Annotated in this window: 51 protein-coding genes (1 of these 51 running past the window's edge); 30 read left to right on the top strand and 21 right to left on the bottom strand. The window is 59.1% G+C overall.

From position 1 onward, the window contains the following. Positions 1-79: 79 nt before the first annotated feature. The 4 genes from G5253_RS06355 to G5253_RS06340 all read right to left on the bottom strand — a co-directional run bounded on the left by G5253_RS06355 (position 80) and on the right by G5253_RS06340 (position 2463). Positions 80-259 carry a hypothetical protein gene (locus G5253_RS06355; RefSeq protein ID WP_042055911.1) on the bottom strand — a complete coding sequence of 60 codons (180 nt, stop codon included), beginning with the start codon at positions 257-259 and terminating at the stop codon, positions 80-82. Between the two features lie 163 nt (positions 260-422). Next, positions 423-611, bottom strand: a complete 189-nt coding sequence (locus G5253_RS06350; protein WP_019445848.1) for a DUF4250 domain-containing protein — start codon at positions 609-611, stop codon at positions 423-425. 2 nt (positions 612-613) lie between these two features. Beyond that, complete coding sequence (locus G5253_RS06345; protein ID WP_042055915.1) at positions 614-1078, bottom strand: MarR family winged helix-turn-helix transcriptional regulator; 465 nt, start codon at positions 1076-1078, stop codon at positions 614-616. A gap of 170 nt (positions 1079-1248) precedes the next feature. Further along, positions 1249-2463, bottom strand: a complete 1215-nt coding sequence (locus tag G5253_RS06340; RefSeq protein WP_266134705.1) for a UPF0149 family protein — start codon at positions 2461-2463, stop codon at positions 1249-1251. 231 nt (positions 2464-2694) lie between these two features. Here G5253_RS06340 and G5253_RS06335 point away from each other — a divergent pair, with 231 nt between their 5' ends. Both G5253_RS06335 and G5253_RS06330 read left to right on the top strand, forming a co-directional pair. After that, the gene (locus tag G5253_RS06335; RefSeq protein ID WP_236727592.1) at positions 2695-3555 is read left to right on the top strand and encodes a CvfB family protein; all 861 of its coding nucleotides are present in this window, start codon (positions 2695-2697) and stop codon (positions 3553-3555) included. A gap of 1 nt (position 3556) precedes the next feature. Then, complete coding sequence (locus G5253_RS06330; RefSeq protein ID WP_042055920.1) at positions 3557-3868, top strand: DUF1289 domain-containing protein; 312 nt, start codon at positions 3557-3559, stop codon at positions 3866-3868. Between the two features lie 55 nt (positions 3869-3923). Here G5253_RS06330 and G5253_RS06325 read toward each other — a convergent pair whose 3' ends face one another. After that, positions 3924-4247 (bottom strand): HI1450 family dsDNA-mimic protein, encoded by a 324-nt coding sequence (locus G5253_RS06325; RefSeq protein WP_005336851.1) that lies wholly within the window; start codon positions 4245-4247, stop codon positions 3924-3926. 147 nt (positions 4248-4394) lie between these two features. Between G5253_RS06325 and G5253_RS06320 the strand changes: the two genes are divergently transcribed. Beyond that, positions 4395-4523: a hypothetical protein gene (locus G5253_RS06320; protein ID WP_019445852.1), complete on the top strand. Its 129-nt coding sequence runs from the start codon at positions 4395-4397 to the stop codon at positions 4521-4523. Positions 4524-4526: 3 nt separating this feature from the next. On the opposite strand, the gene mtgA is transcribed toward G5253_RS06320, so the two are convergent. The 5 genes from mtgA to minC form a co-directional block, all read right to left on the bottom strand. Beyond that, positions 4527-5318: a monofunctional biosynthetic peptidoglycan transglycosylase gene (gene mtgA, locus G5253_RS06315; RefSeq protein ID WP_266134704.1), complete on the bottom strand. Its 792-nt coding sequence runs from the start codon at positions 5316-5318 to the stop codon at positions 4527-4529. Further along, entirely contained in the window at positions 5303-5629 is a 327-nt protein-coding gene (locus G5253_RS06310; RefSeq protein ID WP_005352317.1) for an HI1450 family dsDNA-mimic protein, read from the bottom strand. The genes mtgA and G5253_RS06310 overlap by 16 nt, the downstream gene beginning before the upstream one ends. Before the next feature lie 198 nt (positions 5630-5827). Next, on the bottom strand, positions 5828-6094 hold the full coding sequence (gene minE / locus G5253_RS06305; RefSeq protein ID WP_005336848.1) for a cell division topological specificity factor MinE: 267 nt from the start codon (positions 6092-6094) through the stop codon (positions 5828-5830). Positions 6095-6096: 2 nt separating this feature from the next. Continuing rightward, positions 6097-6909 (bottom strand): septum site-determining protein MinD, encoded by an 813-nt coding sequence (gene minD / locus G5253_RS06300; RefSeq protein WP_005336847.1) that lies wholly within the window; start codon positions 6907-6909, stop codon positions 6097-6099. A gap of 18 nt (positions 6910-6927) precedes the next feature. Further along, the gene (gene minC / locus G5253_RS06295; RefSeq protein ID WP_139408307.1) at positions 6928-7647 is read right to left on the bottom strand and encodes a septum site-determining protein MinC; all 720 of its coding nucleotides are present in this window, start codon (positions 7645-7647) and stop codon (positions 6928-6930) included. 107 nt (positions 7648-7754) lie between these two features. Here minC and G5253_RS06290 point away from each other — a divergent pair, with 107 nt between their 5' ends. Beyond that, positions 7755-8033 (top strand): YcgL domain-containing protein, encoded by a 279-nt coding sequence (locus tag G5253_RS06290; RefSeq protein WP_005360946.1) that lies wholly within the window; start codon positions 7755-7757, stop codon positions 8031-8033. Positions 8034-8771: 738 nt separating this feature from the next. Here the strand turns inward: G5253_RS06290 and G5253_RS06285 are convergent. The 3 genes from G5253_RS06285 to G5253_RS06275 all read right to left on the bottom strand — a co-directional run bounded on the left by G5253_RS06285 (position 8772) and on the right by G5253_RS06275 (position 12239). Continuing rightward, complete coding sequence (locus G5253_RS06285; RefSeq protein WP_005336844.1) at positions 8772-10142, bottom strand: L-serine ammonia-lyase; 1371 nt, start codon at positions 10140-10142, stop codon at positions 8772-8774. Between the two features lie 275 nt (positions 10143-10417). Continuing rightward, positions 10418-11803, bottom strand: a complete 1386-nt coding sequence (locus G5253_RS06280; protein WP_266134703.1) for an L-serine ammonia-lyase — start codon at positions 11801-11803, stop codon at positions 10418-10420. A 151-nt stretch (positions 11804-11954) separates the two neighbouring features. Next, positions 11955-12239, bottom strand: a complete 285-nt coding sequence (locus G5253_RS06275; protein WP_021230003.1) for a pyrimidine/purine nucleoside phosphorylase — start codon at positions 12237-12239, stop codon at positions 11955-11957. 270 nt (positions 12240-12509) lie between these two features. On the opposite strand from G5253_RS06275, the gene G5253_RS06270 reads away from it, so the two are divergent. Further along, on the top strand, positions 12510-13751 hold the full coding sequence (locus tag G5253_RS06270) for a dicarboxylate/amino acid:cation symporter (protein ID WP_005352303.1): 1242 nt from the start codon (positions 12510-12512) through the stop codon (positions 13749-13751). Between the two features lie 1616 nt (positions 13752-15367). On the opposite strand, the gene pfkA is transcribed toward G5253_RS06270, so the two are convergent. The 3 genes from pfkA to elyC form a co-directional block, all read right to left on the bottom strand. Continuing rightward, positions 15368-16339 carry a 6-phosphofructokinase gene (gene pfkA / locus G5253_RS06265; protein WP_005336840.1) on the bottom strand — a complete coding sequence of 324 codons (972 nt, stop codon included), beginning with the start codon at positions 16337-16339 and terminating at the stop codon, positions 15368-15370. Positions 16340-16488: 149 nt separating this feature from the next. Continuing rightward, positions 16489-17244 (bottom strand): triose-phosphate isomerase, encoded by a 756-nt coding sequence (tpiA, locus tag G5253_RS06260; RefSeq protein WP_040069280.1) that lies wholly within the window; start codon positions 17242-17244, stop codon positions 16489-16491. 135 nt (positions 17245-17379) lie between these two features. Then, the gene (elyC, locus tag G5253_RS06255; RefSeq protein ID WP_266134702.1) at positions 17380-18150 is read right to left on the bottom strand and encodes an envelope biogenesis factor ElyC; all 771 of its coding nucleotides are present in this window, start codon (positions 18148-18150) and stop codon (positions 17380-17382) included. A 101-nt stretch (positions 18151-18251) separates the two neighbouring features. Here elyC and cmoM point away from each other — a divergent pair, with 101 nt between their 5' ends. The 9 genes from cmoM (at position 18252) to G5253_RS06210 (ending at position 29066) form a co-directional block, all read left to right on the top strand. Further along, positions 18252-19028 carry a tRNA uridine 5-oxyacetic acid(34) methyltransferase CmoM gene (gene cmoM, locus G5253_RS06250; protein ID WP_031227571.1) on the top strand — a complete coding sequence of 259 codons (777 nt, stop codon included), beginning with the start codon at positions 18252-18254 and terminating at the stop codon, positions 19026-19028. A gap of 100 nt (positions 19029-19128) precedes the next feature. Next, positions 19129-20463 (top strand): chromosome partition protein MukF, encoded by a 1335-nt coding sequence (gene mukF, locus G5253_RS06245; RefSeq protein WP_005345760.1) that lies wholly within the window; start codon positions 19129-19131, stop codon positions 20461-20463. Next, a complete protein-coding gene (gene mukE, locus G5253_RS06240; protein ID WP_005345759.1) occupies positions 20444-21163 on the top strand; it encodes a chromosome partition protein MukE in 720 nt (239 codons plus the stop codon). Before mukF ends, mukE begins: the two co-directional genes overlap by 20 nt. Positions 21164-21166: 3 nt before the next feature. Further along, a complete protein-coding gene (gene mukB, locus G5253_RS06235) occupies positions 21167-25594 on the top strand; it encodes a chromosome partition protein MukB (protein WP_266134701.1) in 4428 nt (1475 codons plus the stop codon). Between the two features lie 435 nt (positions 25595-26029). Beyond that, positions 26030-26443, top strand: a complete 414-nt coding sequence (locus G5253_RS06230; RefSeq protein ID WP_266134700.1) for a septal ring lytic transglycosylase RlpA family protein — start codon at positions 26030-26032, stop codon at positions 26441-26443. A 139-nt stretch (positions 26444-26582) separates the two neighbouring features. Continuing rightward, positions 26583-26894, top strand: coding sequence for a putative quinol monooxygenase (locus G5253_RS06225; protein ID WP_129503961.1), 312 nt, complete (start codon positions 26583-26585; stop codon positions 26892-26894). A 306-nt stretch (positions 26895-27200) separates the two neighbouring features. Next, positions 27201-27683, top strand: a complete 483-nt coding sequence (locus G5253_RS06220; RefSeq protein WP_266134699.1) for a GNAT family N-acetyltransferase — start codon at positions 27201-27203, stop codon at positions 27681-27683. After that, positions 27683-28186 carry a peptide deformylase gene (gene def / locus G5253_RS06215; RefSeq protein WP_266134698.1) on the top strand — a complete coding sequence of 168 codons (504 nt, stop codon included), beginning with the start codon at positions 27683-27685 and terminating at the stop codon, positions 28184-28186. Before G5253_RS06220 ends, def begins: the two co-directional genes overlap by 1 nt. A 49-nt stretch (positions 28187-28235) precedes the next feature. Continuing rightward, positions 28236-29066, top strand: a complete 831-nt coding sequence (locus tag G5253_RS06210; protein ID WP_266134697.1) for a hypothetical protein — start codon at positions 28236-28238, stop codon at positions 29064-29066. Positions 29067-29145: 79 nt separating this feature from the next. Here G5253_RS06210 and G5253_RS06205 read toward each other — a convergent pair whose 3' ends face one another. Together G5253_RS06205 and G5253_RS06200 are read right to left on the bottom strand one after the other, a co-directional pair. Then, positions 29146-29349, bottom strand: a complete 204-nt coding sequence (locus tag G5253_RS06205; RefSeq protein ID WP_033113256.1) for a hypothetical protein — start codon at positions 29347-29349, stop codon at positions 29146-29148. 480 nt (positions 29350-29829) lie between these two features. After that, positions 29830-31071 carry an esterase/lipase family protein gene (locus tag G5253_RS06200; RefSeq protein ID WP_266134696.1) on the bottom strand — a complete coding sequence of 414 codons (1242 nt, stop codon included), beginning with the start codon at positions 31069-31071 and terminating at the stop codon, positions 29830-29832. Positions 31072-31283: 212 nt separating this feature from the next. Between G5253_RS06200 and G5253_RS06195 the strand changes: the two genes are divergently transcribed. After that, positions 31284-32288, top strand: coding sequence for a Wadjet anti-phage system protein JetD domain-containing protein (locus G5253_RS06195; protein WP_266134712.1), 1005 nt, complete (start codon positions 31284-31286; stop codon positions 32286-32288). 41 nt (positions 32289-32329) lie between these two features. Here the strand turns inward: G5253_RS06195 and G5253_RS06190 are convergent, their stop codons facing one another. Then, positions 32330-32923 (bottom strand): hypothetical protein, encoded by a 594-nt coding sequence (locus tag G5253_RS06190; protein ID WP_266134695.1) that lies wholly within the window; start codon positions 32921-32923, stop codon positions 32330-32332. 605 nt (positions 32924-33528) lie between these two features. Between G5253_RS06190 and ygeW the strand changes: the two genes are divergently transcribed. The 7 genes from ygeW to G5253_RS06155 all read left to right on the top strand — a co-directional run bounded on the left by ygeW (position 33529) and on the right by G5253_RS06155 (position 42318). Next, entirely contained in the window at positions 33529-34716 is a 1188-nt protein-coding gene (ygeW, locus tag G5253_RS06185; protein WP_005336811.1) for a knotted carbamoyltransferase YgeW, read from the top strand. Positions 34717-34853: 137 nt separating this feature from the next. Further along, positions 34854-36053 carry a diaminopropionate ammonia-lyase gene (gene dpaL, locus G5253_RS06180; protein WP_216953638.1) on the top strand — a complete coding sequence of 400 codons (1200 nt, stop codon included), beginning with the start codon at positions 34854-34856 and terminating at the stop codon, positions 36051-36053. Positions 36054-36192: 139 nt separating this feature from the next. Next, positions 36193-37410: a YgeY family selenium metabolism-linked hydrolase gene (locus G5253_RS06175; RefSeq protein ID WP_160881302.1), complete on the top strand. Its 1218-nt coding sequence runs from the start codon at positions 36193-36195 to the stop codon at positions 37408-37410. 114 nt (positions 37411-37524) lie between these two features. Further along, positions 37525-38949 (top strand): dihydropyrimidinase, encoded by a 1425-nt coding sequence (hydA, locus tag G5253_RS06170; RefSeq protein ID WP_266134694.1) that lies wholly within the window; start codon positions 37525-37527, stop codon positions 38947-38949. Positions 38950-39044: 95 nt separating this feature from the next. After that, positions 39045-39977, top strand: coding sequence for a carbamate kinase (arcC, locus tag G5253_RS06165; RefSeq protein WP_266134693.1), 933 nt, complete (start codon positions 39045-39047; stop codon positions 39975-39977). A gap of 171 nt (positions 39978-40148) precedes the next feature. Next, complete coding sequence (locus G5253_RS06160; RefSeq protein WP_266134692.1) at positions 40149-41072, top strand: DMT family transporter; 924 nt, start codon at positions 40149-40151, stop codon at positions 41070-41072. A 160-nt stretch (positions 41073-41232) separates the two neighbouring features. Continuing rightward, the gene (locus tag G5253_RS06155) at positions 41233-42318 is read left to right on the top strand and encodes a calcium/sodium antiporter (protein WP_151285962.1); all 1086 of its coding nucleotides are present in this window, start codon (positions 41233-41235) and stop codon (positions 42316-42318) included. A 103-nt stretch (positions 42319-42421) separates the two neighbouring features. Here the strand turns inward: G5253_RS06155 and yqeB are convergent, their stop codons facing one another. Next, positions 42422-44014, bottom strand: coding sequence for a selenium-dependent molybdenum cofactor biosynthesis protein YqeB (yqeB, locus tag G5253_RS06150; protein WP_266134691.1), 1593 nt, complete (start codon positions 44012-44014; stop codon positions 42422-42424). Between the two features lie 27 nt (positions 44015-44041). Then, a complete protein-coding gene (gene yqeC, locus G5253_RS06145; RefSeq protein WP_266134690.1) occupies positions 44042-44890 on the bottom strand; it encodes a selenium cofactor biosynthesis protein YqeC in 849 nt (282 codons plus the stop codon). A 1-nt stretch (position 44891) separates the two neighbouring features. Between yqeC and mocA the strand changes: the two genes are divergently transcribed. The 8 genes from mocA to G5253_RS06105 all read left to right on the top strand — a co-directional run. Then, positions 44892-45557, top strand: a complete 666-nt coding sequence (gene mocA, locus G5253_RS06140; protein WP_266134689.1) for a molybdenum cofactor cytidylyltransferase — start codon at positions 44892-44894, stop codon at positions 45555-45557. A gap of 313 nt (positions 45558-45870) precedes the next feature. Then, entirely contained in the window at positions 45871-48981 is a 3111-nt protein-coding gene (gene ygfK, locus G5253_RS06135) for a putative selenate reductase subunit YgfK (RefSeq protein ID WP_266134688.1), read from the top strand. 30 nt (positions 48982-49011) lie between these two features. Continuing rightward, positions 49012-50340, top strand: a complete 1329-nt coding sequence (ssnA, locus tag G5253_RS06130) for a putative aminohydrolase SsnA (RefSeq protein ID WP_266134687.1) — start codon at positions 49012-49014, stop codon at positions 50338-50340. Positions 50341-50420: 80 nt separating this feature from the next. Continuing rightward, a complete protein-coding gene (ygfM, locus tag G5253_RS06125; RefSeq protein ID WP_266134686.1) occupies positions 50421-51197 on the top strand; it encodes a molybdopterin-dependent oxidoreductase FAD-binding subunit in 777 nt (258 codons plus the stop codon). After that, positions 51194-54091, top strand: a complete 2898-nt coding sequence (locus tag G5253_RS06120; RefSeq protein WP_266134685.1) for a molybdopterin-dependent oxidoreductase Mo/Fe-S-binding subunit — start codon at positions 51194-51196, stop codon at positions 54089-54091. The genes ygfM and G5253_RS06120 overlap by 4 nt, the downstream gene beginning before the upstream one ends. Before the next feature lie 95 nt (positions 54092-54186). Then, positions 54187-55710, top strand: coding sequence for a nucleobase:cation symporter-2 family protein (locus G5253_RS06115; RefSeq protein WP_266134684.1), 1524 nt, complete (start codon positions 54187-54189; stop codon positions 55708-55710). 51 nt (positions 55711-55761) lie between these two features. Further along, complete coding sequence (gene guaD / locus G5253_RS06110) at positions 55762-57078, top strand: guanine deaminase (protein ID WP_127005655.1); 1317 nt, start codon at positions 55762-55764, stop codon at positions 57076-57078. A gap of 397 nt (positions 57079-57475) precedes the next feature. Further along, positions 57476-57671: the 5' portion of an NCS2 family permease gene (locus tag G5253_RS06105; protein WP_266134711.1), read on the top strand. 1106 nt of this gene lie beyond the right edge of the window; only the first 196 of its 1302 coding nucleotides appear in the window; the start codon lies at positions 57476-57478; the stop codon falls past the right edge of the window.

Raw genomic sequence — 57671 nt, 5'->3', positions numbered from 1 at the left:
CTAGATATGATTGCGACAGACGTTGCTGCTACAGAGAGTATCGCGGCAAGAGGTCGGTATAGACGCTCTGGCGGAGTCACTACTCCATCATAAAGCGGCGACAACCACGCACCAGCATCAATGCCACCGCGACCAGCAGGCCAAGCAAGAGGGTGGTCAGCCACTGTTCGGTACTTTGCGGCAAGTGGGGCGTGAAGAGGCTGATCATCAACAGGGTACAGAGCGTGATCAACAGGCTCTGTCGGGTCATCAATATCATGGGGTCATCCTTGGTTTGCTCACCTGAAACGATTTTAATGCCCTCTTGTGACAGGGTGATGTATCCGTGCATCACCTTGTTGGGGCTCTTCAGACCATATCAGGTTTTTACTGCAGAGCCAGCGCCATCACTGGCGCTGTGATCCCGATCCCGCTAGCTCTCTTTATCTGAACTGTTTCTGCGCTGGCTGGTAGTGAAAATCGCCGCTGGCGAGCCGCGCTTCCAGTGCCGCCTGATCGATCTCCTGCGCTTTGCAGAGATCATCCAGATCGTCATAGCGATCACGCAGCTGCATATTGACGACGCTCAATAGCATGTTGATGTCCATGGTGGCGAACTTTTTCAAATCCATGATTATTTCTCCCGATCCAGTGATTGCAGCTGCTCGATGGCGGCGCTGACGCTGTGCAGATGCTGGCGGATCGCCTCGCGGGATTCGCTCGGCAGATAGTCGGTCAGGGTATGTTGCCAGCTGCCCGCTTCACTCTTGAGCTGCAGGAAGAGGGCGAGCCCGGCATTGGTGAGGGAGACCAGACTGATGCGTTTGTCCTGCTCGCTGCTCTCGGTAAAGATGATCCCTTTTTCGACTAGACGGCGGATCTCGCGGGAGATGCGCACCTTGTCCATGCCGCTCGCCTCGACCAGCTCTTTCTGGCTGATTGGGTAGTGGGGGCCGAGCACCATCATCAGGCGCCACTGGGGTACCGTCAGCTGGTAGCGCTGTTCATAAAACTGTTCGAAGGTATCCCGTAGCATCTCGGCGGCATGTACCAACTGATAGGGCGGGTAGTGAGCGAGTAACGCTATGATTTTTGACATATTACACCCTGCTGTGACGGCTGCATCAGATGCAGTTTCTTTTGATACTTTGACATTGATGATACGAAACTCAAGCTGATTTGTCTGACCCGGTTGCGATGAAATGTGCGGTGGCGCACGCCCTCAAGGAAAAACCGGGTCTGACCGACGGGATTTTAAGCCAACGCTGTTCAGCCTTTACGCAACCAGATGAGGGCATTCTGCTTGAGCCAGGCCTCGCGAGTGTGGATAGCGTAGAGCGCGGCCTCGTCGCGGCTGCCCGCTTGCCAGCTTTGTGGCTCCTGTTTGGGCAGCTTGCGCTGACCCAGCAAGCAGGCCGGAATGTGCGGGTTGGCCTCGATGGCGACCAGCAGATGGGGCTTGGCTGCCTCGGCACCCTCGGTAGCAAAGACCATCAGCGCCTTGTTATAGAGCAACCAGCTGGAGGCTTCATCGAAGCGCACCAGCAGGGCGGCCAACGCCTGCCAATCCCCTTGCAGTGCATAGAGGGTGGAGAGGTTGTAGCGGCAACCCGGTTCATCGGCCATGCAGATTGTCAGCAGCGCCAGATACTCCGCTTTGGCCTCGCCCAGCTTGCCAAGGCGCAGCAGGCAGTCGGCGCGGCCGGCTCTGGCGGCCAGCAGAGGACGCAGCTCGGGGGCACTCCAGCCGTGGCCGTCGATTTGCTGCCAGAAGGCTTCATCAAACAGCGGAGTGGCATCGGCGATGATCTTCTCGAACCAGCCGAGGCGGGCCTGATGATCGCGGCAGCTGTCGGCCAGCTCGAACCAGGTCTGCCACTGTTGGGCCTGCTCGCCATTGAGGGCCACATCAGCGTTGGGGGCGGCCTGATACTGGTCGAGGTTGAGCAACTGGTTGAGGGCGGTTTTCATGTTCTGGCGCTGTCGTTTGCAGAACTCGACAAAGGGGAGTTCGCTGGCGGCGGCGCTATAGAGCATCTGGGCCATCTGCTTGTCGCGAAACAGGCTCAGCTCGGCGGCCAGACTGAAGCGGTACTGGGTGGTCGGGTCGTTCAAATCCTTCGGCTTGGGCCAGGTGGCAAAACCCATGCTGAAGCCATAACACCATTGACCGAGTGGGTGGCTCTGTTCGAACACCTGCTCGGGGTTATCGCTGGGCAGGCGGCATTGACTCGGCAGGGCCAGCTGGGCGTCGTCGGCCTGGGATTCCAGCTCGGCGATCAGGTGGTTGAGGGCTTCTGCGCTTTTTTCATCCAACTCGGCATCCTGTTCCAGCAGACCAGCCAGCGGGCGTTGCCAGTCAGGGCTTTCCGGCCCTACCAGACGAGCAGAGAGAAAACCGTGCAGGGCCGGGTAGGTCATGTCCTGATCGCTGTGGCTCTGGATCCATTGATTAAGATGGCGGGTACGAGTGGATGGGTTCATCGACAGTTCCTCTGGATTTGAACAGCCGCGAAGTCTACCTAAAAGTGGGGTTATTTGCAGCAAATGGCCGCCTGTTTGGCGATTTAATCACCATTGGCGGATAAGATAGGGGCGAAAGGGCGGCTCGTGGTGGCTTGGGGACTAGGCCGGATCACCGCTCTTGAGGTAACATGCGTGCCCATAGGGGCCATGTTCAGTTGGCCCATCCGGGTAATGAAAAAAGAGAGCACCATGATACAGATTGGCAAGATGAACACCCTCACCGTTGTTGAACTCGAAGACCGTGGCGCTTGGCTTTCGGCCGATGAGTACGGTGAACTGCTGCTGCCCAAACGTCAACTCCCGGAAGGGGTGAAAGAGGGGGATAGCGTGCAGGTCTTCCTCTATCTGGATGCCGATTGCGAGCCGGTGATCACCACCGACAAGCCATTTGCCATGGTGGACGAATTTGCCGGTCTGAAAGTGGTCAATGCCAACAAGATTGGTGCCTTCCTCGACTGGGGCATGAAAAAGGATCTGTTTGTGCCGAGCCGCGAGCAGAACAAGCCGATGCAGGTGGGCCACGTTTATCTGGTGCGTCTGCAACTGGATAACGAAGGGCGCATGGTCGGCACCAGCCGCATCGAGCGTTTCCTGACCCCGGCCGGCAGCAACTTCAAGGTCGGTGACGAAGTGACCGCGCTGCCGGGGGAGCACTCGCCCCTTGGCATCAAGGTGATCGTCAACGGTCAGTATCCCGGCATGCTGTTCAAGAACGAAGTGTTTGGCCGAGTGATGACCGGTCGGCCGCAAACCGCCTGGGTCAAGCAGGTGCGCGAAGATGGCAAGCTCGATCTGACCCTGCAAAAGCCGGGTCTGGCGCGGGTTGATGACGCTGGTGAGCGCATTCTGAGCCGGATGAAAAAGCAGGGCGGCAGTCTGGCGGTGGGTGACAAGAGCGAACCCGAGCTCATCTACAAGCTGTTCAGCATGAGCAAGGGTACCTTCAAGAAGGCGATCGGCGGCCTCTACAAGCAGGGCAAGATCGTCATCGAAGATAACGCCATCACTCTGGTGGCCACAGAGACCGACTCGGCAGTGGATAGCGAATAAGATGCCGAGCCCCTGTGTTGGCCTCTGCAAGGCGAAAGATGGGCTTTGCCTTGGTTGTGGCCGCACCCTGACCGAGATCGGCCACTGGTCGGCGATGGATAGCAAGGCCCAGCTGGCGGTGATGGCCGAGCTGAATGGCTCGAAAAGCACCCACCGCTGTCCGGGTTGTGGCGAACCGGCCTATTGCGCTGTCTCTGCCGGTCAGACCATCGCCCAGTGCTGGTGCAGCCAGTTGCCGGCAATGCCGATGCAGGAGGCCAGCGCTTGCTGGTGCCGCCGCTGTCTGGCCAAGGCCATCGCGGCGCAGTATTAGCAGAGAACTGAATTAAGTGAAAATAGAAACAAGAAAGGCGCCGATGGCGCCTTTTTTATGCCTGCTGCTGGCGATGCCAGCGCACATGCACTTGATCTTCGGTCAGCAGGCGGGGCAGCAGGAAGGTGGCAAAGATCACCTCAAACTCATCCTGATGATCCAGCAAACCGACCCACACTTCGACCCAGCGCTCCATATCGACCGGCTCACCCAGCTCGGTCGACCAGTCGGCATTGGGCAGGGTTGCCTCCACGGCGCCACGCTGCTCAAACTCCAGGGTGATGTCGACTATTTGTTCGGGGGCCAGCATATCGGCGGCCTGCTCAAGAAACTGATCATAGGCCCATTCGACCAGCTGATCCGGGGTACGCTGTTCCATGAAATCACTCCAGATACATCGAGGTTCGCTACTGTAACAATTATTGACTGTGGCGGCCAGACCAGTACGCCGGGCGTGGCTGGCCTGTCCAAGTTGCCGTTGGGGGAGTATGGTTAAGGCGCGGATCAGCTGGCAGGGAGTGAGGGGATGAAGCAGCGGGGACGGCGGCAACAGATCAAGCGACGGCGCGAGGCCTGGTGGTGGCACTATCTGCCGCTCCATCGCGAAACGGTGGGCGGCCATCTGGGCCCACCGGAGAAACCCGATGAGCCCTGAGGATCAGTCGGCCTGATGCACCCGATTGAGGGTGATCTGGCCCAGTTGCCCCATCTGGCGGCGGATCCAGACCGAGCGCTTCTGCACATAGGGTGAAGGGGGCTTGACCCGATAGCGCCACGGGTTGGGCAGGGCGGCGGCCAGCAGGGATGACTCGTAGCGGGTCAAGCGGCTGGCCGGTTTGCCAAAGTAGGTGCGGGCGGCGGCTTCGGCGCCATAGATGCCGGGGCCGAACTCCACGATATTGAGATAGACCTCGAGAATGCGGGCCTTGTCCCAGCCCAGCTCCATCAGCAGGGTAAACCAGGCCTCCAGCCCCTTGCGCAGGAAGCTGCGATCACTCCACATAAAGAGGTTCTTGGCGGTCTGCTGGCTGAGGGTGCTGGCGCCGCGCACCCGTTCGCTGTGCTGGTTGTGCTTGAGTGCGGCGTTGATGGCATCCATGTCAAAGCCGTTGTGCTCGGCAAAGCGCTGATCCTCGGCGGCGATCACCGCCAGTTGCAGCTCCTTGGAGATGGACTCCAGATCCACCCAATCATGGCGCACCTGGGTGATCTTGGCGGGCGGAAAGAGGGCCCGCTCGATACGCCAGCTCCACATCGGCGGATCGATAAAACGTAGCAAGGCGACCGAGCCGACCGAGCAGATCAGCCCGGCCAGCGCAATCTTGCCTGCCCACCTCAACACCCGGCGCCCAAGCGATACAGATGGACGTTCAGGGGCCACAGAGTCAGGGTCAGACTCCCACTGATAGTGGCTGGGATCATCGGGATCCGGAATTATTGGGGCAGCCATTCGATGTGGCAAAACTTCTCGTCAACACGGCGGGAGAGCAGCATACGGGCAAACAAGTGCTCATACTCTTGTTCTTCATTGCCAAGGCCAACCCAGATCTCGGCATAGTCGGTGTCGCTCACGGCAAAACCCACGTCCGCTTCCCAGTCATCGGCCGGGTCGGTTTCGGCCAGCAGGCCGCGGTCGTTGAACTCCTGATTGAAGCGGGCGATCTCCTGCTCCGGCAGGTTGTCAGAGGCCAGCTCCATAAAGAGTTCGAGGGCGGTATCGAGCAGTTCCTCGACGCTGTGCATTTCGTCATTCATAGACATAAGCGGTCTGTTCCAGAAAAGAGAAAAAGGTGCCAGCGCAGATCACAGCCTGCGGGGCGGCGCTATTCTAGCGGTCGGCAGCCCCCTTGGCGAGATGAGGCGAGCCGCTGTGGCCTGTTTTTGTGCCAATAAAAAAACCGGATCCAGTGACAGGATCCGGTCTTCATTGGGGGAAGGGGTCACGCATAGGGCGTCAGCTCATCCCTTCTTGTCATCGGCGAAGGTGATGTTGAGCTCCAGTACCGACAGCTCATCACTCTTCTGATCCAGTTGGACGGTTATCTTCTCCGGATCAATGTTGACGTATTTGCGGATCACATCGAGGATGTCCTGTTTGAGCTGGGGCAGGTAATCCGGCCCCCCTCTGGATGAACGCTCGTGAGCAACAATGATCTGCAACCGCTCTTTGGCCAGTTGTGCGGTGTTCTGTTTCTTGTTGGAACGAAAATAATCCAATAATGACATGTTTAACTCCCGAACAGTCGGCTAAAGAAGCCCTTCTTCTCTTCTTCCAGAAAACGAAATTCCTTGGCATCGCCCAGCAGGCGGGACACCGCATCTTCGTAGGCCTGACCGGCATCGGACTCCTTGTCCAGAATAACCGGTTCGCCGGAGTTGGAGGCGCGCAGCACCGCCTGGGACTCCGGGATCACCCCGAGCAGCGGGATGGCCAGGATCTCCTGCACATCCTGCACGCTCAGCATGTCGCCGCGGTTGACGCGGGTCGGGCAGTAGCGGGTCAGCAGCAGGTGCTCCTTGATGGGGTCTTCGCCACGCTCGGCACGGCGGGACTTGGAGGCCAGAATGCCAAGGATGCGGTCGGAGTCACGCACGGAAGAGACTTCCGGGTTGGTGGTGACGATCGCTTCATCGGCAAAATAGAGTGCCATCAGTGCGCCCGCCTCGATCCCCGCCGGGGAGTCGCAGACGATGTAATCGAACTTCATCTCTGCCAGCTGATCCAGGATCTTCTCGACCCCCTCACGGGTGAGGGCATCTTTGTCCCGGGTCTGGGAGGCGGGCAGGATAAACAGATTTTCAGAGCGTTTGTCCTTGATCAGCGCCTGATTGAGGTTTGCTTCCCCGTTGATGACGTTGACGAAGTCATACACCACGCGCCGCTCGCAGCCCATGATGAGATCCAGGTTTCTCAGACCGATGTCAAAGTCAATGACCACTGTCTTGTGACCACGCTGGGCTAAGCCGGTGCTCAGGGCCGCACTGGTTGTGGTCTTGCCAACGCCACCTTTACCCGATGTAACGACTATGATTCGCGCCATTCTCGCTTCCTTGTAACTCTATTTGATACGGTCTATTCGGAGTTGTTCGTTGTCCAGCCGGACGTGTACCGGTTGCTGGATCAGGCCTGCCGGCAATGCATCGCTCAGCTGGAATGTGCCCGCGATGGAGAGCAGCTCGGCCTGTAATTGCTGGCAATAGATCCGGGCCTGGGTGTTTCCCCGGGCACCGGCAATGGCTCTGCCACGCAGGGTGCCATAAATATGAATGCTGTCGTCGGCGAGCACTTCGGCTCCCGGACTGACGGACCCCAGCACCACCAGCGAGGTGCCGGCGGCGTAAATCTGCTGGCCGGAACGAACCGGTCCCACATGTACCTTGCTCGGGATCAAGGGGGCGGGTTCGGGCTCGGGAACCACCTCAGGGGCGGCTGGCACTGGGGCAGGCTCGGGTTCCGGTTCGCTCTTGCGACTCTTGCCCGAGGCCATCACGGCCAGTCCCACCGCCTTGGCGGCTGTCTTCATCTCTTCACTGCGCGCCCCCGTGATGCCGACCAGCACAAACTCTTCGGACTCCACCAGCTCCTTGAGCTGTTCGAAATCGGGAATATGTTCCAGTCGGGAAACATTGATCACCAGCGGCGCACAATTAAAAAAGTAGGGTGCCTGGGCCACTTTTTCGGCCAACAACTGACGTATCCGCTCAGGCTCGCCATCGCTGATATGCAACACAGAAATAGTGAAGGTGGTCCCTTTCAATTCGTTATCGCGCTCAACCATGAATCTTCCCCGAGGCAGAGATGCTAATCCGTTATTGTTATTCAATTCCTGATGTTATAGTTTGCCCCCATCAGAGGCAATAAACTCGTCGGATTATATCAATTTCCATGTTGTGTGCAGTCTATAAAAGTCGCAAAAAAGCCGAGACCTACCTTTTTGTTGAAAAAAGAGAGGATTTCTCCCGTGTTCCCGAGCCACTGCTGAGCGCATTCGGGCGTCCCGAGCTGGTGCTGATGACCAAGCTGGATCCGGCCAAGCCCTTGGGTCTGGCTGATGTCGGCAAGGTGATGGCCGCGCTGACCAACCAGGGGTTCTACCTGCAGGTGCCGCCGCCCCCTGAGAATTTGCTGGAGCAGCACAAGGCCAGCCTGAAAAAACCATCCTGAATATCCAGCCCCGTGGTGCGTTCTGCCCAGCGGGGCTAATTCTTTGTGACTCTGCATGACGCATTCCGGCCCCGGTGAGGTAGCTTGCGTTAATCCCGAGACAGGATCTGGCCAAATTAAACCCTCCCTTTGGTGATATTCACTTTTCGCTGTTTAAATAGAAAGTCAATCTACTCCCAACACCATATCCTCAACCTTTGCTGGCGCTCACAAAAATAGCGAGCGGCGTGCTGTCATATCCTCCATTTCAACGGCTATTGGCTCATTCATCGATTATTTCAGCCTCTTCCTTGGGCGCTTTTTTGGCCTCCACTGCGTGATGAGTTGTCCATCAAAGGGCGCGTAAAGAGGGCGGTGATAACGGTGCTAAAACCAGTTTGAGCGATGCGCTGTGGCCAAAATGATGAGCTAACCCCCTGTTTGTGTGCTTGATTGTTTGCCCTGATCACGAAAGTATCAGATAGGAGGCAATCAATGTGGCGGCGTGATAATCCGCAGGGTGAGTGGTAACCGCGTCTTGCCAAACAAGGGTATGACCAAAGGGGGGATATTGAGCTGAGGGGGCATCTCGATATCGATTAGTTGTGGAATCGTGACCGGGGCAAGATAGCAGGTACATATCAGCGACTTCCTACAGTGAAATGGTCGTTATGCCGGTTTAAGTGCCCGGCATCCCATCTGGGCAATAAAAAAGGCGGGATATCCCGCCTTTGTTCAGATGAGGGTCGCAACCCTTATTTATTCGCAAGCAACCTGCATCACCTTGATGGCCAGACCACCACGGGAGGTTTCACGGTACTTGGAGTCCATGTCCTTGCCGGTGATGTACATGGTCTCGATCACCTTGTCCAGGGAGACGCGCGGCTTGGAGGTACGACGCAGGGCCATACGGGAGGCGTTGACCGCTTTCATGGCTGCGATGGCGTTACGCTCGATGCAAGGCACCTGTACCTGACCGGCAACCGGGTCACAGGTCAGACCCAGGTTGTGCTCCATGCCGATCTCGGCAGCTTCGCAGACGTGCTCCGGGCTACCGCCCATCAGCTCGGTCAGACCGGCAGCGGCCATGGAGCAGGAGACACCCACTTCACCCTGACAGCCCACTTCGGCGCCGGAGATGGAGGCGTTCATCTTGTAGAGGATGCCGACGGCACCGGCAGCCAGGTAGAAACGGGTGTACTCGTCGCGGCCAACCGGCTGGATGAACTTGTCGTAGTAAGCCAGTACGGCCGGGATGATACCGGCAGCGCCGTTGGTCGGGGCAGTGACCACTCGGCCACCGGCAGCATTCTCTTCACTCACGGCCAGAGCGAACATGTTGACCCAGTCAACGATGTTCATCGGGTCGCTCGAGAGGTTCTCGTTGGTGTTGAGCTGACGGTAGAGCGGTGCGGCACGACGGGGTACGCGCAGCGGGCCGGAGAGAACGCCTTCGGTACGGCAGCCGCGCTCGATACCTTCGCGCATGGTGTTCCAGATCTTGCCGAACTTCTTGTAGATCTCTTCCGGGGTGTTGAAGCACTTCTCGTTTTCCATCATCAGGGCAGAGATGGAGAGACCGGTCTGGCTGCAATGGGCAACCAGCTCAGCGGCGCTCTTGAACGGATAGCGTACGGACATGTCGCCGCTGTCAGCCTTGCCGAAGTTCTCTTCGTCAACGATGAAACCACCACCGATGGAGTAGTAGGTCTTGCTGTAAACCACTTCATCTTCAATCAGGGCGGTCAGCTTCATGCCGTTTTCGTGCAGCGGCAGGGCTTCGTCGTGGAATACCATGGCGTCGCGCGGGAAGCTTACGGTGTGGCAGTGCAGGCCGATCGGCAGGCGCTCGGTCTGTTCAACACGGGAGATAAACTCGGGGATGGCATCGATATCGACATTTTCCGGCAGGTTGCCAGCCAGGCCCATGATGATGGCAGTGTCGGTATGGTGGCCTTTGCCAGTCCAGGAGAGGGAGCCGTAGACGTCGACATTGATCCGGGTTACATCGCGGATCTTGCCGCCCGCGCGCAGCTCGTCAACAAACTGTTTGGCCGCTTTCATCGGGCCAACAGTGTGGGAAGAAGAGGGGCCTACACCGATTTTGAAGATATCAAAAACGCTGATCATGTCACTATTACCTCAGGGTAGAAGGGGGCGGCATGCCCACTCACAGAAATTTGGGAGATCCATGGAACGCGCTTGTCAGCGCAGGTCACAGAACCAGATAACCGTAGTGTAACGGCTCCATACCTAAAAAAAGTTGAAATAGATCTATTTTTGTTGAATCTGAGGCGCGAGTATAAAATTTATTTTTGTGCTTATCCATTTTGTTAAGCGTTTGCCCATAAAAATACCCGGCGATGCCGGGCATTTCGGAACCAAATGGAGTCACTTGCCGTTTTTTAACATTCGGTAATGTTAACGGCGAGGCCGCCACGGGCCGTCTCCTTGTATTTGGTCTTCATGTCGTTGCCGGTCTCCCACATGGTCTTGATCACCTTGTCCAGTGACACCTTGTGCTCGCCGGTGCCGCGCAGGGCGAGGCGGGCGGCATTGATCGCCTTGACCGCCCCCATGGCGTTGCGCTCGATGCAGGGCACCTGTACCAGCCCGCCAATGGGATCGCAGGTGAGGCCGAGATTGTGCTCCATGCCTATTTCGGCGGCGTTCTCCACCATGGCCGGACTGCCCCCCAGCAGTTCGGTCAGCGCGCCGGCCGCCATGGAGCAGGCCACGCCCACTTCACCCTGACAGCCCACTTCTGCTCCCGAGAGGGAGGCATTCTTCTTATATAAGATGCCGATGGCAGCCGCGGTGAGGAAGTAGCGGATCAGCGTCTCGTCATCCACCTTGTGCACGAAGCGATCGTAGTAGTGCAGCACGGCGGGGATGATGCCCGCAGCGCCATTGGTGGGGGCGGTGACCACCCGGCCACCGGCGGCGTTCTCTTCATTGACCGCCAGCGCAAACAGATCGACCCACTCCATCACCATCAGCGGATCCTTGTTGAAGTTGGTCTCGCAACTGAGCTGGCGGAACAGCCCTGGGGCGCGGCGCCGAACCTTGAGGCCGCCCGGCAGCACCCCTTCGCTCTTGCAGCCACGATCGACGCAGCCTTGCATCGCCTGCCAGATCTTGCGCAGCCCCGCTTTTATCTGCTCATCGCTGCGAAATACCCGCTCATTGGCGAGGATCAGCCCCGAGATGGAGAGGCCGCTCTCCTGACAGTGGGCCAGCAGCTGGGCGCCGCTGTCGAACGGGTAGGGGACTGGGTGTTCGGCATCGGACTTGGCGGCCTCTTCTTTGGCGGTGGCAAAATGGCTCTCTTCAATGATGAAGCCGCCCCCGATGGAGTAGTAGGTCTGGCTGAAGCGCAGGTTTTCCTCTTTATCAAAGGCCCGCAGAGTCATGCCATTGGTGTGGGCTGGCAGGGTTTTGCGGCGGTTGAAGATGATGGCACCGGTGCGGGGAAAATGGCTTGGTTGCTCGCCTGCCAACTGCAGGCTCTGCTCATTTTCCACTCGAGCCAGAATGGCGGGAATCGCATCGATATCGACCGATTCCGGTTCAAAGCCCGACAACCCCAGAATGATCGCCTTGCCAGTGCCGTGTCCTTTGCCGGTCTGGCCCAGCGAGCCGTAACACTCCACTTCGACCCGTGTGATCTGCGGCAGATGGCCTTGCAGCTTGAGCTGCTGAACGAAGGCATAGGAGGCACGCATGGGGCCGACGGTATGGGAAGAGGAGGGGCCAATTCCGATGGAAAACAGGTCAAACACGCTGATCATGACATCAATCCGGTGATGGTTTATGTCTGTTTATTCTAGGATTTTTGCCATGGATAGGAAGCGGGGATTTGCGGTGCTGTGATATGGACACAGATAATGGGGCTGGGGGGCCAATAAGGTTGAAGGGGCTGATCCCCTTCAACCGGCCTGATCAGTCGAGAAATTCGCACAGATAAGCTGTGGGGGTTTTCACTTCCAGTTTGAAGGAGGAGTGACCGGCCACCAGGAAGGATTCACCCTGGCTGTAGGTGTGCCACTCATCTTCATCAGCCAGCTGGATGGTGAGGGCGCCCTTGATCACTGTCATCCGTTCGGGGGCGGCGGTGTTGAACAGGTAGTCACCGGCGTTCATCACCCCGACGGTTGATTTATCGCCTTTTTGTTCGAAACCGATGGATTTTACATTTCCGTCGAAATACTCGTTAACTTTCAGCATCTTTACATCCCTGTGTGTACGTTTGTGCAGCCAAACTAGCACAATCTTTTGCCAGTTGTCATGGGGGATGAGGTAAAAATCGCCGAGACCGCTTTGAATCTTCACTTTTTCGCAAACTTATTAATAGCCAAGGTTAATGATTTGCTGATTTAAAACAGCAATTAAATGTGAGATAACACGCGCAAACAGGGGAATGGGCAGCCGCTCATTCCCCTGTTTGGTTAATTGCACTGGGAAAAGTGTGAATTTTGCTACATAAAGGAACATATTGTGTTAACTAAAGGACTCATTAAAAACATCGGCTTCCAGGTTGTGGTCGCCATGGTACTGGGCGCAGTGGTCGGCGCGTTCATGGGTGAACAAGCCACCGTGTTTGCACCGCTCGGTACCCTGTTTATCCAGCTGATCAAGATGCTGGTGATCCCGCTGGTGGCGGTTGCCATCCTCTCCGGCGCCGCCAATCTGGGCGCAAGCCCGGCTGCGGGCAAGATCGGTGCGGCTACGCTGGCTTTCTTCCTCGTGACCTCAGCGTTGGCCGTGTTGCTGGCACTGGTGATGGGGCAGATCTTCAAGCCGGGTGTCGGGGTCGATTTCGCTTCCGTTGCCTCCATGTTTGGCGGTGACTATGCCGATAAAGGGGCGTTGCCGGATGCAGTCGCCACCTTGCTTGGCATGATCCCCACCAACGTCTTCAACTCCCTCAACGAAGCGAACATCCTGCAGATCCTGGTGTTCTGCATGTTCCTCGGCATTGCGCTGGCCAAACAACCACGCGAGCGGGCCAAGCCACTGGTCGATGGGCTCAATACTCTGGTGGATGCCTTCGTCTGGATGATCAACAAGGTGATGATCATCGCGCCGCTCGGGGTGTTCGGTCTGATGGCGGAAGCCATCGGTACCTATGGCTTCGATGTGCTGACCCTGGTACTCAAGCTGTTCGTGGTCTATGTGGCTGCCATCCTCATCTTCGGCTTCGTGGTCTATCCGCTGCTGGTGATGATGTTCTCCAACACGCCGGTGATGAAGTACCTCTCTGCCATGAAGAAGCCGCAGATCGTGGCCTTCTCCACCGCCTCTTCCATGGCGACCCTGCCGGTCAATATGGAGACCTGCGAGCATGATCTGAAAGTGACCAACGCGACCGCCTCCTTCGTGTTGCCGCTGGGTGCCACCATCAACATGAGCGGCAACGCCATCTATTACGGTCTGGTCGCCATCTTCTTCGCGCAGGTTTACAACATCGATCTGAGCGTCGGTGCCTGGGCGGCCATCATTGTGACCTCCACTCTGGGGGCGATCGGTCAGGCCGGTGTGCCGGGCCCAAGCTTCCTGGTGGTTGCCGTGCTGCTGGCGGCCGGGATCCCCATCGAAGGGCTGCCGCTGTTGTTCGCGCTGGATCGACTGTTCGATATGATCCGCACCTCCCTCAATATCACCGGCGATGCGGCCTGTGCTGTCATTGTTGACCGCTTCAGCCCGGAATATGACCCGCAGCGCTGGAACAAGGCATAACTGCTTTGAGCTGGGCTGAGATATAACAGCCCTAAGCTGACACTGGGTAACGCGAGCCCCTGCCATGATGGCGGGGGCTTTTTTATATCTGCCGGACAAGTATCAGAGCAAAGGTGTGCACAAGAGATTGCTGACGGATTTAGCTGTGTTGAATGGAGAGTTCAGGAGGGCAAAGCAACAGTCGTAGGCATTGGCCTTGTGATTGATGGCTGCCTTTTGTTGCTGCCAGGACAATGGGGCCGTCAAACGGCGGGTAACAAAAAGGGGAGCCTTGCTCCCCTCGGATATGATTTGCTGCTTTTTCTACTCCATCAGGCCATGTGGTTAAACCATCCTGGCCACACCTTTGTGGCGAAAGAAACAGCGTCAACGTGATGAAATCATATCTATGTTGACCATCTCGCCATTGTCACTGAAAAACGCCAGTTTGTGGCGATTAAATAGACATGGCAAAGAGGGTCGGTCCGGATTGATGCCTCTCTATCCGGCTCAGAACTGTGACAGTGAGGGCAGAGAGACAGCAACCAGGGTGAAAAACACCGTGAAAACGGCAGTAACGACAAACTCTTTCATTTTTCTCTCCCTAAGTTGTTGGTTGATGTAGTCAAGATACCATAACAAGGGGGTAAAACAAGGTGTGAATTGATAAAATAGCTGTTTTATATGCTTGGCTGGTTTAGATGGCTATTTTTGTCATATTTAGCTGATTTTATCACCTTGTCTGACGTATCAGGCATTCAAGATTCTGTTGTTATGATTATTTCATTTAAATTCAATTGGTTGGCTGGCTTCTGGTTGGCTTGGTGATGGGTTTTGTATGGAGCCCCAATGGCATTTTATAAGTTTTCACCCTCGTAATAGTGTCCTTTAGGCCATAAAAAGTGTGCAAGGCAGTGATTTGACGATTCCTGACGTAGATAGCCCATCCAAAAGAAGTCTATGGAGACAATCTGGTTCCCAGCCCTTGTCGCACCATCACTTTATCAGTCTGGAGGCTCCGCATTTTTACAGCAATACATTGGGTTGATAGGGAGTAGAGCGGTGCATCGGGGGGATTCAGAGTGGTAACTGGCTGTTTTATCACCGCCAATTTTCCCGTCAGCCTCGGAATAGACATGGCCGCAGCAAGAGTGAGGTGGGCAATAGGCCAGAGGCGTATTCTCTGGCTGGGCTGGGCTGGGCTGGGCTGGGCGCGAGCAGCGATCTGCGTGGGCGATGCACCTGCGTGAGTCATGTGATTGCAATACGAGAGCAGCGCCGGAGCATGGTTGGGTAAGATATCTGAATCCCTTCTACAAGATTGATATATAAAAAACGGCGTATGACGAGGAGGCTGAACAAGCTCGTTTCAGGGTCGACAGAGTGCAGATCAACGCAATCCGGTTCGCAGTAATAAAACACCTCCACGACGATACCGGAACTCTGTTCGTAGGCTGAAGCCGGTTGCTGTGAGGAGAGGAAGGCTGGTGATCAGTCAGATGGCGCAAGGGTTGGTAATCAGGCAACCCGTATGGTGAGGGGCACACAGCGTGCCGATGCCCCCGTTTTTGCAAGATATTAAAAAACCCTCCGATGGAGGGTTTTTGTCATCAACAGCCGGTAAAAAGCCGCGAGGCTTAGAACAGGGTGGTGGAGAGGTTGTAAAGCTCCTGATCGAACGGACGCTTCATGTTCTCGATGCAGTCGATGATATCGTGGTGTACCAGCTCGTTGCGCTGGATACCGACGCAGCGACCACCGTGACCAGCCAGCAGCTGCTCAACGGCGTAAGCACCCATACGGCTGGACATGATGCGGTCACGGGCAGTCGGGGCACCGCCACGCTGGATGTGGCCCAGGATGGTGGCGCGGGTTTCACGACCGGTCAGAGCTTCGATGTCTTTAGCCAGTGCGTTCACGTCGGTTACGTGCTCGCAGATGGTGATGATGGCGTGCTTCTTGCCCTTGGCTTCGCCTTCCTTAATCTGCTTGAGCAGCTTCTCTTTGTCGAAAGCCACTTCCGGTACGATCACATATTCGGCACCACCGGCAACGGCGGCGGACATGGCCAGATCGCCACAGTGGCGGCCCATGATCTCGACCACGGAGATACGGTGGTGCGAGCTGCAGGTATCGCGCAGACGGTCGATGGCGTCAACAACCACGTTCAGGGCGGTATCAAAACCGATGGTGAAGTCGGTACCGGCGATATCGTTGTCGATGGTGCCCGGCAGGCCGATGCAGGGGAAACCCTCTTCGGTCAGCTTCTTGGCACCCATGTAGGAGCCGTCACCACCGATGACGACCAGCGCATCGATACCGTGTTTTTTCAGGTTTTCGATCGCTTCGGCGCGCACTGCGGGGTCTTTGAAAGCAGGGAAACGGGCGGAGCCGAGGAAAGTACCACCACGGTTCACCACGTCGGAGACGCTGTGACGCTCCAGCTTGACGATGCGATCCTGGTGCAGACCGAGGTAGCCATCATAAATACCGTAAACTTCCAGGCCATGATGCAAACCGGCGCGAACCACAGCGCGGATGGCTGCGTTCATACCCGGCGCGTCGCCACCACTGGTCAGAACACCAATACGTTTGATTTGTTTGGTCATGAGTGCCTCTGGATCTGAGTTGTCAAATACGAATGTTTAAATAGACAAGCCACTTTTACTATATCGGCTTTCATATGGGATGCGGGGGCCACCATAGGAAAAGCGATACAAGAGAGGGGACGAGCCCCTCTCTTTGCCGTAATCAGCGATTACTTGGCAGCGCCAGCGATGATCTGGGAGAAGTCGTCCACTTTCAGGGACGCACCACCGACCAGGCCACCGTCGATGTCCGGCTGACCGAACAGGTCGGCTGCAGTGGCGCCAGTGACGGAACCGCCGTACAGGATCTGTACTTTGGCAGCAACAGCGGCATCAAAACCGGCCAGGTACTGACGGATGTGAGCGTGAACGGACTGAGCGATCTCCGGAGTGGCAGTCTTGCCGGTACCGATGGCCCATACCGGCTCGTAAGCGATAACGGCGTTGTTGAAGGAGGCGATGCCGCAACGGTCGATAACGGCTTTCAGCTGGGTCTCAACCACGTTCTTGGTCACGCCGGCTTCGAACTGCTCCAGAGTTTCACCGATGCACAGAACCGGCACCAGGCCGCCTTTCTGGATCGCTTCGTACTTGGCAGCAACCACGTCGTCACTCTCTGCGTGCAGGGTACGACGCTCGCTGTGGCCGACCAGAGAGTAGGTGCAACCAAAGGCTTTCAGCATGGAGGGGGCGTTTTCGCCGGTGAAGGCACCAGACTCGTGAACGTCAGCGTTCTGGGCACCGTAGGCAATCTTGCTGCCAGCGGTCAGTTGCTCAACCAGACCCAAAAAGATAACCGGCGGGCAGACGGCGACTTGCACAGAAGGATGAGCGGCAGCAGCCGGGGTCAGTCCTTTGATCAGAGCTTCTACAGAAGCCTTGGTGCCGTTCAGTTTCCAGTTACCCATTACCAGGTGCTGTCTCATCTTCTTAATCTCCTAGGCATTTGATTGCGCGACATTATATGAATTGAACCGAGCCCAAGATAGCTGACCCGGCGGCAAATGACGTAATTTTTTTTCGCTTTCCTGATCCAAATCAGGAATGAAACGCTTGATCGCTCATTCGTTAACCTGCCCCCGCAAGCGAGCCCACCATACCCCAATCCATTCGTGGATGGCAGCTTCGGAATACATCAGATAACGTCCTTTGGGTAAATAACTGTAGAGCGGCTGGGGTACCTGGCTCTGCTTGGCGGTGTAATCGGTGGGGGCCGGCACGGCCTTGAGTCCCTGACCCTGATAGAGGGCCATGGCACGTGGCAAATGAGTGGCCGAACTGACCAGCGCCACCTCTTTTCCTTTCAGATGGCGGCTGATACTGACCGCTTCATCATGAGTGTCTTTGTTGTTTTCAAACAACGTCATTCGCGCGCGGGGAATGCCAAGGCTCTCGGCCATCCGGGCATTGACCTCGGCATTGGAGAGGGTATCCCCCGACACATAACCGGAGAACACCAGCTCGGCGTCGGGATAGGCCTGGGCAAGGCGAACCCCCTCTAGAGTCCGTGCCAGGGCGATATTGTTTTGCCAGGAGCGCTCGGGCACCGCCGGGTCACTGACATGGCCGTTGCCGAGCACTACTATGGCATCGATGTTGGGATGCTGGCTCACCTCGAACGGCGGGTAGGTCTGCTCCAGCCCGCGGGCCAGTTCATAGCTCACCGGCCGCATCCCCATCAGCGCCACAATGAGCAGCGAGAGAGTGGCCAGCAGCTTGCCGGTTTTCTGAAAACGGGTGAACCAGAGCAGCAGCAGGGCGACCAGCAGCAGGGAGAGGGAGAAGGGGAGCGGCATCAACAGCTGACCCAGCCACTTTTTAATCACAAACACGACAGACACTTCCTTGAGTTTTCAGCAAATTCGGGATGTGACAGAATACCTCTCTTTTTTGGGATGGCCACAACCCTGTGGCGCTAATGTTGAGTTTCTCCTTGAAGCACGATCAGAGTTTTGACGGGCGCGCCGACAAGTTCGCCCGCAACATTTACGACTCCACCAAGGGGCGCATCCGCACCACCATTGTCTGGAGCGACATCGAAGCCTGCCTGGCCCGCCTTGGCAACCGACCGCTGCGCATCCTCGATGCGGGGGGCGGTTTTGGCTATTTCGCCCAGAAGCTGGCGGCCATGGGCCATCAGGTGGAGCTGTGCGATCTGTCAGCAGAAATGCTGGAACTGGCCCGCAGCCAGATCGCCGAGAAGGGGCTGGAAGACAAAATCCGTCTCATCCATTGCCCCATTCAGGATCTGAAGCAACACGTGACCGGGACCTTTGATCTGGTGCTCTGCCATGCGGTGCTGGAGTGGCTCGCCGAGCCGCGCCAGACCTTGCTGGGTCTGTTCCCTTTCGTCAATGCCGGGGGCATACTGTCGCTGCTTTTCTACAACCGTCATGGTTTGCTGTTCCAGAGCCTGGTGGTGGGCAATTTTGACTATGTGCGCCTTGGCCTTCGCAAGAAGCGGCAGACTGCGCTTACACCCACCAATCCCCAATTGCCGGAGCAGGTCTATGACTGGATTGGTCGCGGGGGGCTGCGCATCATCGGCAAGACCGGGGTGCGGGTGATCCACGACTATATGCGTCACAAGCAGGATCAGGTGGAGAAGTTCGACGATCTGCTGGCCATGGAGCAGCAATATTGCCGTCAGGAGCCTTTTGTCGCCCTCGGTCGCTATATCCATGTGATGGCCCAGAAGCCGGCCAGCTGATTGCTCGCGGTTCACGTCGATGTGAACCATGTTTTCGATGCTACCGGATGTAGCCGCGCGTACGATTTTGCGCCCAATACAACAACGAGATGACAACATCATGATGAGTACATCCCGTACCCTGCCAGAGCGTTCTTTGCCGGAGCTAGTAGGGTGGGTCAGGCAGGAGGGGCTGGCGTTGAGCCTGCCAACCGACCGGCTGGCCTTTCTGATTGCAATCAAGACCCTGTCCGAAGATGAGTCGGACCTGTCGGAAGCGGCGCTGCACGATGCCTTTGGCTATGTCAGCAGCGCCTTCGGCCAGATGGACGAGACCCTCACCGGTCGCGCCAACAACGCCATCAACGATCTCATTCGCCAGCAGCTGCTGTCGCGCTTCAACACCGACATGGTGGCGGGGGAGAGCCTCTACCGCCTGTCGCGCCTGGGCGTGAGCATCGTCGACTTCTTTATGGATCAGCGTCAGGTTGACTCCATCAAGCTCTCCATCCTGCTCGAACACCTTGCTGCCGAGCTCGACACCGCCCGCAAGGCGGCGCTCGAGACCAACACCCGTGAACAGTGGGATGCCGAGGTGCTGCCGCGCCTCACCTTCTCGCTGGAAGAGACGCTGGGGCGCATCGATCTCACCCAGCGCGCCATGGATGAGCAGCAGAATCAGGTCAAGAGCGAAATCGCGGCCCTGCTGACCCAGAACTGGGTCGATGCCATTCACAGCTGCGAAAAGCTGCTGCACGAGACCGGCCAGACCCTGCGCGAGCTGCAGGATACCCTGGACGCTGCCGGCCACCGCCTGCAAGCGGGGCTGCTCAACATTCAGGAAGCGGCGCAGGGGCGCGACGATCTGTTCCACGTCGAGGAGCTGACTCACGCCTTGCAAGGTCGTCTTGACGTCATCACCAGCTGGGGTCAGCAGTGCATCGAGCTCTGGTCCCGCTACGACAGACATGTCCACAAATTTATCCGCAACGCCATCGACATGGACAAGAACCGTGCCTTCAGCCAGCGGCTGCGCGAGTCCATCCGCAATTTCGAGCAGCACAACTGGCAACTGCGGGTGGCCGAAGAGCCCCGTCTGCTGGAGCTGCGCGACGAAACCATCGCCATCCACGACGAGGAGGTGACCGGTGAGGTGCCCCTCGAGATGGAGTATGTCGAGATGGTGGACATCAACCAGGAGCTGGCCGAGCGTATCGAGCGCTATCTGGCCCGCTACCCCGAGCAGGGGCAACAGCTGGACTTGGCCGATGTGCTGCGGGAATACCTGCTGGACTACCCGGCTCATGCCCACTTCGATGTGGCGCGTCTTCTGATCGACCAGGCCGTGCGCCTGGGCCATGCCAGCGGCGAGCGCGAACTGCATCGCCAACCCGCATGGAAACCCATTAACCAAGCTGGATCCAAGGTTCAGGCCTATGTCATTGATCAATACTGAGTTTCCCTTGCCGCTGCGGCTCGCAGAGGCGATTGCCAACCCCTTGTTTCCGCGCATCGACACCGCCTTGCGCTCCGGTCGCCACATCAGTGCCGACGAGTTCGAGCAGCATTCGGCGCTGGTCGAATATCACAGCGAGCTGGAGATCTTCTACGGCCGCTATCAGGTGGAGCTGATCAAGGCGCCGGAAGGCTTCTTCTACCTGCGTCCGCGCCCGAGCTCCGACATCGGCACCACTGTGCTCTCCGAGCTCGATATGCTGGTGGGCAAGGTGCTCTGCTACCTCTACCTGAGCCCGGATCGTCTGGCTTCGGAAGGGGTATTCGCCATGGCCGAGCTGCAGGAAGAGGTGTTGAGCCTCGCCGACGAGAAGCAGCTGCTGCGGATGGTCAACAGCCGCTCCGGCGGTACCGATCTCGACAAGAAGAAGTTGCTCGAAAAGATCCGCACCTCCATGCGCCGTCTGCGCCGCCTTGGCATGATCACCGCTCTTGGCAACGGGGATAAATTCCGGGTCAACGAATCGGTGTTCCGTTTCGCCGCTGACGTGCGCTCCGATGAAGATCCGCGCGCCGTTCAGCTGCGGATGATCCAGGAGGGTGAAGCCATCTTCCACGACGACGAAATGCCGAGCAGCGACTCGCTCTTTGATGACATCGAGGCGGATCTCGATGAAGAACAACTGGATCTGGAGGTATAACCGGTGCGAGGCAAGTTCAAATCCCTGACCATGGTCAACTGGAACGGCTTCTTTGCCCGGACCTTCGATCTCGACCAGCTGGTCACTACCCTTTCCGGTGGCAACGGCGCGGGCAAGTCCACCACCATGGCGGCCTTTATCGCGGCGCTCATCCCCGACCAGTCACTACTCCATTTCCGCAATACCACGGAAGCGGGATCGAGCAGCGCCTCCCGTGACAAGGGGCTCTACGGCAAGCTGCAGCGCGGCCACTGCTATTCCCTGCTGGAAGTGATGAACAGCCGCGAACAGCGGATCTGGGTCGGCGTGCACCTCGAGCAGGTGGCCAACCGCGACAACAAGGTCAACATCACCCCGTTTGCGCTGGTGGATGTGCCGGAAAATCTGGCTCCGACCGATCTGCTGCTGGAGAAGCTTGATGGCGGCAAGGGGCGGGTACGCGCCTTCGCCGATCTGAAAGGGGCGGCCGCCGAGCTGGGGGCGCTGAAAGTCGCCAAATTCAATACGGTGACCGACTATCACAACTTCATGTTCGAGTTCGGCATCACCCCGAAGAAGCTGCGTGATCAAAAAGATCGCGGCAAGTTCTATCGCCTGATCGAAGCCTCCCTCTACGGCGGCATCTCCTCGTCTATCAGCCGTTCCCTGCGCGAATACCTGCTGCCGGAGAACTCCGGGGTGCGCAAGGCGTTTGCAGACATGGAGGCGGCCATCTATGAAAACCGCCGCACGCTGGAGGCCATCAAGGAGACCCAGGGTCAGCGGGATCTGTTCAAGAACCTGATCACCGAAACCACCCACTATGTGGCTGCCGACTATGTACGCAACGCCGCCGAGAAGAGTCGCCTCTCCGAGCTGGCCCTCAAGGCGCGTCAGGAGCTGGCCGACAAGCGCCGCATTCTGGCCGAAGAGAAACAGCGCGCTATCTATCTGGCCGACGAGGTGGAGCAGCTCACCAACCGCGAAAAACTGCTGACCGACGAGCTGGAGTCTGCCTCCGAGCATCTGGCCAAGGTGATGGCGGCTGTCAGCTTGCAGAAGAAGATCGAGATGTATCGCGCCGATCTGGCGGATCTCTCTGACAAACTCGAACAGCAGCAGGCGGTAGTGGAAGAGATCCACAGCCAGCTGCTGGAGGTGGAAGAGCGCAAGGAGTTGGCGCAGGCAGAAGTTGACAGCCTCAAGACCCAGCTGGCCGACTATCAGCAGGCGCTCGATATCCAGCAGACCCGCGCCATCCAGTACCGTCAGGCGGTGCAGGCGCTGGAGGCTGCCCGCGAGCAGTGCGAGCAGCCGGGGCTGACCGCCGAACAGGCGAGCGACACCCTGCATCAGTTCCGCGCCGCCGAGCAGAGCCTCACCAGCCGGGTGCTGGGGGCCGAACAGCAATTGGCGCTGGCCAAGGCGGCAGTGGCCGAGCACGAAGCGGCGCTGGCGCTGCTGCTCAGCATCGCTCCCGAAACAGTGCGCGAGGCCGCCTGGCCCACTGCGCAGGCGTTGCTCAAGCGTCACATCGAAGACAAGGCCCGTATTGCCCAGGGGCAGGGGCTGCGCGCCGCGTTGGCTCGCCTCGAGAAAGAGAGCGAAAGCCAGAAGAGTCTCTTCAAGCTGCGTGACGAGCTGCAGCAGGCCTCTGGCCAGCTGATTGCCAGCAGCGATGAGCTGGAGATCTTCCTCGAAGCCCAGCGCACCCGTCAGGAGGAGCTCTCCGAGCAGCAGGCAGAGGTGAACCAGCGCCGCGCCAGCCTCGAGCATCAGGGCACCCAGCTGGGTCGCGATATCAGCGATCTCACCAAGCTGGCGCCGCGCTGGCTGAAATCCTTTGAAAAACTCGAGCAGCTGCGCGAGCAGAGCGGTCTGCCGCTGACTACCGCCGAAGAGCTTTCGGCCGGTATGCAGACAGTGCTCGACAAGGAGCGCGAGTTCGAGCAGGAGAGCAACCGCATCGCTGCGCAGAAACAGGTGCTGGAGCTGCAAATTCGCAACCTGCAGCTGGGTGCTGGCGAGGCGGATCCCCGTCTTGCCCGCATCGCCGAGCAGGTGGGGGGCGTACTGCTCTCCGATGTCTATGACGACATCTCCATCGATGATGCCCCTTACTACTCCGCGCTCTACGGCCCGGCTCGCAGCGCCCTGGTGGTGCTCGACCTTGAGGGTGCCATCGAGCGGTTGAAAAAGCTGGAAGATTGCCCGGAAGATATCTACCTGATTCAGGGCAACCCCGACTCTTTTGATGAGGATCTGGTGGAAGCGGACGAGCTGGGGGACGCCGTGCTGGTGCGCACCAGCAAGCGTCAGGTGCGCTTCTCCCGCTATCCCGAGCTGCCGCTGTTTGGTCGCGCCGCCCGGGAAAAACGGATCGAGCAGCTCGACCTTGAGCGCGAAGGGCTCATCGAGGGTTACGCCAAGGCTGCCTTCGAGCAGCAGAAGTACCACCGTCTCTACGGTCACTTCCGCGACTTTATTGGCCAGCATCTGGATATCGCCTTCCGCCCCGACCCCGAAGCCGAAGTGCAGGCCAAACAGGCCGAACTGCGCGCGCTGCAAGGGACCATCGGTGAGTGCGACAAGCAGCTGGCCGAGGCCAAAGCGGCCGGCGCCCAGCTGACTCGCCATATCCAGCTGGTGCAGGGGATGCTGCCCTTTGCCCACCTGTTTGCCGAGGCTGATTTGGCGGCCCGCCTCGAGGCGGCTCACGCCGATGTGGAAGCGCTAAAACAGGCCGAAGCCTTTATCGCCAAACACGGCAAGTCGCTGGAAAAACTGGAAACCATGGTGCAGGTGCTGCGTCAGGATCCGCAGGATCTTGCGGCGCTGCAGGCAGCTTACGATGAGGTGAGCGACCTGTTGGCCGAGCAGAAGCGCCGTTGCTACGCCCTCGATCAGCTGGTGGCCCGCCTGCCGCACTTTGCCTATCAGGATGCGCAAGACCTGCTGGGCAAGGCGTCCGAAATGAGCGAGCGACTTAAAGAGAAGCTGAAAGCGGCTGAGCTGGCGGCCCGCACCGCTGGCGAGCAGCACAAGCAGATTGCCCTGCGCCACACCGAGGCGTTGCAGCTGCGCACTGCCCTTAACTCCAGCGTCGAGGCCAAGCGCCAGACCCTGACCGAGTTCGAGCAGGAGCTGGCGGCCATGGGCCTGACCCTCTCCGACGATATGGAAGAGAAGGCGCGCGCCCACAAGAAAGAGATTGAAGAGCTGCTGATCCGCACCCGTTCCCGTCGCACCAGCGCCGAGGCCCAGTTGCAGGTCACCAAGCGGGAGATCGAATCCCTCGGTGGTCGTCTCAAGCTGGAAGGCAAGGATTACTACAGCGCCCGTAAATCTCTGGTGGGCCACAAGGCGAGCTGGTCGCGGGTGGTGCGGCTGGCGCGGGAGACCGACGTCGAGAAGCGCCTCAACAAGCGCGAGCTGGCGTACCTCGACGGCGACGAGCTGCGCTCCATGTCGGACAAGGCCCTCGGCGCCCTGCGGGTGGCGGTGGCGCACGATGAGGCCCTGCGCGATGCGCTGCGTCTCTCCGAGGGCAACCGCAGCACCGAGCAGAAAGTCGCCTTCTACGTGCAGGTCTACCGTTATCTCAAGGATCGCATCCGCAACGACATCATCCGCTCCGATGATCCGGTTGAGGCGATCGAGGAGATGGAGATCGAGCTGGCTCGTCTGGCTGACGAGCTCAAGCAGCGGGAAACCCATCTGTCGCTCTCCTCTCACGAGGTGGCGGCCAAGATCACCAACATCATCCGCCGCGAGCAGAACCGCATCCGGGTGCTCAACCAGGGCTTGCAGAACATCGCCTTCGGTCTGGTGCGCGGGGTGCGCCTCAACGTCAATATCCGCGAGGCCCACACCCGTCTGCTGACGGCGCTGGCCGATCAAACCGCCATGCACAACGATCTGTTCGCCGACAAGGAGCTCAGCTTCTCCGAGGCGATGGCCAAGCTGTTCCAGCGCCTGAACCCGCAGATCGAGCAGGGGGATCGCAGCTATCAGGTGATGGGCGACGTGCTGCTCGACTATCGCAACTATCTGGAGCTGGAGATCGAGGTGCAGCGCGGTGCCGACGGCTGGCTGCGTGCCGAGAGCGGCGCGCTCTCCACCGGCGAGGCGATCGGTACCGGTCAGGCCATCCTCTTGATGGTACTGATCAGCTGGGAGGAGGAGTCCCGCCGTCTGCGCGGCAAGGATATCGCCCCCTGCCGTCTGTTGTTCCTCGACGAAGCGGCCCGTCTGGATGGCAAGTCCATCGCCACCCTGTTCGAGCTGTGCGAGCGGCAGGATATGCAGCTGCTTATCGCGGCGCCCGAGAACATCAGCCCCGAGAAGGGAACCACCTACAAGCTCATCCGCAAGGTGCAGGGCAAGCACGAGCATGTGCATGTGGTGGGTCTGCGCGGTTTCGGCTTTGCCGACGACAAGCTGATCGCCTGACTCTGATGGGCAAATAGCAAAAGAAAAGGGAGGCATTCGCCTCCCTTTTTATTGGAAAAATATGGCAAAGTAGCGGCGCTGCCTGTGATGGGATAAGGCTGCGGATGAACGGGCTTTGCCCGGTTCTGGTTAAGTACCCCTCTTGTTGTGCTGCGTTGCGGACGCAGATCGGAGGGTGTTTGCGTGCTCTTGTTGGCAAACGAGAGCAGTGAAGTGGCACCTTGATTGTCTCTTGGGTGCAACAGTTGTGATTTAAAGCTAGTGTTTATTGCAACAATCGCGGTGACCACTGCGTTGGCAACCGGGCTGGGCCCCATGATGGCAAGGGGCCGCCTACATTGCGGTGGCTTGCCGGTATGGGGAGAATCTCCCCGTTACTGCGATGCGTTATGTTCTGTCGGCTATCTATCCGGCAAGGTGAGCGAGGAGAAGTAGATGCGCGGCATCGGGAGAGAGGGAGTGGTGCAATCGGCCTGCAAAGGGGGGCTGTTGCTTGTCTGCCTGCTGCTGGCAGCCTGTAGCAGCCGTTATGACGAGAGCCACGGCGGCAGCTGGCGCGGCTATAGCGAGACCGGTTATGCCAGCTATTATGCCGACCGCTATCACGGTAAAAAGACCGCCAGCGGCGAGCGCTATCGCAACAACCTCAACAGCGCCGCCCATATGGAATTGCCCTTCGGCTCCATGGTGCGGGTCACCAACCTCGCCAACGGCAAGAGCGTGGTAGTCAAGGTCAATGATCGTGGCGCCTTTAAAAGGGGGCGTATTATCGATCTCTCCAAATCTGCGTTTAGCACCATCGGCAATATTCGTGACGGGATTATCAATGTAAAAATAGAGGTGCTCTAGCAGTCCACTTGTTCAGTGGCGTGAACAGAGTGTCCATTCTGAATGGCTATATCCTGCAAGTCTGCCCTCTTACACTGCTCCGTATCCAAGAGGTACACCCAATCGAAATACTTGAATGATTGATCTTATAACGGAGCAGATGAAGATGAATGAAGAGAAACTGGTGTCCATCGCAGTGCTTAAAGCTAGAGCCGGTATGAGGGAGCAGCTGCGCCGGGAGTTGATCAAGCTTATTGAGCCTACTCGGCACGAACCGGGTAACTTGGACTATGTGCTGTTTGAATTGCGGGATGAGCCAGGCACCTTTTACATGCGTGAGGCATTCGTCAGCCAAGCCGCGTTGGATAGCCATTGTCAGACTGACTATTTTCAGGCCTTTGCCGCTCAGGCTGAGTCTCTGCTTGCAGAGCCACTGCAGCTTATTTTCCTAGATGAGGTCAGCTACTCTTAATCCATTCGGGCCAGGGCGCCCGATTTTTTATTCATATCTCAAGTGCGAGATAAGATGCGTTTCAAGCAAGTTATCACGCCAGTCTTTTGCCAGCCTGCATCTACTAATCCTCTGATTTTTAGTTACTCTCTCCTGGTTATATCCAAGATGTTTTCATCTTCCTGTTAACGGATAAGATATCCAAATGAGGATTTGGTTTGGGCTCAAGTTCAGTGGTAGTGGTATAACCTGCTATTGCAGGAAGGCATACCAAACGATGGTGCTGACCATCAGCGCGTCGATATGAGGTGGGCAGGGAGAACGAGAATGGGTATTGAGCTTGTAGATGTACCGCAAAGTGAATTTGAGCAGGTCTTTACTGCCGTGAAACAGGGGATTTTTCCCTATGTTGAGTCGCTCTTTGGCTGGGATGACCTATTTCAACGCGACCGACTAACCAGCTCATATCGGCCGCAATGGTTTTCGTGGATCCTGCATGGGGGAGAGCGCATTGGTCTGTTATGTAGCAAGCCATATGAGGATGCCCAGCATGTTCATCTGCTGATCATTTTCCCTCAGTATCAGGGGCGGCAGCTTGGCGCTGCCGTGATGGAACGGTTGCATCAGGAGGCTGAGCGTGAGGGGAAATGCCGGGTCACCTTGTCCAGCTTCACAGAGAACCATGGGGCGATACGGTTTTATGAGCGCCTCGGTTACAACGTGGTCGAAGAGGATCAGGCGTTTGTCTCCATGTCCCGGCCGTTGGGCTGTGACCTCGGATTGAAAAAAGTGGTTAATGGAGAGTTGTGATGGCGATTTTGAATATTTTGACGGCTCCCGATCCCAGGTTGAGGATAAAGGCCGAGCGAGTTGAGGATATCGCTGCCGTACAGGGGCTGATCGATGACATGCTGGCAACCCTGTATGCGACGGAAAACGGGATTGGTTTGGCCGCTACTCAAGTCGGGCGTAAAGAGGCAGTCGTTATTATCGACTTGTCCGAGAGCAGGGGTCAGCCGCTGGTTTTGATTAATCCACAAGTGATAAGCGGTACTGAAAAGGTGCTTGGACAAGAGGGCTGTCTCTCCGTGCCGGATTATTATGCGGATGTCGAGCGTTACAGCTCGGTGGTGGTATCTGCACTGGATCGAAAAGGCAATCCGATCACCATCGAGAGCAGCGATTTTTTGGCCATTGTCATGCAGCATGAAATTGATCATCTGGATGGCAACTTGTTCATTGATTACCTGTCACCGCTCAAGCGGCAGATGGCACACAAACGCGTTAAAAAATCTCTCAAGTCCGCCAGCTAATGTCTGCGGATAGCGGCTGGCCGTTTTAGTTATGTGAAGAGCAGGCAGAATGAAAGTGGCAAGATGGAATGTCAGGGCACTGTTTGGCCGCAATAGCAATGAGGTGCGGGGACGTTATGGGCTGAAGGCCCTGCTGTTGCTGGGAACATTGTGGGCCGCACTCCCCGTATCAGCCGATGAAGAGCAGCTGCCGGCCGAATATCGCCCCTTTGTACAGCAGTTGGTCGATGCGGCTGAAGCCCGGGATCATCAGGCCCTTGCCAATCAAATGAAATACCCCTTCAAGCAGGAGTATCCCATTCCCGCCATCAAAACCCCGGCGGAGATGCTGACCCGTTTCGACGAGGTATTTGATGACGTCATTTTAACAAGCATCGCTACCTCCCGGGTCGGGCAGGATTGGCAGACCATGGGGTGGCGCGGCATCATGCTGGGCAGTGGCGAGGTCTGGATGGATTTTGATGGCAAGGTGATCGGTATCAATCATCAGACGGCGCAGGCCGCCAAATTGAAAGCCGAGCTTATCGCCAGGCAGAAAAGTGGTCTGCATCCCAGTGTGCGAGAGTACAAGAGCCCCGCGCTGATGTGGCAGACCGAGAAATTTACCATCCGCATCGACGAGCTGGACGATGGCCACTATCGCTACGCCTCCTGGGCCAAGGGCAAGACGCTCGCTGACAAGCCGGATCTGGTGCTGAAAAATGGCACCGTCAGGGTGGAGGGGACGGGGGGCAATCATACCTATCTGTTCACGAGTGGACCCTATCGCTACGAGTGCGTCGTCACCGTATTGGGTGAGCGAGGCGTGCCACCGGGTGAGCTGGTGGTCTATAAAGACGACGTCGAGATAGTGCACCAACCGGTGATCAAGGTGCTGTGACAGCAAATCCACATAAAGAGAGATCAAAGAGCGGCCAGGTGCCGCTCTTTTGCTTTCACACACAGAGGGATGAGCTGCGCTAGCTTTGCGGCACCCTGACCCCTTTATCGAGATAGAGGCTGCTGTAGTTGGCCCTGTGGGTGACAAACATCACCTGATGGCGGCTACCGTCGGAGAGGATAAGGAAATCGCCCGCCTGGGCAGGGCTTTGCAAGGAGACCTCCTGCTCAGGGGCGGTCAGGCGGTCGACATCATCCTTGAAGGTGAGGGTGTAAGAGAACATATGGCGCTCCACTGCTGGCTCATATCAAACACTCCGTTGAAGGTAGTTGTTGGCAAGGGGGCGCGCGGCGCCCGATTGGCGCTGTTAGACCAAATAGCGGTGATGAGAACGTGCGTGGTTTCAGCTGGGTTGTTCTGCTGAGTTGCGCTTGAGGCGTTTACATCAAGGTCATTGGTATCAAAACGGTGGTAAAGGGGCGAAAAGGAGGATGAAAAAACCGCCTTTTGGCGGTTTCTCTTATGCGATGGGCCCTACTTCAGGGCCTTCTTCAGCTTCTTGATCTTGCCTTCATGCTTGGCAATTTTCTCAAGACGAGCGGCGATCTTCTTTTTGATCTCTTTCTTGCTTGCTTTGGCCATCGGTGGCGCTCCTTTGCAGTGGGGACACATCAGGTGTCAGTGTGGGTCTTCCCTTTGACGTCCCAGAGTGCCACAGGGCTCCTTTGTGAACCAGCACTCTGTTGCTTTAATAGCCAGCTCGCTATAACTGCAAGGGGCTGAGCCAGCGCAGCAGTTGCTGGCCAACCTGCGGGCTGCTGAGCAGGGCCATATGACTGGTGCGATAGACGATCAGGGTATGGGCGGGCAGAAAAGCCAGCTGATGGCGCGCTTCGTTGTGCTGGCCGAGGGCGCTGCGTAGCGGCACCAGTCCATCGCCAATCAGCCGGTCGGCCAGCAGGCTGCGCTTGGCGGCAGTGGTCGCGGCAATGGCATAACAGTTGACGCTGCAGGGCAAGGGGAGTGGGACGCGGGGATCGCGCAAGGGCGCGGCGGGGTCGGGTTGGGCCACTTCATCGATCACCTTGCCGTGGCGCAGATCCTTGATGCCTGCACTGCGCAGCCGCGCCAGTCTGACGAAGGGTTCGCTGTAGGCGGTGGCGGGCAGCAACTGTTCCAGCCAGTGACCTGCATGTTCGAGCGGTGCGCCGTGGTGTGGTGTGCCGAGAAATATCAGGTTGGTAAGGTGCGCAGGCCAGGTGAGCCCGGCCACGCCGGCATGGTGGCAGGCGCTGCGGGCAACCAGTCCGCCCATGCTGTAGCCCATTATCGTTATCTCTTTGAGCTCTCCCGGCCAGTGGGCGAACAGCTGCTCCAGCAACAGAGCAAGTAGCTGCCCGTTTCGTGCAATGGACAGGCCCGAGTTATAGCGCAGGTAAAGAGCCTGATAGCCAAGCGCGTTGGCAAGTTGCTCCCCGTGATTGACCGGCTTGCCTTGATGCTCGGTCTGCCACTGCAGATCGTTCATGCAGAGTCCATGGATCATCAGCAGCACCCGTCCCTCGCGGGGTAGATCCTCAGGTATCGCCTGCCAATCGAGGGGCTTGCCCTGATAGCGCAAGGTCATGGGGGGGGCGAGAGCATTGTGGTGTTCGACCAGCTTGTCCCCCAACACGCCGTTGAGCGTGGCAATCAGGGCCGCACGTTTCGGGGTTTCGGGGATCTGGTGGGGCGGCGGTGTGGCTGGCAGGCGGCTGAGTAGTTGGTTGATGCCGCTGCCCAGGGTGTTGGCGGCGCCATATACCCCCTTGTAGACCAGCCCGGTGATCCCCGCTGTTTTTCCCTCATCCCGTCCCTTGAGTCCCATACCGCTCAGTACCGCTTGATGTACCGCTTCGGTGATCTCTACCGCGGCGGGCAGCGCCAGAGTCAGCAGGTGCGCCAGCTCGCGGATATCCGAAAGATGCCAGGAAGAGGATGGCGAGGGGTCTGTGGCGTCGGTCATGGCAAGCCCTTGTGGAAGCGGGGGTCGCGTTGTCGTGCTGCGAAGAGCGCAGCGTATCTCTATATCAAACCAGCTTGCGCCCTTTGTGGCGGGTTTACCAGTAACGGGCCATGCATGGCGGGGCTGATAAGAACCGCTTGCGAAGCCGGTCACGGTAATGACAGGGAAAATCACCTCTACTTCGTCATATGAAGCCACATGGAGAGGTGATGATGTCGCTGTTTGATGAGGTGCGGGTACAGAATTTGTGTGCACGGTTGTTCGATAGCCAGAACGGAAAGGGCTGCTCCCTTGAGAGTCGGCATGGTAGGGAGCTGAAGGATCTGTTGCAGGCAGTGGCCGGGATCAAGCCGGTTGGTCGAGGTTCTCATTATGTGTTGACCGACGCGGGGCGGACTTATCTGACCGGACAACTGGCACGGGCAGAGCACACCGAACTGAACAAGGGTGAGCTGCTGCAACGTCTGGGAGTGAGATTGCCTGCACGGCTCAATCAGGCCTGCTTTTATGCCCTCTGGCATGGGGACAGCAAGCATCCGCGATCAGCCCCCCTTACAGCGCCACAGCTTGCGAACTTGGCGCTCACGCAGGATGAGGTGATCCGCATCCGTACCCTCGAACCGCTCTCACTGGTCGATCAGCAGGGTCAGCAGCACGATATGACGGCAATGATGGCGCTGCTGGGGGAATTGGCGTTGCCGGAGCGGACTCTGGGCACGCTGGCGACCATCGGCTGGCAAGGGGAGCGGGTCATTACGGTGGAGAACAAGGGGGCCTTTGTCGACTACCCGCTGCAACCCGGGCAACTGCTGCTTTTTGCCCCCGGTCGCAATACCACCCTGGCCAAACAGCTGATCCCGCTGCTGCCTGCGGGCGTGCAGTGGGCACATTTTGGCGATCTCGATCAACGGGGTATCGATATTGCCGTCGAGCTGGCGCGCGAGCTAAATCGACCGGCCATGCTCTGGCTTCCCTGTGAGCTGCAACCTTATCTGGATCATTACGCCCGTCCGGTACGCACCTTTGCGACGGACAGTGGCAAGGTGCCCTGGCGTGTGACGATGCAGGCTGATCAGGTCGATGGTCATGGCACGCTGGCAGGCGTTCCCTGGCTCGATAAACTGATCACAGACGGGACTTGGCTGGAGCAGGAGGTATTGATTCTGGCCCCTCACTGGCGGAGCTGGTCATTGGACGCGATGGGCAATCAGGGGTGAAACGGGGAGCCCGCGCTCCCCGTCATTTCGTGGTCAGCTGCTTACTTGGCGTTGATGGGCCCCTTGGTGCCGGCATCATTATCGACCCAGCCATCTTCACCCTTGATGCGGCGATCCCCCTGAATGGTGTAGATGACCATGCCATCCTTGAACACCAGCGCGCTATCGGATTTCTTGGCATTGACCTTCTTGTCGTTGACCCACACCTGATCCTTGCCATCGATGCGGATATTGGCCACGGTGGCGCCGGTTTGGGGGAAGGTGGCGATCCAGTTGCCCGCATAGGGGCTGGCGCTGGTTGCCGCGGCCGGAGCATTGCCAACACCGGTAGCCGCGTTCTCAGCCTTGGTTTTGTTGATATCGCAGCCATTGAGCTCGCTCACCTGAGTGCAACCCGAGCGCTCCAGCTTCTGCTCATAGCTCAGATTCAGACCGCCCTCCGCCGCAGGGGCAGCCGTGCCAAATCCCGCCTTGGCATTTTCCGCTTTGGTTTTGTGAATGTCACAGCCCTGCGCCTCGGTAACCTGGGTACAACCGGATCGCTCCAGTTGCTCGGCATATTTGGCGCTGATGGCGTGGGCTGGGGCTATACCGAGCAGGGTCAGGGTGATGAGCAGAGCGGCATTCCTGGACATAGATAATCCCTCAAAGATGTAAGTCATGCAGGTTCTTCCGCGCAGTTGCGGCAGTGAACGTCGGGCTCTTCTGAGCATCCGAGACAGATGCGCAGCTGGCGTATTCACGTTAGCACCTTGGGCCAACCGCGCCCAGCGATGTGGCCGGAAGATAAGGCGAGAGGCGATACGGGAGTGCAGGGGAAGCGAGATAGCAGCAGTGTCAACGCTGGAGAGATCATTCCAAGAGAAAAGGTGTTGCGGGCATTATCATAATGATAACAACAGCCCCGTCGATATCATTTCAGCCCCTGAAACTGACCTTTGATGATAATTCTCACCGATGCCGAGATATCGCCTCTGATTATTATCACCCAGCTATTTTATCGCTTGGCCACCCTATCCATCCTTTTATGGAATAAACCGCTGAAATAGCCACTGATTTTGTGGGTGGCATCACACACTTTCGTCATTTATTAATATCTGCCTGCATTTTATTGGTTTGGCACGGTTATTGATTGCCTCATATCGACGCTAACCGACGCGCTCACCCACAACCGGGATGCTGGTGACATCGTGAGTGAAAGGGGAGCTATCCATATCTCATCCAATGATTGGGGCGAACGATGAAAGCAGTTAACGAATTAATCAAAGAGATCAGAGCACTCAAATCCAACCTGCATGAAAAAGATTTTCTGCTGACCTGGGAGCAAACGCCTCAGGAGCTGGAGCTGGTATTGAAACTGGCCGAATCCCTCAAGACCCTGCGCGCCGAAAATATCTGCACCAAACTGTTTAACAGCGGGCTCGGTATCTCGGTTTTCCGCGATAACTCCACCCGAACCCGCTTCTCTTACGCCTCTGCGCTGAACCTGCTCGGTCTGGCCCAGCAGGATCTGGATGAGGGCAAATCCCAGATCGCCCATGGCGAAACCGTCCGTGAAACCGCCAACATGATCTCGTTTTGCGCCGATGCCATCGGGATCCGTGACGACATGTTCCTCGGTGCCGGCAACGCCTATATGCGCGAAGTGGGCGCCGCACTGGATGAAGGGTTCGAGAAGGGAGTGCTGCCCCAGCGTCCGGCGCTGGTCAACCTGCAGTGCGACATTGATCACCCGACCCAGTCGATGGCTGATCTCGCCTGGTTACAGGAGCACTTCGGTAGTCTGGAGAGCCTCAAGGGCAAGAAGATTGCGATGACCTGGGCCTACTCCCCCAGCTACGGCAAGCCGCTCTCCGTGCCCCAGGGCATCATTGGTCTGATGACCCGTTTCGGTATGGACGTGACCCTGGCCCACCCGGAAGGGTATGACCTGATCCCGGATGTGATCGAAGTGGCCAAAGAGAACGCCAAGGCCTCCGGCGGCAGCTTCCGTCAGGTCACCTCCATGGAAGAGGCTTTCAAGGATGCGGATATCGTCTATCCCAAGTCCTGGGCCCCCTACAAGGTGATGGAGCAGCGCACCGAGTTGCTGCGCGCCAATGATCACGCCGGCCTCAAGGAGCTGGAGAAACACTGCCTTGAGCAGAACGCCAAGCACAAGGATTGGCACTGCACCGAGGAGATGATGAAGCTCACCAAGGGGGGCGAGGCGCTCTATATGCACTGCCTGCCGGCCGATATTTCCGGCGTCTCCTGCAAAGAGGGCGAAGTGACCGAAGGGGTATTCGAGAAATACCGTATCGCCACTTACAAAGAGGCGAGCTGGAAGCCCTATATTATCGCCGCCATGATCATGGCCCGTAAATTTTCCGCCCCGGCAGAAACTCTGGAAAATCTGATTAAAGAGGCGCAAAAGCGGGTGAAATAAATAACGGCAGGGCAGGGTGAATATTCATCCTGCCCATACTGTCGAATTCATTATTTCGAGTTTTCTCCCCGTGGTATCTGAATAACGGATCTCCCGGCGAGGCAGCTCTTTGTCAGGTAACGCCTAGTGAGGTAAGCATGTCCCAATTTTCGCTGAAGATGGATATTGCCGATAACCGCTTTTTTACCGCCGAGCCATCTCCGCTGTTTTCTCGCGCCGAAGCACAAAAGGCTCGCGCTTTTCATAAAAAACTGGCCGGTTATGAACCGACCCCATTGTGCGACCTGAAAGATCTGGCCGCCTATATCGGGGTGAAAAATATATTGGTCAAGGACGAGTCAAAGCGCTTTGGCCTCAACGCCTTCAAGATGCTGGGTGGCGTTTATGCCATCGCCAACTTGCTCTGTGAAAAGTACGGGGTGGCCATCGAGGATTTTTCCTTCGATCTCATCAAACGCACCATCAAGGAGCCGATGACATTCGCCACCACCACAGATGGCAACCACGGTCGTGGCGTTGCCTGGGCCGCCAAGCAGGTGGGTCAGCATGCGGTGGTCTACATGCCCAAGGGCTCGGCCCAGGAGCGGGTTGACCACATCCTCAATCTCGGTGCCGAGTGCATCGTCACCGACATGAACTATGACGACACCGTGCGCCTAACCATGAAGATGGCCGAAGAGCGCGGCTGGCACATAGTGCAGGACACCGCCTGGGAGGGCTACACCAAGATCCCGACTTGGATCATGCAGGGTTACTCCACCCTGGCCGACGAAGCGGTCGAGCAGATGCAGGCCATGGGCATCAAGCAGCCGACCCACGTGTTGCTGCAGGCTGGCGTTGGTGCGCTGGCGGGCGGTGTGCTCGGTTATCTGGTGGACTGCTTCGGGGCGAAAAACCTGCACAGTATCGTGGTCGAACCGGATCAGGCCGACTGCATCTACCGCTCCGGTGTGGCGGGGGAGATGGTCAACGTGGGGGGCGACATGCGCACCATCATGGCCGGTCTCGCCTGCGGTGAACCCAATCCGCTCGGCTGGCCGCTGCTCAGAAGCTGCACCACCCAGTTCATCTCCTGTCACGACAAGGTGTCGGCATTGGGCATGAGAGTGCTCGGCAACCCCCTTGGCAATGATCCGCGCATCATCTCCGGTGAGTCCGGCTCGGTCGGTACCGGCGTGCTGGCGGCAGTACGTCACCACCCGGATCGCGCGGCGCTGATGGCGCGCCTCGGGCTAAGTCGCGACTCCGTGGTGCTGATCATCAACACCGAAGGGGACACCGATGTGACCCACTACCGGGAAGTGGTGTGGGAAGGCAAGCATCCTGCCTGCGATTAACCCCGGCTGTGAGTAATCCCTGCGAGAGCAGAGACACGAATTGAAGCATTGATCGCGCCTCGCCAACGGGGTGCGGTAACGGGCACAGGGCGCTGCCGACGAACAGGCCGCGCACTCTCAGTTGTTATGGAGAATCACAATGAGCAAGCAAATTCCGTTTGAAATGGTGTTGGAGAAGGCCTACCAGTACAAGGCCGAGATGAGTCAGTTCCTGCGCGATATGATCGCCATCCCGAGCGAGAGCTGCGATGAAGAGCGCGTCGTGCTGCGCATCAAGCAGGAGATGGAGAAGGTTGGTTTCGACAAGGTCGAGATTGACCCCATGGGTAACGTGCTGGGTTATATCGGCCACGGCCCGCACCTGATCGCCATGGATGCCCACATCGATACCGTGGGTGTCGGCAACCGCGCCAACTGGACCTTTGACCCCTATGAGGGGATGGAAGATCACGAGATCATCGGTGGCCGCGGTGCATCTGACCAAGAAGGCGGCATGGCCTCCATGGTCTACGCGGGCAAGATCATCAAGGATCTGGGGTTGGAAGATCAGTACACCCTGCTGGTGACCGGTACCGTGCAGGAGGAGGACTGCGACGGTCTCTGCTGGCAGTACATCATCGAGCAGAGCAAGATCCGCCCCGAGTTCGTTGTCAGTACCGAGCCCACCGACTGCCAGATCTACCGTGGCCAACGCGGCCGCATGGAGATCCGTGTGGAAGTGCAGGGGGTGAGCTGCCACGGCTCCGCGCCGGAGCGCGGTGACAACGCCATCTTCAAGATGGGCCCGATCCTCGGTGAATTGCAGGAGCTGAGCCAAAACCTTGGCAACGATGACTTCCTCGGCAAGGGCACCCTGACCGTCTCCGAGATCTTCTTCACTTCGCCAAGCCGCTGCGCCGTGGCGGACAGCTGCGCCGTCTCCATCGACCGTCGTCTGACCTGGGGCGAGACCTGGCAAGGTGCGCTCGACGAGATCCGTGCCCTGCCTGCGGTGCAAGCCGCCGGTGCCGAGGTCTCCATGTATCAGTACGACCGTCCGGCCTACACCGGTCTGGTCTACCCGACCGAGTGCTACTTCCCGACCTGGAAGGTGGAAGAGGATCACATCACCGTTAAAACCCTCTCCAAGGCTTATCGCGAGCTGTTCAACAAGGAGCCGGTGGTGGACAAGTGGACCTTCTCGACTAACGGGGTCTCCATCATGGGTCGCCACGGTATTCCGGTCATCGGTTTTGGCCCGGGTAAAGAGCCGGAGGCCCACGCACCGAACGAGAAGACCTGGAAAGAGCATCTGGTCAAGTGCGCCGCCATGTACGCCGTGATCCCCATGCTCTATCTGGCCGAGCTGGACAAGTAAGGGGTCTGCCGGGTGGTGACTCTCATCACCGCCCGGCTGTTGCAAGTGTGGCAAGTGCCCCGTCTCCATTGAGGCGGGGCTTTGCTGTTTGAAGTGATGTTCGAGGTGGTGGGAATGAAACGGCTGATCAAAAACGGTGTGCTGGTCGATGCGCAGGGGGAATATCGTCAGGATCTGCTGATCGAGAACGGGGTGATCCGCACGCGCGCCGCCGCTATCCAGCCCGATGGCGAGACCGAAGTGATCGATGCCAGCGGCTGCTACGTGATGCCGGGCGGTATCGATGTCCACACCCACTTCAACATTGATGCCGGGATTGCCCGCAGTTGCGATGACTTTTTCAGCGGTACCCGTGCCGCCGCCTGTGGTGGCACCACCACCATCATCGATCACATGGGATTTGGCCCGGCGGGGTGCAACCTGCATCACCAGCTGGCCCGCTATCACGACTACGCCGCCGATCAGGCGGTGATCGACTACAGCTTTCACGGCGTGATCCAGCATGTGGATGACGCCATCCTCCACGAGATGGCCGCCATGGTGCAGGAGGAGGGGATCAGCAGCTTCAAGCTCTACCTCACCTACCAGTACAAGCTGGGGGACCATGACGTGCTGCGCGCCCTGGCCCGCCTCAAGGAGGTGGGGGCGCTCGCCACCGTCCATCCCGAGAACGATGCCGCCATCGCGGCGCGACGTGCGACCCTATTGGCCGCTGGCCATCATGAGCCCTGGTATCACCCGCAAAGCCGCCCATTGGAGTGCGAGGCGGAGGCGGTGGCCCGGATGATCAATCTGGCGGGGCTCGCTGGCAATGCGCCGCTCTATATCGTCCACCTCTCCAACGGACTGGGGCTGGAGTATCTGAAATTGGCGCGCCGTCAGGGCCAGCCAGTCTGGGTGGAGACCTGTCCGCAATATCTGCTTTTGGATGATTCCTGCTACTACCGGGAGAACGGGGTCGACTATCTGCTCAGCCCGCCGCTGCGCTCGCGCCGCGAGCAGGACAAGCTGTGGGTCGGTATCGCTGCGGGTGACATTGACACGGTGGCGACCGATCACTGCAACTTCTCCCACGCCCAGCGCATGACCTTGTCAGGTGGCGATTTCAGCCGCTGCCCCAACGGCTTGCCCGGGGTCGAGAACCGGATGCTGCTGCTGTTTGCCCACGGGGTATTGGGCGGGCGCATCTCGCCGTCCCGCTTTGTAGCTCTCACCAGCGCCAACCCGGCGCGCCTGTTTGGCCTCTGGCCGCGCAAGGGCAGCCTGCAACCGGGGTCTGACGCTGATCTGGTGCTGATGGATCCCCGCGGTGACACCGTGATTTCTCACCCACTGCTGCATGACAACGGCGACTACAGCCCCTACGAGGGGATGCACTGCTCGGGCCGGATCAGGATGACCCTCAGTCGTGGCGAGATAGTCGCTCGCGATGGCGAGTTTCTGGGGCGGCGTGGTCACGGCCGTTTTCTGGCCAGAGCGCCCTTTGATCCGGCCTTGGCGCCGGAGCTGCACTCGCCTTGCCCCACAGTGGCTGGCTGACAATCCGTTCGAAACACGCAGAGCAGCAAGGTTATGTGAACAACGAAAGGTGGGCCGGTATCGCGCCGGCTTGCCCCATCACTGGAGATAACAAAATGAAACAGAGAATCGTACTGGCCCTTGGTGGCAATGCGCTGGGCAACAACCTGCCCGAGCAGATGAAGGCGGTGCAGAGCACGGCGGGCACCATTGCCGACCTGATCGCCCAGGGGCATGAGGTGGTGGTGACCCACGGCAACGGCCCGCAGGTGGGGATGATCCAGCAGGCGTTCGAGGTGGCGGCCCGTCATGACTCCAAGGCGCCCCATCTGCCCATGTCGGTCTGCGTGGCCCTGAGTCAGGGTTATATCGGTTATGACCTGCAAAACGCCCTGCGCGAAGCCCTGCTGGAGCGCGGCATCCACAAGCCGGTCGCCACTCTGGTGACCCAGGTGGAGGTAGATAAAAACGATCCCGCCTTCCTTGACCCGAGCAAACCCATCGGCGGTTTCTTCAGCAAGGAAGAGGCCGAGGCGCTGATGGCCAAGGGCGAGCGGCTCAAAGAGGATGCCGGTCGCGGCTATCGCCGGGTAGTGGCATCCCCCAAACCCGTCGATATCATCGAGAAAGAGACCGTCTCAGCGATGCTGGCCGCCGGTCAGGTGGTGATCACCGTCGGTGGCGGCGGCATTCCGGTGCTGCGGGAGGGCAATCACCTGCGCGGTGCCAGTGCGGTGATCGACAAGGATTGGGCCAGTGCCAAGCTGGCGGAACTGATTGACGCCGACATGCTGATCATCCTTACCGCGGTAGAGAAAGTGGCCATCAACTTCGGCAAACCCGATGTGCAGTGGCTCGATCAGCTGAGCGTCGGAGATGCCCAGTGTTTTATCGAGCAGGGGCAGTTTGCCAAGGGATCCATGCTGCCCAAGGTGGAGGCGGCACTCTCATTCGCGACCTCCATGCCGGGGCGCAAATCCCTGATCACCTTGCTGGAGAAGGCCGCCGACGGCATTGCTGGCAAGACGGGAACCCTTATCAGCCGCTAGGCGTTCCAGCTCGGACTGAGTGTGATCGCGGGGGCCGTCGGCCCCCTTGTTCATTTTGGGGCAGTCATGGTCAGCGGAGGATGAGCGGCGTAAGATGGCCGCCTTCAAGCGCGGGCAAGACGTCGAGAGCTGACCCGGCGCAATGAGTGACAAGAGGTGAGTAACAAGCAAATGAGCGGAAAGATCAATATGGCGGCGCTGGGGGGACTCGTCCTGCTCACCGCCATCTGGAGTTACAGCTGGATCGTGATGAAGCAGGTGATGCTCTACGCGGGGGCCTTCGAGTTCACCGCCCTGCGCTGTCTGTGCGGTTCATTGGTGTTGTTGCTGGTGCTGGCCCTGCGTGGCCGCCGTTATCTCAAGCCCACCCCGTTTCGCTATACCCTGGCCATCGCCCTGTTCCAGACTTGTGGCATGGTGGGGCTGGCCCAGTGGGCGCTGATCAGCGGCGGGGCGGGCAAGGTGGCCATTCTGAGTTACACCATGCCGTTTTGGGTGGTGATCTTCGCGGCGCTCTTTCTCGGCGAGCGGATGCGCAAGCTCCACTATCTGGCTGTCGGGGTGGCGGCCTGCGGCCTGCTGTTGGTGATCCAGCCCTGGTTGCTGCATCTTGAATCCCTCAAGAGTGCCCTCTTGGCAATCCTCTCCGGCATCTGCTGGGGGATCAGCGCCATCATCGCCAAGGGGATGTATGCCCGCCATCCCGGGGTGGATCTGATGTCCCTCACCACCTGGCAGATGATCTACGCAACCATAGTGATGGCGCTGGTGGCGGCTCTGGTGCCGGAGCGCCCCATCGACTGGCAGCCCTACGTGATGGGGGCGCTGGCCTATAGCGCCATCTTCGCCACCGCCATCGCCTGGAGTCTCTGGCTGTTCGTACTGAAAAAACTGCCAGCGGGTATCGCCAGCCTCAGCACCCTGGCGGTGCCGGTGACCGGTGTGCTGCTCTCCTGGTGGCTGCTGGGCGAAAATCCGGGGCCGGTGGAAGGGAGCGGCATCGCCCTTATCGTGCTGGCGCTTCTCGTCATCAGTCGCAAGGGCAAGCGCTCCGTGGTGTCGGTGGCGGGGGAAACCCGTATCAAGCACGGTTGAGTGGTGACTGGGCTGCCAGTGGCACGATAAACAGCACTCAAAAGAGCCCGCGACAGGGGACCAGCCCCTCGTTACAATGGCGTGGTCTGACTGTGCTGGAGCACAGGTATCTGATTTATTGTGATTATTTCAACGAACCTAACGGCAAGGATGAGACCGTATGATGACGCTGGTGTGGTTGGCTGTAGGCCTGGTGTGTCTGGTGGTGGGGGCCGAATCTCTGGTGCGGGGCGCATCTCGCCTCGCCACCATGATGGGGATATCGCCACTGGTGGTGGGATTGACCATAGTGGCCTTTGGGACCAGTGCTCCCGAGCTGGCGGTGAGCATCCAGTCTGGCCTCGAGGGGCAGGCAGGGATAGCGGTGGGGAACGTGGTCGGCAGCAATATCTTTAACGTGCTGTTTATTTTAGGTATTTCGGCACTGATCGTACCGTTGACCGTCTCCCAGCAACTGGTACGTCTCGACGTTCCCCTGATGATAGTGGTCTCTTTTCTGGTGTTGTTGCTGGGCTACGATGGCCGTATTGCGCCACTGGAAGGGGCGCTGCTGTTTGCCGGCATCATCGCCTACACCGTGTTTCTCTTTGTCCAGAGTCGACGGGAAAACAAAGCGGTGCAGGCGGAGTACGAGCAGGAGTTTGGTACCCGTGAAGCGAGTACGGCGGGCAACTGGTTGCGCAATCTGCTCTTTATTGCCGCAGGTCTGGGTCTGCTGATCCTCGGCTCCCGTCTGCTGGTTGGCAGTGCGGTTGAGATTGCCCACTACTTCGGGGTGAGCGATCTGATCATCGGCTTGACCATAGTGGCGGCCGGTACCTCCTTGCCCGAAGTGGTGACCTCCATCGTCGCAGCCCTGCGCGGGGAGCGGGATATCGCTGTGGGGAACGTGGTGGGCAGTAATATCTTCAATATCCTCTGCGTGCTGGGGCTCACCTCCATCGTCACTCCCGGTGGGCTTGAAGTGTCGGCCACCGCCCTTCAGTTCGATATTCCGGTAATGATTGCGGTGGCGCTTGCCTGCCTGCCCATCTTCTTTACCGGTTACACCATCGCCCGCTGGGAAGGGGCCCTGTTTCTGGCCTACTACATCGGCTACACCTGCTGGCTGATCCTCCACGCCACATCCAGTCCGCTGCAAGGTCAGTTCAGTGCAGCGCTAACCGGTTTTGTGTTGCCGCTCACCGCCATCACTCTGGTTGTGCTGGCGGTGCGAGCCTGGCGATTGCAACGAACCCGGTCGTGAGGCAGGTTCTCCTGATGTAAAGGAGCTGCATCAACCGACAGGCCGAAAAAAGCCCCACCATCATGGCGGGGCTTTTGGCTTGGTGAGGGGACGCGAAGAGCCGTTATCGGCGCTGGGCCAGATGCATCATGGCCTCCAGCACGGCGCCGCCGATGGCGCGGGCCTTGTCGGATACCGTAGTGGCGTCGGCCCGCTCGCCTCTGGGGTCGATGTCACCGATCTTGAAGCCGACGGTCACCTCGATGCCATCGCTGAGCAGACCTCGCACCATGCCGGAGAGCGGCGCGATAATGGGGGCGTCCCCCACGTGAGCGATCACATCCCCCTCCTGCACCAGATCACCGAGCTTGATAATGCTCTTCATCACTCCGGCGACGGGGGCGCGCACCACCCGGCGGGCGGAGTGCCCCTCGATCACCCCGGGAATGCCGGTATTGGGCTGGGCAGGGCCCTGATAGATGACCCGGCCCAGATGGTGGCCACGGTTGGTCTCAATGACCGCATCGCAGTCGCGCCCCGCCTCAAACCCCGGGCCAAGGGCCACCGTAATGGGGGCCATCTCCTTGTGAGTGCCGAGATTTTGCTTGGCGAGGATGGCATCCACCAGATAGCGGGGCTTGAGCTCGGCAAGGGTGGCGCAGTCGGGGTCAACCAGCAGCGGAATGACGCCCCGATCCAGCTGCTCGAACGCCTGTTCGACGCTCTCGACCCGCTTGGCACGCACTCCCTCGACCCTTGTTTCACCGTCGAACATCCCCTGAGCGAAGGCGACAGTGCGGCGGATCACCGTGGGTTTGTCGAGATCCAGCATTACCACCTTGAAACCGGCATTGTGCAGGCGCAGCGCCACCCCGGTGGCGATATCGCCTGAGCCACGCATCACCACCAGCTGATCCCGCTTGAGGCGCACATCGTCCTGCATCAGACCACCCGCTTTGCCGTTTTTCACCTGCAGCAGCTCGGCGAGGATGCTGATGGCGATCTCTTCGGGGGTTTCGGCTCCGATGTTATAACCGATGGGGGCGTGCAGCTGCTGCAGTTGGGTCTGGCTCACCCCTTGCTGGCGCAGCGCCTGGGTGAAGGTCTGCACCTTGCGCTTGCTGGCGAGCAGTCCCAGATAGGCGAGGGGGCGATTGATGAGCCGCTCCAGCGCCTCCTTGTCCTGATGGTTGGTGGCGATGATAACGAAGTTGGCGGGCTCGATGGCCAGTGCTTCGATCACCGCGCTGATGGTATCAGCCTGTTTGAGGTGAGTGCCGACGGGGAAGTGATCGGGGTTGAGGCTCCCTTCAAAACAGTCGCCCACATGGATATCAAAACCCAGTGGCGCCGCAGCATGGGCCAGCGCCCGGTTGACGTGACCGGCACCAATGAGCACCAGCCGTGGCCGCAGGCCATAGACATCGATATAGACCGACATGGCGCCACCACAGTCCGACCCGACCGCATGTTCGCCGTTGCGGGCCATCCGGCCGTGGAAGATGCGCGGCTTGCGCTCGGCAATGGCGGCCATCGCTTCCTCGATCACCAGCCGCTCGATCATGCCGCCGCCGATGGTGCCGAGGATCTGGCCATCGGCCATCACCAGCATCTGGGCCTGATGGCGGGGGGTGGAGCCACGGCTCTCGATGATCTGGGCAATGGCAAAGGGAATGTTCTCCTGTTCCAGTCGGGCTGCGTGTGCAAACAGATTCATAAGGTACCTCTTCTTATCCTTAAACCATCATGGGCGAGGCGGCTGAGCCTCATCCTGAGCGAAGTAACCGAGTGCGTGGCGAATGGGCTGTGGCTCGCGAACCGCCCCCTGCCAGACGGCATAGATCTCGGGGTGGCGGCTATGCAGCTTTATCAATTCATCGAGCCACGACGCCTCATTTTGATAATCCCCATTGATAAACCAGATCCGGCGCGCCCTGGCCGGGGTGCCCTTGAACAGTCCCTCGGGGTGGGAGAGCAGCTGGTGAAACAGGGCCCAGTCGAGGGGGTCACCGGCCTCTATCCCGCACAGGGCCTGAAGCTCTGCCCAGCGGTGGATCTGCTGCGGGTCGGCCTTGGCCCCCACCATGGCGCCGCCTGTCAGGGCGATCACCCAATCACTGCTCTGGGGAATGCAAGGTTCGTGCAAAGCGGGCACTTTCAATAACTTGTGATTGGCGCCATCCGCTTCGACCAGGATCAGATCGAAGCGCTGCTGCCCCTTGATGAGATCAATCTGCTGGGGTGTGGGGCCCGCCACCTTGCCGCTGGCCTGATCGATATGGCTGAACAGGGCGACCAGAGTCGGCTCATCGGGCAGTTGCTGACAGCGGGTCAGTTGGCGGACGGGATCGGCTTCCAGGATCAATTCCCGATAGTGTGACGGGGCAGGCAGAAACATCCTGGTGGTGGTGGTAATTAGCACCCTTTTACCCTGTTGATAAAAATATTCCGCCAGCCAGAACAGGGTGCTGGTTTTTCCGCCGGCCCCGCAGAGGCTAATTAAGGTGGTATGGCTATCAATATTTTTGGTGAGCGGGTTTAATAGCGGATCTATATCTAGAAATGCGACAGCAACAACGTGTGGGTGCGACATAATGACGACCAAAATAAATATCGAAGGGAGTGGAAAACAACGTTGCCAGGAACAAGTGCAGTGTGACTGTATAATAACGGCGGCGGGTTTATCTTCCCGAATGGGTACCTGGAAAATGATGCTACCTTATTGCCAGGGGACAATGCTTGATGCAAGTCTCAAAAATGCCCTGGCTTTTTGTCAGCGGGTTATTCTGGTGGTGGGCCATCGTGGCGAGGAGCTTCAAGCCCGCTACGGATCACGGCCGGATATTGTTGTCGTCCACAATCCCGACTATCGGCAGGGGCTGGGCAGCTCCATCCGCTGCGCCCTGGCGGCCAGTGACGCTGACTACCTCTTTATCAGCCACGGGGATCTCCCCTGTATCCCGCGCGAGGTCTATCAACAGCTCTGGCAGGCACAGGGCTGTGAGACACTCTTTCCCACCTGGCAGGGGGAGGCTGGCCATCCGGTGTTGCTGCCAAAATCCCTTGCCCGCGAGTTGGCTGCGGCCCCGGTGCAGTCGTCGGTACGGCGCTGGTTGCAAGGGCATCCACACCGTATGGTGCCAGTTGACAGCCCCGCTATCCTGTTTGATGTGGATACCCCGGAGCGCTATCAGGCGCTGCTGGGTGGCATTCTTGAAAATGAGAGCGAGCCCACGAAACAACCCAGTTTAAAAAGATAACGGGGAGATAAATGGCGTATCAAAGTGATATTTCTCGCACTTGATCTGATAGGGCTAGTTCTTTTTGAACTGCTCATTAAGTAAATTCCAGAGTGATTGATAACTACTCGCAATACCCATAATGGTGGCATCGTAAATTCTCTCCATTAATTGGAGCTGTCTCACGCTTTTACCGTAAAAAATAGTTTTGTAGCTCGTTTTGTAACTGTAGTGGCCTGATAGTTGCTCCTCTCCTTGCCAAGGGGGAACACCCGTGCGGGATACCCCATTTATTCATGCTGCCAATGGGCAGAACAGCTGCAAGGAGATAGCCATGGGCGATATTATGCGACCCGTTCCGTTCAAGAACCTGCTGACCCGTATTTTCGCGGAATATAAAGAGAGTCAGAGCATTTTCGGTATTCCCGCCGCACAATTTTATCGCAAGCAGGACGAGCGCAAGATCAAGGTGTTCGGTGAAACCTGCGAGACCCCCATTGGCCCGGCAGCCGGCCCCCATACCCAGTTGGCCCAGAATATCGTCACCTCCTGGCTGACCGGCGGGCGCTTTATCGAGCTCAAGACGGTGCAGATCCTGGACCGTCTCGAACTGGAAAAGCCCTGTATCGATGCCGAGGATGAGTGCTTCAATACCGAGTGGTCTACCGAGTTCACCCTGCCCAAGGCATTTGACGAGTATCTTAAAGCCTGGTTTGCCCTCTACCTGCTGGAGGAGGTGTTTGACCCGCGTCTTGAAGGGGAGGCCAAGTCCTTCATCTTCAACATGAGCGTGGGTTACAACCTCGATGGCATCAAACAGCCACCGATGCAGCAGTTTATCCACAGCCTGATGGATGCCAGCAGCACTCCGAAGTTTGCCGAGTACCAGCAGGTGGTACGTGACCTCGTGGCCGACGAGCAGTTTATTGCCGAGCTGGGGCTGGGGGCGCGGCGCGATCGCCTGCAACAGCTGGTGGATCGCATCCCGGCCAATCTGGTGCACGGTGTCACCCTTTCCACCATGCACGGCTGCCCGCCGAACGAAATTGAGGCCATCTGCCGCTACATGCTGGAAGAGAAGGGACTCAACACCTTCGTCAAACTGAACCCGACCCTGCTGGGCTACCCGCGGGTGCGCGAGATCCTCGATACCTGCGGCTTTGATTACATTGGTCTGAGCGAAGAGTCGTTCGATCACGACCTCAAGCTGGATCAGGCCAAAGCCATGCTGACTCGCTTGATGGCGCTGGGGGCCGAGAAGGGGCTCACCTTCGGGGTCAAGCTCACCAATACCCTTGGCACCATCAACCGCAAGGGGGCGCTGCCGGGGGATGAGATGTATATGTCCGGCCGTGCGCTGTTCCCGCTCTCCATCAACGTGGCGGCCGTGCTGTCTCGCGCCTTCGATGGCAAGCTGCCCATCTCCTACTCGGGTGGCGCCAGCAAGTTCAACATCGCCGCGATCTTCGAGACCGGTATTCGTCCCATCACCATGGCCACCGACCTGCTGAAACCGGGTGGCTACCTGCGCCAGATCGAGTGCCTCAAAGAGATCGATGCCTCCGATAGCTGGGCCATGAGTCAGGTGGATGTGGCGAAGCTGGAAGCGCTTGCCGCCAAGGCGCTCACCATGGATTACACCCAGAAGGAGTGGAAGTCCGACGATCGCATCGAAGTGGGGGGCGGTCTGCCGCTGACCGACTGCTATGTGGCACCCTGCGTCACCGCCTGCGCCGTGCATCAGGATATCCCCGAGTACATTCGCCTGATGGGCGAGGGGGAGTATGTCGCGGCCCTTGAGCTGATTTATCAGCGCAACGCCTTGCCTGCCATCACCGGCCACATCTGCGATCACCAGTGCCAGTACAACTGCACCCGTCTCGACTACGACAGCCCTCTCAATATCCGCGAGCTGAAAAAAGTAGCGCTGGAGCGCGGCTGGGAAGGGTACAAGGCCCGCTGGCACAAGCCGGCAGGCAGCGGTGACAAGCACCCGGTTGCGGTGATTGGTGCAGGCCCGGCCGGTCTCTCCGCCGGTTACTTCCTGGCCCGCGCCGGCCACCCGGTCACCGTGTTCGAGCGCGAAGCGGATGCCGGTGGCGTGGTCAAACACATTATCCCCGAGTTCCGCATCCCGGCTGAGCTTATCCAGCACGATATCGACTTTGTCGCCGCCCACGGGGTCAAGTTCGAGTTTGGTTGCGATCCGGCGCTCACCGTCGACAAGCTGCACGCCCTGGGCTTTACCTATGTCTTCGTTGGTATCGGTGCCGACAAGAATGGCGGCATGCGTCTAGAAGGGGGGCATGATCGGGTCTACAAGTCCTTCAACTTCCTGCGCAGCTTTAATCAGGGCAAACCGCTGCCGCTGGGCCGCCATGTGGCGGTGATCGGCGCCGGTAACACCGCCATGGACTGCGCCCGCGCCGCCCTCAAGGTGCCGGGTGTCAGCGATGTCACCGTGATCTACCGTCGCAGCGAAAAAGAGATGCCCGCCTATCGTGAGGAGTTTCTGGAAGCGGTGGAGGATGGGGTGCGTTTTTGCTTCCTCACCAATCCGGATCGCTTTGAGAAAGATGGCAAGCTCACCGTGCGGATGATGGCGCTGGGGGAACCTGACGAGCAGGGCCGCCGCCGTCCGGTGCCCACCGCGCAGACCGAAGTGATGCAGATGGATGCCCTGATCACCGCCATCGGCGAGCAGCCTGACTGCGAGGTGCTCAAAGCCATGGGCATTCCTCTTGGCAGCGATGGCTGGCCCGAGGTGGATGGCCAGACCGGCGAAACCAGCCGTCGCAACGTCTTCCTCATCGGTGACGTGCAGAGCGGCCCGTCCTCCATTGTCGGCGCCATTGGTGGTGCCCGCCGCGCCGCGGATCTGGTGCTCTCTCGCGAGCATGTCGCCAGCCAGCAGAGTGAAGTGACCATCCAGCCGTCGGGCAAGGATGAGATCTACCGCCGCAAGGGGAGCATCGCCGTCACCATGGTTGACAAGAACGAGCGCGATGCATTCGTGGCGCAAGAGGCGCACCGTTGCCTCGAGTGCAACTACCTCTGCAGCAAGTGCGTGGATGTCTGCCCCAACCGGGCCAACGTCGCCATTGCGGTGCCGGGCTTCAAGGATCAGTTCCAGACCCTGCACCTGGATGCCTACTGCAACGAATGTGGCAACTGCGCCCAGTTCTGCCCGTGGCAGGGCAAGCCCTATCAGGACAAGGTGACCATCTTCAGCCTGCCCGAGGACTTCGACAACAGCCGCAACCCCGGGTTCTATCTGGCTGACGGTGGCGAACTGCGGGTGCGTCAGGATGGCGAGACCTATCGCCTGACCATAGACGCCCAGAGCCGGATCAAGGATGCGCCAGCGGCCCTTGGCGACATGTGCCGGATCATCAGCCATGTCCATGCTCATCACCACTACCTGCTGGGGGCCGTCGAGGCCTGAGCGAATAACGAATAAGCGAAGGAGCACACCATGTTTATTCTGAAGAACGTCACCGCCGTCCAGCTGGAGCCGACCCGGGTGCTGGAAGGGGTGGATATCGCCATAGAAGGATCGCTTATCAAAGCGGTGGGGCCCAATCTGCGGGCCCTCTACCCGGAGGCCAACTATCGGGAGATGGGCGGCAAGCTGGTGATGCCGGGCATCGTCTGTGCCCACAACCACTTCTACTCCGGCCTGTCGCGGGGGATCATGGCCAACATCGCCCCCAGCCCGGACTTTATCTCCACTCTGAAAAACCTCTGGTGGCGGCTCGATCGGGCGCTCGATGAGGAGTCCCTCTACTACAGCGGTCTCATCTGCTCGCTGGAAGCGATCAAGAGCGGCTGCAGCGCGGTGATCGACCACCACGCGTCGCCCAACTTCATCAAGGGCTCCCTGAATGTGCTGCGCAAAGGGTTTATGGAGGCGGGTCTGCGTGGCATGACCTGCTTCGAGACTACGGATCGCAACGGCGGTCTCGCCGAGCTGCAGGCCGGGGTAGAGGAGAACATCCTGTTCGCCCAACAGATCGATGCGGCCAAAGCCAAGGGGAACGAACCCTATCTGGTGGAGGCCCATATCGGCGCTCACGCCCCCTTCACCGTACCTGACGAGGGGCTGGCCATGCTGCGCGAAGCGGTGCAGGTCACCGGTCGCGGTCTGCATATCCATGTGGCGGAAGACCGCTACGACATGGCTCACGGTCACCACCACTATGGCAAGGAGCCCATCGCCCGGCTGGACGAGTTTGGCCTTATCGACAGCAAGTCGCTTGTCGCCCACGGTATCTACCTGAGCCCGGCCGACATCGAGCTGCTCAACAGCCGCGATGCCTTCCTGGTGCACAACGCCCGCTCCAACATGAACAACCATGTGGGCTACAACGTGCACCTGCCGGAGTATCGCAATCTGGCGCTCGGCACCGATGGTATCGGCTCCGACATGCTCGAAGAGCTCAAGTTCGCCTACTTCAAGCACAAGGATGCCGGTGGCGCGCTGTGGCCAGACAGCTTTGCCCGCTTCCTCTGGAACGGCAACACCTTGCTGGAGCGCAACTTCGGCGCCAAATTTGGCCGCCTGGAGCCCGGCTACAAGGCCGACCTCACCATCTGCGACTACGGCGCACCGACCCCGCTGGCCCCGCGCAACCTCGGCGGCCATCTCGCCTTTGGCATGGGCTCATCCTCGGTCAACAGCGTGATGGTAGAGGGGCGCATGGTCTATCAGGATCGCGAGTTCCCGTTCGATGTCGCGCCCATTTATGAGCAGGCCAGCAAGGTGGCGAGCCGCCTGTGGCAACGGATGGATCAGCTGGCCTAAGGCCACCTTCCACAGTTTTGGACCGGATTGCCCGCCCTGTGGATCACCCCGGCGGCGGGCAGCAAGAGTAAGGACGACACATGATTGAGCAATTTTTCCGACCCGAGCAACTGGGTCAGGCTTTGGAACTCAAGGCCAGTTTCGGCAACGACGCCGTCTACATGGGAGGCGGCAGCAAGCTTAACGCCGCTCCGACTCGCACCGACAAGAAGGTCGCTATCTCACTGGACAAGCTGGGACTGAACCAGATTGAGCAACAGCATGGCCAGCTCCATATCGGCGCTACCGTCACCCTGCAGACCCTGAAAGATGATCCCCGTACTCCGGCCGCCCTGTGCGACGCGCTGGGGTTTGTCTACTCCCGCCATCTGCGCAATCAGGCCACCCTCGGTGGCGAACTTGCCTGCCAACAGCAGGACTCCCCCTTGCTGACGGTGTTGCTGGTGCTCGAAGCCGTGGTCGTGCTGGAGAACAACCTGCTGCAACCCATCGACGCCTATCTGGCGGGCCAGCGCAATGCCCTGGTGCTCGGAGTTGTGCTGCCGGAGCCTGAACTGCGCTGCGCCACTCGCCGCATCAGCCGCAACGCCGACGGCTTGGCGGTGATGACCGCCGCGGTAGCCCTCGACAGCATTGGCGAGATGCGGGTGGCCGTCGCTGGCGTTACTCCGCAGCCGATGCGCCTGCGGGATCTGGAGCGCCGCGATCTGCACGATGCCGCGCTGGAAGCGGCCGTGAGCGAGCTGGTTGCGCCCCGTGAGGATCTCGGCGGCAGCGTGACCTACAAGCGCTATATCAGCGGGGTAGTGGTGGCGGATCTGCTGGTGGAGTGCCAGCAGCAGGAGGTACAGGCATGATGGAACTCAACTTCACACTGAACGGTGCCCTGCGCACCGTCATCACCCCGGCTGGCGAGAATGCCCAGCGGGTGCTGTTCAACCAGTGCCGGATGCACTCGGTGCGCAACAGCGACGACGGCTTTGGCTTTGCCGGCTCCGACGCCATTCTTTTCAATGGCAAGGTGATCAATGCCTCCCTGCTGATCGCCGCCCAGCTGGATGGAGCCGACGTGCGCACCGCCGAGTCGCTGGGCAGCTGGAACCAGCTCAGTCTGGTGCAGCAGGCAATGGTGGACGTTGGAGTTGTGCAGTCCGGCTACAACGATCCGGCTGCGGCGCTCATCGTCACCGACCTGCTTGATCGCCATCCCGAACCGACCCGTGATCAAATCGACGACGCGCTCTCGGGTCTCTTTCACCGGGACGGCGGCTACCAGCAGTTCTATCAGGCCATCGAGCTTGCCAGTTCACGGATGAAGGATCCCGATTACCTGTGCCAGATTGCCCCCGAGTTTCGCGACGATCTGCGCCACATCGGCAAGAGCTGCCCCAAGGTTGACGCCGCCAAGATGGTGCAGGCCAAACCCTGCTACGTGGAGGATCGGGTCACCGAGGATGCGCTGGTCATCAAGATGCTGCGCAGCCCCCATCCCCATGCGGTGATCACCAAACTCGACGTGAGCCGCGCCGAAGCCATGCCGGGGGTGGTGCACGTCATCACCCACCTCAACTGCCCGGATATTTACTACACCCCGGGTGGCCAGAGCGCGCCCGAGCCGTCACCGCTGGATCGCCGCATGTTTGGCCGCAAGCTGCGTCACGTCGGTGACCGGGTGGCCGCCGTGGTGGCCGAGAGCGAAGCCATCGCATTGGCCGCGCTCAAGCTCATCGAGGTCGAGTATCAAGTGCTGCCGGCGGTCATGAGCATTGACGAGGCGATGGCCCCCAATGCGCCGCTGGTTCACGATGAGCCCATCGTCTACATGGCCGGCGCTCCGGCGGATCTCGAGCAGCAGAACGCCTGCTCGGTACGCCGTGGCGACGAGCACATGATCATCAACTTCCCCATCGGTTCCCGCCCGCACGAGAACCTGGCCGCCAGCGTCCATGGCCAGATCGGTGACGTGGCCAAAGGCTTTGCAGAGGCGGACGAGATTGTCGAGCGCACCTACGAATCGACCCAGGCCCAGCAGTGCCCGACCGAGCCGCACATCTGCTTCACCTACATGGATGGCGATCGTCTGGTCATTCACGCCTCTACTCAGGTGCCCTGGCACGTGCGTCGTCAGGTGGCGCGCATCGTCGGCATGAAGCAGCACCAGGTGCATGTGATCAAGGAGCGGGTTGGGGGCGGCTTTGGCTCCAAGCAGGATATCCTGCTGGAAGAGGTGTGCGCCTGGGCGACCAGGGTCACCGGCCGTCCGGTCACCTTCCGCTACACCCGTGAAGAGGAGTTCATCAGCAATACCTCCCGCCATGTGGCCAAGGTGAAGGTGAAAGTAGGGGCCAAGAAAGATGGCACCATCACCGCCATCGAGATGGATTTTCGCGCCAACACCGGTCCTTACGGCAACCACTCTCTGACGGTGCCGAGCAACGGCCCGGCGCTCTCCCTGCCGCTCTATCCGTGCGACAACGTGCGCTTTACCGTCAACACCTACTACAGCAACATCTGCCCGACCGGCGCCTATCAGGGCTACGGCGCGCCCAAGGGCAACTTCGCGCTGACCATGGCCATTGCCGAGCTGGCCGAGAAACTGGGGATCGATCAGCTCGACATGGTGGAGCACAACCGGGTGCATGAAGGGGACATCCTCAAGGTGCTGGGGGCCATCGGCGAGGGCAAGATGCCCACTTCTGTACCCCACGCCGCCAGCTGCGCCCTCGAGCCCATCCTCAAACAGGGTCGCGAACTGATTGCCTGGGATAGCCCCAAACCCGCAGACGGGGATTGGCGCATCGGCCGTGGCGTCGCCATCATCATGCAAAAATCGGGGATCCCGGACATCGATCAGGCCAACTGCATGGTCAAACTGGAATCGGACGGCACCTTTATCGTCCACTCCGGTGGCGCCGATATCGGCACCGGCCTCGATACCGTGGTGGCCAAGCTGACCGCCGAGGTGCTCGGTTGCCCGCTCAGCGATGTGCACGTGATCTCCGGCGATACCGATCACGCGCTGTTCGACAAGGGGGCCTACGCCTCGTCAGGTACCTGCTTCTCCGGCAATGCGGCCAAGATGGCGGCAGAGAACCTCAAGGCGAAGATCCTGTTCCATGGCGCCGCCATGCTGGGCGAGCCGGTGGAGGATGTGGAGCTGGTTCACCCGGGCATAGTACGCGGCAAGCTGGGGGAGGTGAGCCTCGCCAAGCTGGCCCACAAGGCCGAGACCGGTACCGGCTTCGGTATTCTGGTGGGCACTGCCAGCTACATCACCTCGGAGCTTGCCTTCCCGTATGGCGCCAACTTCGCCGAGGTGGCGGTCAACGTCAGAACCGGCGAGATCCGCCTCGACAAGTTCTACGCCCTGCTCGACTGCGGCACCCCCATCAACCCGGAGCTGGCCCTCGGCCAGATCTACGGGGCGACCATGCGGGCCATCGGCCACACCATGAGCGAGGAGATCTGCTACGACAGCAAGGGCATCCCGCTCACCCGGGATCTGAAGAGCTATGGCGCGCCCAAGATTGGCGATATTCCGCGCGACTTCCGGGCCTTCCTGGTACCGAGTGATGACAAGGTCGGCCCTTACGGCGCCAAGTCCATCTCGGAGATCGGGGTGAACGGGGCTGCGCCCGCCATTGCCACCGCCATCCACGATGCCTGCGGTGTCTGGCTGCGCAAGTGGCACTTCACGCCGGAGCAGATCCTGCGCGAACTGGGTAAGCTGGAGCAAAAAGTGTCGGCATAACAAAAGAAAAGGTGAGGGGCGGGCGCCAGCTCGCCCCCAGCGCCTGACGGCGGAATGAGTACTCCGCCTACATTCTGTGTGATGGGACAAACACGATGTCTAAAACAACACGCAAGCACTCGGATCTCATTTACGAGCTGGAAGACAAACCCCCGTTTTATCAAACCCTGATGGGTGCAGTGACCCATCTGCTGGCCATTTTTGTTCCCATGGTGACCCCGGCGCTGATCGTCGGTGGCGCCCTGGGCCTCTCCACCGAGATCACCGCCTATCTGGTCTCCATGGCGATGATCGCCTCCGGTATCGGCACCTGGTTGCAGGTGAACCGTTATGGCCCCATCGGTTCTGGGCTGCTCTCCATCCAGTCGGTCAACTTCTCCTTCGTCACCGTGATGATCGCCCTCGGCGGCGCCATGAAAAAAGATGGCATCCACGAGGAGCTGATCGTCTCGACTCTGCTCGGGGTCTCCTTTGTCGGTGCCTTTCTGGTGATGGGCTCCTCCTTTGTGCTGCCCTACCTCAAGCGGGTGATCACCCCGACCGTGAGCGGGGTAGTGGTGCTGATGATTGGTCTGAGCCTTATCAAGGTAGGGATCATCGACTTTGGCGGCGGCTTCTCCGCCATGAGCAGCGGCACCTTTGGCAAATACGAGAACATCGGGCTGGGGCTCTTGGTGCTCTGCGTCATCATCGCCTTCAACTGCAGCCGAAGCCCGCTGCTGCGGATGAGCGGCATTGCAATCGGCCTGCTGGTGGGTTATGCGGTGGCCCTGATGCTCGGTATGGTGGATTTTTCCGCCCTTGAGAACCTGCCGCTTATTACGGTGCCTATCCCGTTCAAGTACGGTTTCTCCTTCGATTTTCACGCCTTTATGTTGGCGGGCACCATCTATCTGTTGAGCGTGCTGGAGGCGGTGGGGGACATCACCGCCACCGCCATGGTCTCTCACCGGGATATTCAGGGCCCCGAGTTTCAAAAACGGCTCTCCGGCGGCGTGCTGGCGGACGGTCTGGTATCGGTGATCGCCTCGGCCCTCGGCTCTTTGCCACTCACCACCTTTGCCCAGAACAACGGCGTCATCCAGATGACCGGAGTGGCGTCACGCCATGTGGGCAAGTTTATCGCCGTCATCCTGGTGCTGCTGGGGCTCTTCCCGGTGGTGGGGCGCTTCTTTACCACCATACCGTCACCTGTGATGGGGGGCGCCATGGTCATCATGTTCTCGATGATCGCCATCGCCGGTGGTCGCATCATCATCAGCCACGGCTTCGATCGACGGGAGACCCTGATCGTCGCCACCTCGCTTGGTCTTGGGCTCGGGGTCTCCTATGACCCGAACGTCTTCAAGGTGCTGCCGGCGGGTATCTACATGCTGGTGGAGAACCCCATCTGCGCCGGCGGCATCACCGCCATCATCATGAATCTGGTGCTGCCGCAAAGCCGCAAACGCAGGGTGGCCGTCAGGGATGCCGAGGCGGTGGAGGTGATCCAGCTGAGCGACAAGCCGGATGTGATCTTTACCGCCCGCAGTGCGGGCCTGTCATCGGCCAGCAAGGGTGAGGGGTCACCAGAGCCAGTGCCCGGGCAGGCGGTGGCGCCGCAAGTGGAACGGATCTGACGGCTAAACCGGCAAAAACGTCAACAGAACAAGAAAAACAGGGAAACGGTTATGAAAAACGACAACTCTGTCAAAGCGGTACGCGGCAGCTTCTTCGATATCACACGGGTGGTGGATCAGCCCGAGGAGATTGAGTCCAACGCGCGCCTTATCGAGGATGGCCTGCTGATCATTCGCAACGGCTGCATCGACTGGTTTGGTGAGTGGGAGGAGGGAAAAGCTCGCATTCCGACCGAGGTACGGGTGCGCGATTATCGCGGCAAGATGATAGTGCCGGGCTTTGTCGATACCCACATTCACTATCCCCAGAGCGAGATGGTAGGGGCCTATGGCGAGCAGCTGCTGGAGTGGCTCAACCGCCACACCTTCCCGGCCGAGCGGCGTTACAACGATCTCGAGTATGCCCGCGAGATGTCCACCTTCTTTATCAAGCAGCTGCTGCGCAACGGCACCACCACGGCGCTGGTGTTCGGCACCGTTCACCCCGAGTCGGTAGACGCTCTGTTCGAGGCGGCCAGCCGCATCAATATGCGGATGATCGCGGGCAAAGTGATGATGGATCGCAATGCGCCCGATTATCTGCTCGATACCGCCGAGAGCAGCTATGTGCAGAGCAAGCAGCTTATCGAGCGCTGGCACGGCAATGGTCGCCTGCTCTATGCCATCACACCACGATTTGCACCCACCTCGACACCCGAGCAGCTGGCGATGGCGCGGCGACTGCGCGAAGAGTTTCCCACCACCTATCTGCACACCCATCTGTGCGAGAACAAGGACGAGATCGCCTGGGTCAAATCCCTCTTTCCGGCGCACAAGGGTTATCTCGATGTCTATCACCAGCATGGCCTGACCGGCCACAACTGTGTGTTTGCCCACTGCGTCCATCTGGAAGAACAGGAGTGGGATTGCCTGAAGGAGACCGGATCCACCATCGCGTTTTGTCCCACCTCGAATCTTTATCTCGGCAGTGGCCTCTTCAAGCTGCACAAGGCGTGGCGCAAGCAGGTGAAGGTGGGGATGGGCACCGACATAGGCGCCGGCACCACCTTCAACATGCTGCAGACCCTCAACGAGGCCTACAAGGTGATGCAGTTGCAGGGCGAGCGGCTCTCGGCCTATCAGGCCTTCTATCTGGCGACCCTGGGCGGCGCCCATTCGCTGGGGCTTGACGAGAAGATCGGCAGCTTTGCGGTGGGCAAGGAGGCGGACTTCGTGGTGCTCGACCCGGTCGCCACCCCGCTGCAGCAGCTGCGTTATGACAACTCCACCACCTTGCGGGACAAGCTCTTTGTGCTGTTGACCCTGGGGGATGACAGATCCATCTACCGCACCTATGTGGATGGCCAACTGGTGCATGAACGGGGGTAGGGGCTGGAGTGGGCTGCCGCGGCGCAGCCCCAACGAATACGGCGGCTGGCGTGCCCCACAGGGGCGCCAGTCTTGCCGCACCACAGGGGATCTCCCCGCATAGAACGTGAAATGGCCCGGTTTTTTTGACCAGCAAGGCAAACGTTTGAGTCAAGGCTGCCAGCCCTGGTCTGTCTGTCGCATCCTCTGCCGCCATCGCCTGTGTCTCATCAGACTGGCGCTCGGCAGACCCGCAGATCCTGTCGCCATTTCGTCATGGAACATTCAGGCGCGTGTGAAGGAGTTGGGTATGACCCAAGCAAACAGCAGGACAAACAGCGTGGAACAGCTGGCCAATGATGACGCCAGCCAGAGCGCAGCAAAGCAACAGCCGCTCACGGCTCTTGATCGCTACTTTATGATCAGCGAGCGGGGCAGCAACGTCAGACAGGAGGTGCTGGCGGGCCTCACCACCTTCCTTGCCATGGTCTACTCGGTGATCGTGGTGCCGAGCATGCTCGGCAAGGCGGGCTTTCCCCCCGGCGCAGTGTTTGTCGCCACCTGTCTGGTGGCGGGGTTCGGCTCGCTCTTGATGGGGCTCTGGGCCAAGCTGC

It is taken from the genome of Aeromonas sp. 602658 (assembly GCF_049173005.1).
GTDB lineage: Bacteria > Pseudomonadota > Gammaproteobacteria > Enterobacterales > Aeromonadaceae > Aeromonas > Aeromonas veronii_A.
This window is presented reverse-complemented; position numbering and strand designations above follow the sequence as displayed.

Bases quoted from the DNA above. Each gene is read 5' to 3' on its own strand.
- minC (WP_139408307.1), bottom strand. From the start codon at position 7,647: ATGGTTGAGCGCGATAACGAATTGAAAGGGACCACCTTCACTATTTCT.
- arcC (WP_266134693.1), top strand. From the start codon at position 39,045: ATGAAACAGAGAATCGTACTGGCCCTTGGTGGCAATGCGCTGGGCAAC.
- G5253_RS06290 (WP_005360946.1), top strand. From the start codon at position 7,755: ATGTTGTGTGCAGTCTATAAAAGTCGCAAAAAAGCCGAGACCTACCTT.
- ssnA (WP_266134687.1), top strand. From the start codon at position 49,012: ATGTTTATTCTGAAGAACGTCACCGCCGTCCAGCTGGAGCCGACCCGG.
- dpaL (WP_216953638.1), top strand. From the start codon at position 34,854: ATGTCCCAATTTTCGCTGAAGATGGATATTGCCGATAACCGCTTTTTT.
- G5253_RS06330 (WP_042055920.1), top strand. From the start codon at position 3,557: ATGCCGAGCCCCTGTGTTGGCCTCTGCAAGGCGAAAGATGGGCTTTGC.
- G5253_RS06285 (WP_005336844.1), bottom strand. From the start codon at position 10,142: ATGATCAGCGTTTTTGATATCTTCAAAATCGGTGTAGGCCCCTCTTCT.
- guaD (WP_127005655.1), top strand. From the start codon at position 55,762: ATGAAAAACGACAACTCTGTCAAAGCGGTACGCGGCAGCTTCTTCGAT.
- G5253_RS06275 (WP_021230003.1), bottom strand. From the start codon at position 12,239: ATGCTGAAAGTTAACGAGTATTTCGACGGAAATGTAAAATCCATCGGT.
- ygeW (WP_005336811.1), top strand. From the start codon at position 33,529: ATGAAAGCAGTTAACGAATTAATCAAAGAGATCAGAGCACTCAAATCC.
- G5253_RS06230 (WP_266134700.1), top strand. From the start codon at position 26,030: ATGCGCGGCATCGGGAGAGAGGGAGTGGTGCAATCGGCCTGCAAAGGG.
- tpiA (WP_040069280.1), bottom strand. From the start codon at position 17,244: ATGAGACAGCACCTGGTAATGGGTAACTGGAAACTGAACGGCACCAAG.
- G5253_RS06355 (WP_042055911.1), bottom strand. From the start codon at position 259: ATGATATTGATGACCCGACAGAGCCTGTTGATCACGCTCTGTACCCTG.
- G5253_RS06320 (WP_019445852.1), top strand. From the start codon at position 4,395: ATGAAGCAGCGGGGACGGCGGCAACAGATCAAGCGACGGCGCGAGGCC.
- mukE (WP_005345759.1), top strand. From the start codon at position 20,444: ATGTCATTGATCAATACTGAGTTTCCCTTGCCGCTGCGGCTCGCAGAG.
- G5253_RS06225 (WP_129503961.1), top strand. From the start codon at position 26,583: ATGAAGATGAATGAAGAGAAACTGGTGTCCATCGCAGTGCTTAAAGCT.
- G5253_RS06115 (WP_266134684.1), top strand. From the start codon at position 54,187: ATGTCTAAAACAACACGCAAGCACTCGGATCTCATTTACGAGCTGGAA.
- G5253_RS06190 (WP_266134695.1), bottom strand. From the start codon at position 32,923: ATGTCCAGGAATGCCGCTCTGCTCATCACCCTGACCCTGCTCGGTATA.
- G5253_RS06120 (WP_266134685.1), top strand. From the start codon at position 51,194: ATGATGGAACTCAACTTCACACTGAACGGTGCCCTGCGCACCGTCATC.
- minD (WP_005336847.1), bottom strand. From the start codon at position 6,909: ATGGCGCGAATCATAGTCGTTACATCGGGTAAAGGTGGCGTTGGCAAG.
- def (WP_266134698.1), top strand. From the start codon at position 27,683: ATGGCGATTTTGAATATTTTGACGGCTCCCGATCCCAGGTTGAGGATA.
- G5253_RS06310 (WP_005352317.1), bottom strand. From the start codon at position 5,629: ATGTCTATGAATGACGAAATGCACAGCGTCGAGGAACTGCTCGATACC.
- G5253_RS06350 (WP_019445848.1), bottom strand. From the start codon at position 611: ATGGATTTGAAAAAGTTCGCCACCATGGACATCAACATGCTATTGAGC.
- hydA (WP_266134694.1), top strand. From the start codon at position 37,525: ATGAAACGGCTGATCAAAAACGGTGTGCTGGTCGATGCGCAGGGGGAA.
- G5253_RS06335 (WP_236727592.1), top strand. From the start codon at position 2,695: ATGATACAGATTGGCAAGATGAACACCCTCACCGTTGTTGAACTCGAA.
- pfkA (WP_005336840.1), bottom strand. From the start codon at position 16,339: ATGACCAAACAAATCAAACGTATTGGTGTTCTGACCAGTGGTGGCGAC.
- mtgA (WP_266134704.1), bottom strand. From the start codon at position 5,318: ATGGCTGCCCCAATAATTCCGGATCCCGATGATCCCAGCCACTATCAG.
- G5253_RS06220 (WP_266134699.1), top strand. From the start codon at position 27,201: ATGGGTATTGAGCTTGTAGATGTACCGCAAAGTGAATTTGAGCAGGTC.
- G5253_RS06200 (WP_266134696.1), bottom strand. From the start codon at position 31,071: ATGACCGACGCCACAGACCCCTCGCCATCCTCTTCCTGGCATCTTTCG.
- G5253_RS06160 (WP_266134692.1), top strand. From the start codon at position 40,149: ATGAGCGGAAAGATCAATATGGCGGCGCTGGGGGGACTCGTCCTGCTC.
- G5253_RS06280 (WP_266134703.1), bottom strand. From the start codon at position 11,803: ATGATCAGCGTGTTTGACCTGTTTTCCATCGGAATTGGCCCCTCCTCT.
- yqeB (WP_266134691.1), bottom strand. From the start codon at position 44,014: ATGAATCTGTTTGCACACGCAGCCCGACTGGAACAGGAGAACATTCCC.
- G5253_RS06340 (WP_266134705.1), bottom strand. From the start codon at position 2,463: ATGAACCCATCCACTCGTACCCGCCATCTTAATCAATGGATCCAGAGC.
- G5253_RS06205 (WP_033113256.1), bottom strand. From the start codon at position 29,349: ATGTTCTCTTACACCCTCACCTTCAAGGATGATGTCGACCGCCTGACC.
- mukF (WP_005345760.1), top strand. From the start codon at position 19,129: ATGATGAGTACATCCCGTACCCTGCCAGAGCGTTCTTTGCCGGAGCTA.
- G5253_RS06155 (WP_151285962.1), top strand. From the start codon at position 41,233: ATGATGACGCTGGTGTGGTTGGCTGTAGGCCTGGTGTGTCTGGTGGTG.
- G5253_RS06210 (WP_266134697.1), top strand. From the start codon at position 28,236: ATGAAAGTGGCAAGATGGAATGTCAGGGCACTGTTTGGCCGCAATAGC.
- minE (WP_005336848.1), bottom strand. From the start codon at position 6,094: ATGTCATTATTGGATTATTTTCGTTCCAACAAGAAACAGAACACCGCA.
- G5253_RS06345 (WP_042055915.1), bottom strand. From the start codon at position 1,078: ATGTCAAAAATCATAGCGTTACTCGCTCACTACCCGCCCTATCAGTTG.
- mocA (WP_266134689.1), top strand. From the start codon at position 44,892: ATGACGACCAAAATAAATATCGAAGGGAGTGGAAAACAACGTTGCCAG.
- G5253_RS06195 (WP_266134712.1), top strand. From the start codon at position 31,284: ATGTCGCTGTTTGATGAGGTGCGGGTACAGAATTTGTGTGCACGGTTG.
- ygfM (WP_266134686.1), top strand. From the start codon at position 50,421: ATGATTGAGCAATTTTTCCGACCCGAGCAACTGGGTCAGGCTTTGGAA.
- yqeC (WP_266134690.1), bottom strand. From the start codon at position 44,890: ATGTCGCACCCACACGTTGTTGCTGTCGCATTTCTAGATATAGATCCG.
- ygfK (WP_266134688.1), top strand. From the start codon at position 45,871: ATGGGCGATATTATGCGACCCGTTCCGTTCAAGAACCTGCTGACCCGT.
- G5253_RS06325 (WP_005336851.1), bottom strand. From the start codon at position 4,247: ATGGAACAGCGTACCCCGGATCAGCTGGTCGAATGGGCCTATGATCAG.
- G5253_RS06175 (WP_160881302.1), top strand. From the start codon at position 36,193: ATGAGCAAGCAAATTCCGTTTGAAATGGTGTTGGAGAAGGCCTACCAG.